Below are 57,671 nucleotides of genomic sequence, written 5' to 3'. Positions count from 1 at the left end.
AGAAGTCCGCGCAGGCCTGGTAACGCAGCAGCGATTCATCTTCTATCAGTTGCTGTTCAAACAGCATGCCTGACTCAAAGGCGTTCAGACTAAGCATACGCTGGCAGAAACCGTGAATGGTAAACACCGCCGCTTCATCCATCTGTCTTTCAGCCAATAACAGCCAATGCGCGGCCTGTTTTTTATCGGCAATTTCATCTAACAAGCGGGCATAGAGCGGATTGTCGGTAGTTTCACGCAGGCAGGCAATTCGCAGCTCATGAATGTTGCTACGAATACGACCGCGCAGCTCTTCAGTGGCGGCCTCGGTAAAGGTAACCACTAACAGCTCTTCGACGGTCAGAGGGCGAGGAAAGGCGGCGGAGCCGCCCAGCCCAAGCAGTAAACGTAAATAAAGGGCGGCGATGGTAAAGGTTTTACCGGTGCCCGCAGAGGCTTCAATCAGTCGCTCGCCCGTCAGGGGCAAGCGCAGTGGATCAAGGGACTCAGCGGCATCATTCATTCTTTTCACTCATCAGGGGTAAGGTTTGCTGCAACGCGCTGACGGTCGGCCACACTTTCCAGCCTTCCGGGTGCACATACTCTGCTTTCCCGTTCTGACTGCCGGAAACCTGTGACAGTATCGCCATGCCTTGCGGCTCAACCACCGCCTGATGGAAGAAATCGGCAAGCTTTTGCGGCGTCAGCAGTTTAATCTGAGCCACGATTTTATCACGTGAATCGAAGCGCATATTACCTCGATCGAAATCTTTGCTTAACTGCGAAGCTTCTGCCCCCAACGTTTGGGGCGCCTGCAGCATTTGCGCAATGATGGCCTGCTGAATTTGTACGAATTCATCAGCTTTCATTGCCCGCAGTTTCGCTTCCGCCGTCGGGAAAAACGCTTTATACCGTTCCCACAGGTAAGACGGTTGCTTATCGCTGCTTTGCAGCAGGAAGCCCATTCCCCACTGACGGCCAACGCTCATTGGGAAAGCAAATACGGCGTAGCCTAATTGCTCTTCAGTACGCAGTTGATTGTAGAACCACGGCTGAACAATTTGCCCTAACATCGCGCTGTAGGCCGAACTGGTGTACTCGTCATAACCGGTAGGCACAAATACCGCTGCCAGCGCGGAGTCCGTGCTGCTGCCCGCTTTTTCAAAAATGACGGACTGCTTTTTATCGACTACAACATCTTTGTTCCGGCACCATTCCGACCCGTTCGCACCAAGCTGTTTCTGAATATCACGTGCCATGGTTTTCGCCTGAGCTTCGCTCATGTTACCAATCACCAGAAATTCAGGACGCGCACCGGCTTTTAAGGTGTCACGGTAAGTCATCACTTCTTGCAAAGTAATGGATGGCAACAGTTTACGGCGTTCATCGCGTGAGAAGTACGGCACCTGAGAAAGCATCTGTACCGGCATAATTGCCTGATCATAGGCTTTGCCTTTCTCTGCAGAGTCCATCATCTGGGCGTACCAGGATTTCGCCTGCTCCAGCTGTTCGTCCGTAGCGGTGTAGCTGAAATAGCCTGTCAGCAGCGCCTGAAAAAGCTGCGGTAAACGTTGGGTATAGCCGTTTGCGTTAAGCATCAGACCATTGTTAGCATTCGTTGAGAAACCAATCCCCCCCACCGCAGCCTGATTGCTTAACTGGTCGAGCGCAATACCGGCCAGATAATCGTTCAGTGCGAATAACACCTGATTTTTGGCGCTATCCATCGCTTTCGGGTTGCGCAGAATCACGCTGACATCGGCCTTTGGCTCACTGGCAAAATACTGACTCGGCGCATATACCACGCGTAAATCAGGCTCATCAACGATCAAATCCGGATGGGCGTATTTTTTATCCGTCTTAATCAGCGTGAAATCATCAGGGATATAGGGGTTCAACTCCGGCAGAGAGAGCGCAATGCCCTGGGCTTTTTGCTGCCAGTCGGCGAAGGTTTTTTCGCTGATTTTATCCACCTGATAAGGGGCATCGACAAAATAAGCGGTTTTATTATGTGGCTCTTTCGGACTGATATACCAGATACGCGCATTTTGCGGTGTCATCATTGCCAGACGTTCCTGAACCGCCTTAGCATCATATTGATCGGCAATATTCACCGCATCCAGCGTATGTTCGACGGGAACGCGGATCATGGTATCAGCCAGCCATTCCACGTAGTCCATATCACGCGTGATAGAGGGATAACGGAAGTCGAGATCCAGTACGTGTGCCAGTTCGTCAAAATAGCGTTTATCAACGCCTTTTTCACGCAACAGATTGAGATAGCTAAAGATAGCAGCAACAACTTCATCGCGATTCGCCAACCCTTTGTCGGTTAACGTCGCCGAAATAGCCAGCACACCGCTGTTACCATTGACAACCGGATCGGAGTCAGCACGAATGCCTTCAACCAGCCCCTGCTTTTGCAGCCAGTCGGACAACGTCCCCGGACTGCGGTTGCCAATCAAATAGGTAACGAGTTCGTCGGTTTTGCTACGAAACTGTGCGCTGTTGTTATCGATACGAAACTCTACGCGCAGCACTTTACGCGGCATTGCAGGGACATAGTGGATGACGACGCCCTTTTGCGCGTCAGTCACGACCGGTACGGTAATTTCCGGTTTTTCGACATTTTTATTCGGTACTCGCCCGAAGGTATCAGCCGCGATCCGCGCCAGCTCTGGCAGGGGTTTATTACTGTAAATCACCGCTTTCATCAGGTTCGCGGAGTAGTACTTTTCATGGAATGTCTGCAAGGCTTGCAGTACCGGGTTACCCGGTTTGTCGCTTAATGTCTGCAGATTTCCGCCGGAGAAGCGCGAACCAGGGTGTGCCGGGTTTATTGTTTCTGCGCTCACCTGTGCCATACGCATACCGTCCCGGGTACGCGCCAGCGTCAGCTCAGAATTAATGGCATTTCGCTCGCGATCGGCATATTTTTTATCGAGCAGCGGCGAGGCAATAGCGTCAGCCAGACGATCGACGGCCCCCGCCAGCGCATCGTTTTCAACTTCGAGATAGAAAGCCGTGCGATAGGGCGCAGTGCTGGCGTTGTGGCTGCCGCCGTGCATTTTGAGGAATTCAGCTAAGCTGTCCGGCTGTGGGTATTTTTTAGATCCCATCAGGCACATATGTTCAAGGTAATGCGCCAACCCCTGGTGATCGTCGGGATCTTCCAGAGACCCCACCGGGACCACCAGTGCAGAGAGAGACTTAACGGCCTGAGGGTCGGATACCAGCAACACGACCATGCCGTTATCAAGGCGCACGGCCTGATACTGGCGAGTGTCTTTATCGCTTTTACGGATGGTTTCAGCTAAAGGCTGCCAACCAGTATCTGCCTGACTTACGGGTACCCAAAGGGCAACGAACAACAGTAATGCGCTGAACCAGGTGCTGCGGGGCATTCACAAACCTCATCATTAACGTATTCACCTGTTCACTACAAACCACGCATTAAGCGTGGTCTGAACAGGGCAAGACTCTGTGCTGAACGAGTCAGCATCTTATGTGTAAGAATCAGTCCGTGACAGAAAGCGCATCATAGTAGAAGTCATCAATCTGTGCAATTTTTATACAATCATCATGACTGATTAAAGCGAAATAACGGTAACAAATAGCGCTGAGACTGCGACACAATGGTCTCCAGAGTTTCAGGAGCCAGCTGACGCCACAGGCGTTGATACCAGATATCATCGCCTTCACCACGCACCATCATGTTGCCTTCATAAGCCTGCAAAAACTTATTTCGTGCTTTTTGCAGCGTATCATCGTCATCTAACATGGCATCATTTACGGCGTCATAACAGGTTTTTATCCACGCCCCACCACTTTCCGGTAGCACCAGCAAAGGCGATGACATGCCTTCCCGATACCCCTCAATAAGTTGTGACAGATACAGTAACGCCTGCTCTGCCTCCAGTGGAGGGAAACGCCATTCTCCGTCTTTACGCAGGAACAAACGACTCTCTCCCGCTCCGCCACTGGCACAATAGACAAGATGTTCCAGCCAAAGTTGCACCCCCTGGGACACACTTATCAAAGATGGGCGCCAGCGCAACAAACCATCTTCCTGGACCTGTGGTAACCAACCCGTGATTTGCACACCGTTGCAGCTCAGATCAATTTCCATGCTCTGGCAAGGCTGGCGAGAGGCAATAATGCGATCGGCAAGCGACTGCATCTCCTGACGTTGGGTATCCCAAAGAATCTCACCAAATGCCCCATAAGGAAGCGAGCCAGCCGCACGGAAGCGACGGAACAAACGCTCGGCGTCGTTCTCTTCCACCAGCGTGTTAAGCAACTGCTGGTTAAGCTGATAGCGGGTTAACCCCTCAAGGGTAAAAGGCTCCGTTTCCGGGATCTCACTCTCTTCAGAACGGAAATTCACTCGTAGCCGCATCTGGAAGAAGGCCCGAACCGGATGAGCCCAAAATCGTTGTAGCGTTTCCAGCGTCAGGGTTTCAGGCATCGTAAAGTGGAGTGGCTGAACAAAATCAGCGTGTGCCTTACCTGACATGTTCGCCGCTGGCAGCCATTCACGCGCATAACTTTGCTGTTCGCCTGGCTGAAAGTTTTGTACATCAAAAGGCATACGGGTGTGCAAACGGGTAATGTGGGCTTTTACTTTGGTTTCGCTTTCATCGCTGGTGAGCAATTCATCACCCGGTAAGTAGTGGCTTTGCCCAATATAGTCCATTAACTCCTGCACCAGTACCGACGGAAAGCGTTCACTGTTGTCCTGAATTGAACGCCCAATGTAGCTGATATAGAGCGTTTGCTGCGCCGAGATCAGTGCTTCCAGAAACAGATAGCGATCATCATCACGACGACTTCGGTCACCCCGCATCGGCTTTTGACTCATCAGGTCAAAACCCAACGGCGCAAGCTGGCGCGGATAAACACCGTCGTTCATGCCTAACAAACACACCACTTTGAAAGGAATGGAACGCATTGGCATCAGCGTACAAATATTCACCGGACCAGCAAGGAAGCGCTGACTGATACGTTCCTGGTCTAGCCGCAGGGCTAGCTCATCGCGTAACAGTGAAAGTGGAATAGCATCGCGATACTCGGCCCCTAAACCTTCGCCAATAATAGCCTGCCACTGTTGTTCAATGAGCGTCATCGCCGCTTCGGTTTCTGCATCCGGCAGGAAGAAATCATTGAGCATGTCACGACAGACGGGTAGCCATTCCTCCAGCGGACGCTCCTGGGCCAACCCCCGGCGCCAGAGATTTAGCTGCATCAATAGCGAAGCCAGATGCCCCACCAGCTCGGCAATCAAACCGCTGGATTCATCATACGGCAATACCGATTGCCACTCGCCCTGCGTGCTTTCCATCGCATAGCCCAGCAGCATACGCGTCAGACCAAATTGCCAGGTGTGCTGGCCTGTCGGTGGTAGTTCCAGTTCGCGAACGTTGTCGTCGTCAATTCCCCAACGAATACCTGACTCATTAACCCACAGGCGAAGATAGCGTAATCCCTCTTCGTTGATGTTGAAGCGCGCCGCCAGTACTGGGACGTCCAGTAATGCCAACACATCTTCTGAGACAAAACGGCTGTCCGGCAACGACAGCAGGCTGATAAAGGCCTGTAAAACGGGATGGGACTGACGTGCACGGCGGTCAGAAATGGCAAACGGTAAATATCTATCAGCTGGCGCGCTGCCAAAAACGGCCTGAATGAATGGGCTGTAGCTGTCGATATCCGCTACCATCACAATGATGTCACGCGGCGTCAGCGTAGGGTCCGCTTCCAGCATCGCCAGCAAACGGTCATGGAGGATTTCCACCTCACGCTGTGGGCTATGGCAGACATGGAAACTCACACTGGTGTCATTCGGCTCAAGCAACCGTTTATTGTCGCTACGCGAATACTCCTCCAGATTGACGCCTGCCACAGCCCGGCTTTCCAGCTCAAGGATGTCCGACTGAATGTTACGCAAAAGATTGTCGGGCGTGATATCGACAAACGCATCCAGTTCCTGGCTGTTTTCCAGCTCAGACAGCAGGTAAATATAGTCACGCCCCAGTTTTCCCCACGAGGCCAGCAGCGGATTGCTGACATCCTGCTCGCCATCACTGTTAAACAACCCCTCGGCATTTTGGCTATCACGAAACAACGGCAACTCTCTTTCTTCAAAGCTGTGCCGACGCTGGCGCGCCAGCAGCTTCGCCAGATACGCAGGATCTTTGATGTCACCCCAGTAGAAACGACACGGATTAGTGAATAACAGGTGAATTTCGATATGCTTACCCAACGCCTGCAACGCCTGAAGATAAACAGGCGGCAACGCCGAAATACCGCAAATAAAAACGCGCGAAGGTAGCCCTTCCGGGCAGCTTGTTGCACTTTCCAGGGTCTGAATAAACCGTTGATATAAATTAGCGCGATGCCAGCGTGGTTGTCCCAGTTCAGCGGTATATTCCACCAGCGCTTTCCACAGTGGTGCCTGCCAGGCCTGAGACTCTCCTAAACCTTCAACCAGCCTTCCCTCCTCCCACTGCGTTAACCAGTCCGGACGGTAGACTAAATATTGGTCGAAAAGGTCGGCTGCGCGTGAAGAAAGCTGAAACAACTTACGCTTGTCGGTATCGTCAGTCAGATAGTGACGCAGCAGCGTGAAGTCATCTTTTTCCAGTAATTGCGGCAGCAACGTCATCAGCTTCCAGCTCATACTCTGTTTGCTGAACGCGCTCTCTTTCGGGATCTCCGGCAATACGCGCACAAACATATCCCAGATAAAACTCGCAGGTAGCGGAAAATCAATGTTGGCGGCAATACCAAACTTCTGTGCCAGGGTCATTTGTAACCATTGCGCCATACCGGTACTTTGAACCAGGATCATCTCCGGTTCAAAAGGGTCGTCCAGTCGCTCCCGCTCGACGATATATTCCATTAACGCTTCCAGCACATCCAGGCGATTGGAGTGGTAGACCCTTAACATAGCGACTCCTGACTACTGACGATTTGAGCAGTGCAGACGTGTCATTTGACCCTGCCTGCCCATAGGGGACGTAATTTTAACATTGATGCTGACACATCCCGCCTGCGTTGTCTGCATTCGGTTTACCTGCCAGTTCAAAGGCAGCGAAAACACATGCAGTTGGCTTTGCTGCCACGCGTAACGCCAAAGCTGCTGGTACTGATTTCTGCCCAAGAAACTGTTCATCAATGCTCGTTGATACCCCGACAGTGTGGTCACAATCATGATCATCAACACCATTGCCAACATGACTTCCGGCAGGCTAAATCCACGTTGCCGGTTCAGGGGATCTGGCATAATGCCAGCGTCTTTAACGGGCAGAAATCGCTCCAGCCATGTGCAGAAAACTTGATATTGCCGTCTACAACCTCGCCCTGACGCCATAGAGATATCCCTTCGTATTGAGCAATAAGCAACACGTTATTATTAGCAAGCAGTCGCAGACAAACGTCTGCATTCTGCATTGCATAGGACCGACACTGAACATCGGGTTGCAAAAGCCAGCGTTGCATACGCCCCCATTCCATCGCAGATTGCGCCACGGCCTGGCGTTGCAAAGACTGGCTTTCCATTGCAACACGAGAGGCAAAACTGGCTTCCTGCCTGCTAACGCCCTGCAACAACAGACTACCGAGCACCAGAAGTAAAAGTACCAGTGCAAGGGACGATACACCTCGTTCCCGGTTCACAGATTAAATCCTGTCACGCTGTAAAGCGCTTCGATCACTCTTTGTGGTTCGACTTTACTGGAGCCACGCAGACGCAGAATGAGGACGGGCGCAAACCCGCTAACATTCTGGCGTTCCACCTGAAATGACTCAATCTGAATGGTTACAGGATCGGTCATGCTATCCCAGCCCTTTCCTGCGCACGACGTCGCACCGCGCAATGTCTCCAGCGCCTTGTTTTGTAGGCGAAATCCAATCTGCTCGGCTTCTTTCGCTGGATTCGTCTCCCAGATACCGTTACTGTTTGCATCCCACTGCACAATAACGCAATCGCGCTGACCCGATATTTCCAGCCCTTCACCGTGACAGCGTCCGTGACAGTAGCCCGCCCGCTGGAGATGCTTCGCTACGGTATAAACACGTTGCCAGACCTCATCTTCAAGCACTAACTGGTGTGTATTGTGCAAAATACCGCGCTGCAGGGCAGGTAAAAATCGCGCTGAACCCAGGAGTAAAACACTGCTTATCGCCATCGCAATCAGCACCTCCAGCAGTGAAAAACCGCGTTCGTTTAGCGACATAGATTTGCCTCATCGCGCTCGCAAAGTCTGATTCTCCCCCAACCTGATACCACCAGATTCAATTCACCAGCCGCATTTTTCAGGCGAATATGCCCAGCCCATGCCGTGTTCCGTAGGCCAAAAAAAGCCAGCGAAGGCGTTATCTCCACCATCTCAATATCGTCCCAGAGCGGCATAAACAGCCACGGCGAGGAAGGCTTACATGACTCATGAACATCGGCAGAGCTAACAAAACACCATGACGCTTCCTCTCTGATAACGCTGATAACGTGGTCGCGGTTATGCCAGTTGGCATCTTCACGAAGTTGCAGCAAATAATCCCGTACCTGACAGGCGGTTTGCCACAACCGTTGTTGCTGCTGCCAGCGTTGCCAGCCATAAAGTCCTGTGGCACTTAGGGCGACAATAATGAGCATCGCAACCAGAGTTTCAATTAGCGTATAGCCTTGTTGTTTTTTCATGTCGCCAGTATGGCGTGAGGGAATGAAATAACGAGCAGTGAATTCGGGTTATTCGGCGGGCTGCGAGGAATATTTTCCATGTTGCAGCGTATTACAACTTTTGCAGGAATCAGCATCGAAAAACTGACGCGAAGGCAAAAAAAAACCGACGCGCTATGGCGTCGGTCGTGGCAGCATGACATTCGATCAGATGGCGACCGGCGCTTTGATGCCTGGGTGCGGATCGTAGCCTTCAATTTCGAAATCGTCGAAACGATAGTCGAAGATAGACTCAGGTTTACGCTTGATAACCAGCTTCGGCAGCGCGCGGGGTTCACGGCTAAGCTGCAGGTGAGTTTGTTCCATATGGTTGCTGTACAGGTGCGTGTCGCCGCCAGTCCAGACAAAGTCACCAACTTCAAGATCGCACTGCTGCGCCATCATGTGGACCAGCAAAGCGTAGCTGGCAATGTTAAACGGCAGGCCGAGGAACACATCGCACGAACGCTGGTACAGTTGGCAGGAGAGCTTGCCGTCAGCCACGTAAAACTGGAAGAATGCGTGGCACGGCGCCAGCGCCATCTTATCCAACTCACCCACGTTCCACGCGGAAACGATGATACGGCGAGAGTCCGGGTCGTTTTTCAGCTGGTTTAAAACCGTCGTAATCTGGTCAATATGGCGGCCATCCGGCGTTGGCCACGCGCGCCACTGTTTGCCATAAACCGGGCCTAAATTGCCATTTTCATCGGCCCATTCATCCCAGATTGAGACATTATTTTCATGCAGATAAGCAACGTTGGTGTCGCCCTGCAAAAACCACAGTAGTTCATGAATAATGGAGCGCAAGTGGCAGCGTTTAGTTGTAACCAGCGGGAACCCTTCCTGCAGGTTAAAACGCATCTGATGGCCAAAAATGGAAAGCGTTCCGGTTCCGGTACGATCGTTTTTCTGTGTGCCTTCATCCAGCACTTTTTGCATCAGTTCTAAATACTGTTTCATGGTTCCTCAGGAAACGTGTTGCTGTGGGCTGCGACGATACGCCCAAACCATCATGATAATACCGGCGACAATCATCGGGATAGACAGGATCTGCCCCATGCTGATGTATTGTACCCATGCGCCGGTAAACTGCTGATCCGGTTGGCGGAAAAATTCAACGATGATACGAAACGCACCATAGCCAATCAGGAACAACCCGGAGACCGACCCCATCGGGCGCGGTTTACGAATAAACAGATTAAGTATGATAAACAGCACAACCCCTTCCAGCGCCATCTCATAGAGCTGGGAAGCGTGGCGTGGCAGTGAGCCGTAAGTATCGAAAATAGACTGCCATTGCGGATTAGTTTGCAGCAGTAAGATATCTTCTGTACGCGAACCAGGAAACAGCATGGCATAGGAGAAATTCGGGTCGACACGTCCCCACAACTCGCCATTAATAAAGTTGCCCAGACGACCGGCACCCAGGCCAAACGGAATCAACGGTGCTATGAAATCAGAAACCTGGAAGAACGAGCGCTTGGTACGTTTGGCGAAGATAATCATCACCAGAATCACACCGATAAGACCGCCGTGGAAGGACATACCGCCATCCCAGACGCGGAACAGATACAGCGGATTATCAAGGAAGAGAGGGAAGTTGTAGAACAGTACGTAGCCGATACGCCCACCGAGGAAAACCCCGAGGAAGCCTGCATAGAGTAAGTTTTCTACTTCGTTTTTGGTCCAGCCACTCCCTGGGCGATTAGCACGGCGAGTCGCCAGCCACATCGCAAAAATAAACCCCACCAAATACATCATGCCGTACCAGTGAAGTGCGACGGGTCCAATTGAGAAAATGACCGGATCGAAATCCGGAAAATGCAGATAGCTACTGGTCATCTGTCACCACAAGTTCTTGTTATTTCGCTGAAGTCAGACAGCAATTGATAAGCGCGCCTGCATAATGCAGGCGCTCCGAAGTTGCGAATGATAGCACAAGGGGATCACAGCGGATGCCGATTACAGTTAAAAGATATGTATACGCCCTCGTCTTTCAAGCTGCATCTTTGTTGGTTGCGTTCACTCACCGGAGGCAGCCTCCGGCTGTTCAAATTCGTTCCTGACGAATTTGTCACGGACTTACCTGTTCAATACACTCAAAATACATTGGGTGTAGCTACTGTTTCCCGCCCTGGTTTCATAATCCCCCGCGAATTAAACCGCCCATGCCACGACGCTCCATAAATGCCGCCACCTGATGGCGTACTTCTGTCGCTAGCTGCGCTTCCAGGCTGCGCTGAGCCAGCGTTTGCGCTTCATCAAAATCGATATGTCGCAGCAGATATTTTACTCGCGCCACGGAACGACCGTTCATCGACAAATGACGGAAGCCCAAACCGATTAGAATAGTTACACACATCGGATCGCCCGCCATTTCACCACACAGGCGCAAATCGATACCACTTCGCTCAGCTTCCTGCGCAATCATCGCCAGGGCACGTAACATTCCCGGATGCAGGCTGTCATAAATGCTGGCGACACGTGTGTTGTTGCGATCGACCGCCAGAATATATTGAGTAAGATCGTTAGTCCCGACCGATATAAAATCGATCCTGTTCGCCAGATGCGGCAACATAAATACCATCGACGGGACCTCCAGCATAATGCCGATGCGTGGTTTCGGGATCGCATAGCCGATCATCTCTTCCACTTCGCGTCCGGCACGTTCAATCAAACGTCGTGCTTCGTCCACCTCATCAATACTGGTTACCATCGGCAGCAAAATACTTAGATTGCCGGTTGCTGCATTTGCCCGCAGCATCGCTCGTACCTGGATCAGAAAGATCTCCGGCTGATCGAGTGTAATGCGGATCCCACGCCACCCGAGGCACGGATTCTCTTCACTGATTGGCATGTAAGGCAGCTGCTTATCCGCCCCGACATCCAGCGTGCGCAGCGTCACAGGCTTGTCGTTAAACATTTGCAGCATCCCTTGATACTGCGCAACCTGCTCTTCTTCCGATGGAAAGCCACTTTGCAGCATGAACGGGATTTCGGTGCGATACAGACCAATACCGTCGATCCGACTACCCAGCTTCTGCTCATGTTCGGGACTAAGTCCGGCATTGAGCATCACCTTAACGCGCTCGCCGCTTTTCAATTGTGCAGGTTGATTAACATCATCTTCTGCCAGGCGACTCAGCTCATTCTCTTCACTGATGAGGCGCTGATATTCCTGTATCAATACAGGTTCCGGATCGACCAACACCTCGCCGCGATAACCATCCACCACCAGCGTGCGACGATGCAATACCGATGGCTGGATATCAGCCCCCATCACGGTGGGGATACCCAACGCACGAACCATTATCGCCGCATGGGAGTTGGCGGCACCGTCCCTGACCACAACCCCCACAAGCCGATCCTGTGGAAGTTCCGCCAGAGTGGTAGCTGAGAGTTCATCGGCTACCAGCACAAAACGCTCAGGCCAGGCATTCGGCCCCTGGATGGAGTCATCAAGATGGAACAGCAAGCGCTGACCGAGCGCACGTAAATCCCCGGATCGCTCTTTAAGATAGCTATCACTCAGGGCAGCAAACTGTTCGGCAAACTTCTCGATGATCGTTTTAACGGCCCACTCTGCCACTGAACCGTTATCCACTTCAGCAAACAGCTCACGGCGTAAACGGGTATCAGAAAGCAGGTGCGAGTAGAGATCAAAGATCGCCGCCGTTTCTTTCTGCGCCCCGGCAGCAAAACGCTTACTGTAGCGACGGAATTCGTTAGCAGCTTCTTCCAGCGCTCCGGTCAGTCGTTCTCGTTCCAGCGCAGGATCCAACGTTGACGCCTGATACACCTGCTCCATCAACGGCAGCGTGGCATCCTGCCAGCCTTCAGCAATTGCCACACCGGGCGCTGCGGGCAGCGCACGAATGCGCGTTTGGCGGTATTGACCGAACAGCGCGGTAAGCTGCGACTGAGAAAGAATGGCTGCCATTTGCGTGGCAAGCGTGACCAGGAAGGACTCTTCACTTTCATCGTACTGGCGCAACTCGCGCTGCTGTACGACCAGCACACCTAATAGCTGGCGGCGCTGGATGATCGGGACGCCTAAGAACGCACGAAAACGCTCTTCTTTCACCGAAGGAATATATTTGAAGCTCGGATGTTTTTGCGCATCGGCAAGGTTGATAGGTTCCGCCAGCCTGCCAACCAGGCCAACGATCCCTTCATCAAACGCGAGTGCAACAGTGCGACCGCGTGGTTTTTTGAGTCCCCGGGTCGCCATGAGGTAATAACAACGTCGGTCGTGGTCGGCCAGATAGACCGAGCAGACCTCTGTATCCATCGCAAGACAGATGTCAGTAACCAGAATATTCAGCGCCTCATTAAGGCGTGGAGCACTGGCTACCTTTTCGACTATTTCGCGCAGGCGGGTGAGCATAATTTGCGTAGCTTAACCTCTTTTACGTCTGTACGCAGGCGGGCTTTGCGGCTTAGGAGTACTTTCCTGAAGCGCCATCACAACACTTGCGAATTCTTTCATCACCCTGCGATAAACATCGCGTTTAAATGACACCACCTGTCGAACCGGATACCAGTAACTCACCCAGCGCCAGCCATCAAACTCAGGTGTACTACTGGTTTGCATATTGATTTCAGCATCGCTACTGATCAATTGCAGAAGAAACCATTTTTGTTTCTGGCCGATACAAACCGGCTTCGTGTCCCAACGCACCAAACGTTTCGGTAACTTGTAACGCAACCAGTTACGAGTAGAAGCGAGGATCCGTACATCTTTACGGCTGAGCCCCACTTCTTCAAAGAGTTCCCGGTACATCGCCTGCTCTGCTGTCTCTCCTGCGTTTATCCCACCTTGTGGAAATTGCCAGGAGTGCTGACCAAATCGCCGGGCCCACATGACCTGCCCCTGGCGGTTACAAATTACTATCCCTACATTCGGGCGGTAGCCATCGTCATCAATCACCGGACTACCTCAACATAAACCTTATATACAAACGATTGTTTCACACTCCTGGGAGGCGGTAAACCACTCTGTTAAGGACACGATACTCTAATAACAATTGAATAACTCACAGCAAAGGCCCGAGTTATAAACAGAGGGAGCACTGCCAGGACGATTTTATTCACCTTTTCTGTGGATATAGTTGTGAAGAAGTACGGAATTACTATGGGAAAACCCGGAACAGTCTGAATAAGACCTCCGTCACACATAAAAAATAGTCTTATATATTCATTAAGTTAAACTCGGGATCAGGAGATAATCACACAGAAACGTGACGATCATCACGCATACGATCTTCGAGCTGATGAAAGATCAACCAGCGTTGGTTTTATCCACAGATTATGCCAATAAGTTAGGCACAATTTGTGTAAAAATTCGATTTTCGTCGCACGTCAAGGCTGTAAATTGAAACAGTAGTAGGGTTTTTTCACAGTTATCCCATCTTTCTGTGGATAACATGGTGTAAGATCCTGTTCATTGTCAGTGACCAGAATTGGAAAACCTGAATTGCTGTTGCGCAACTCCGCGAATTGAAATCTAAAAACCAATATAAATCATATAATTGAATATAGCATGTGGAAAAAGATAAACTCTGTCCACACGGTATAAAATCATTGCTCATTTTTTCGCCTAAGGTATAACCCAATGCCAGAACTCCATCCGTTACTTTTACCTCCTGAATCTGAGACTCAGTTGCTTACCCAGGCACGACAACTCTCAGGCTACGCTTTGGGAGAGTTGGCGACGATGGCGGGTCTTGTTACGCCAAAGGATTTAAAGCGGGACAAAGGCTGGATTGGCGTGCTGCTGGAGATATGGCTTGGTGCCAGTGCGGGCAGTAAGCCAGAACAGGATTTTGCCGCGCTCGGCGTGGAGCTGAAAACAATCCCTGTGGACAGTCTTGGCAGACCGCTGGAAACCACCTTTGTTTGCGTAGCGCCACTGACCGGCAATACAGGCGTAACGTGGGAAACCAGCCATGTCCGGCACAAACTCAAACGCGTACTGTGGATCCCCGTTGAAGGTGAACGCAATATACCGCTGGCTGAACGGCGCGTCGGCTCTCCGCTACTGTGGAGCCCAAATGAAGAAGAGGACCGACAATTGCGTCTGGACTGGGAAGAGTTAATGGACATGATTGTGTTGGGTCACGTCGAACGCATTACCGCTCGCCATGGGGAAGTCCTACAACTACGTCCAAAAGCCGCCAATGCCAGAGCGCTTACCGAGGCTATTGGTGCCAATGGCGAACCAATCCTGACCTTGCCACGCGGGTTTTACCTTAAAAAGAACTTCACTCGTGCCTTACTGGAGCGACATTTTTTATTCCAGCCCTAATAGGCACTGCCCGGCCTTTCACCCGCCGCGTTACGGGCCTATAATTAGCGCTTCTTTTTTTTGGCAGGACTTTGTTCGATGTTATTTGCATGGATAACCGATCCTAACGCCTGGCTTGCGCTCGGTACGCTGACGCTGCTGGAGATCGTTCTCGGGATCGACAATATTATTTTCCTCTCTCTGGTAGTTGCCAAACTTCCGACCGCGCAACGCAGTCACGCCCGACGTATTGGGCTGGCGGCAGCGATGCTCATGCGTCTAGCTTTGCTGGCCTCTATCGCCTGGGTAACTCGTTTGACAAACCCGTTATTCGAGGTGTTTGGCGAGGCGATATCCGCACGAGATCTCATACTCCTGCTCGGCGGATTATTCCTGATCTGGAAAGCCAGCAAAGAGATCCACGAGTCGATTGAAGGTGAAGAGGAGGGGCTGAAAACTCGCGTATCCTCTTTCCTGGGTGCGATTGTGCAGATCATGTTGTTAGACATTATTTTCAGTCTGGACTCCGTCATCACCGCGGTAGGCTTGTCCGATCATCTGTTTATCATGATGGCGGCGGTGGTCATCGCCGTGGGTGTGATGATGTTTGCAGCACGCCCAATAGGCGAGTTTGTGGATCGTCACCCTTCGGTAAAAATGCTGGCACTCTCTTTCCTGATTCTGGTTGGTTTCACGCTGATTCTGGAAAGTTTCGATGTCCATGTACCGAAAGGATACATTTATTTCGCCATGTTCTTCTCTATCGCGGTAGAGACCCTGAACCTGTTGCGCAATAAAAAAAATCCGCTCTGATAAAATCTGTCGCTCCCCGCAAGGGGAGCGAATAACCTCATCATCTTCCCCTTCTCACAGATTAAGATTTTCCCTCTTTCGTCCTGCATAACTTCGCGTTATTACTAAACTATTGTCAGACGCAGGCCATGTGAGGATAAACAGATGAAAAAATGGGCAGTTTTAATTTCCGCCGTAGGATTGGCTTTTGCAGTTTCCGGATGCAGCAGTGATTATGTGATGGCGACAAAAGACGGTCGTATGATCCTGACCGACGGTAAACCGGAAATTGATGACGATACCGGTCTGGTGAGCTATCACGATCAGCAAGGCAACGCGATGCAAATTAACCGTGACGATGTGTCTCAAATTATTGAACGTTGATGGTTGAGGTCAGCAATGCTGCTGGCCTTAACAATTTTTGCTTCCCTTTTTCCCTTCCCTCAGCCATTTTTATAATCCTTATGTCGTGATTATAAAAAGGAAACGGCTATGCAATATCACCGTATACCCCACAGCTCGCTGGAAGTCAGTACACTGGGGCTGGGCACAATGACGTTTGGTGAACAAAATAGCGAAGCCGACGCACATGCACAGCTCGACTATGCCGTTGCACAAGGCATAAATTTAATCGACGTTGCCGAGATGTATCCGGTACCGCCTCGCCCTGAAACTCAGGGGCTCACAGAAACTTACGTCGGCAACTGGCTCGCCAAACATGGTAGCCGTGAAAAACTGATCGTGGCCTCGAAGGTCAGCGGTCCGTCACGTAACAATGACAGCGGTATTCGCCCCGATCAGGCGCTGGATCGTAAAAACATTCGCCAGGCGCTGAATGACAGCCTTAAACGCCTGCAAACCGATTATCTGGATCTGTATCAGGTACACTGGCCTCAGCGCCCTACCAATTGTTTTGGCAAACTTGGCTACAACTGGACGGATTCCACACCGGTAATTACTCTGCTGGAAACACTGGAAGCTCTGACTGAATTTCAGCGTGCGGGGAAAATTCGCTATATCGGCGTTTCCAACGAAACCGCATTCGGCGTGATGCGCTATCTGCACCTTGCTGACAAACACGACCTGCCACGCATCGTCACCATCCAGAACCCATACAGCCTGCTGAACCGCAGCTTCGAGGTTGGGCTCGCGGAAGTCAGCCAATATGAAGGGGTTGAACTGCTGGCCTACTCTTGCCTGGGTTTTGGTACCTTAAGCGGTAAATATCTGAACGGCGCTAAACCTGCCGGAGCACGTAATACACTGTTTAGCCGTTTCACGCGCTACAGCGGTGAACAGACGCAAAAGGCTGTCGCCGCTTATGTAGATATCGCGAAACGTCATAATCTGGATCCAGCCCAGATGGCGCTGGCGTTTGTTCGTCGCCAGCCGTTTGTCGCCAGCACTCTGCTGGGAGCCACGACGATGGAACAGTTAAAAACCAATGTCGAAAGCCTGCATCTGGAATTAAGCGAAGAGGTACTGGCGGAGATTGAAGCGGTGCATCAGGTTTATACCTACCCGGCACCGTGATTATGCGCATTGTGTGCCGGGTAAAGCCAAACCGCTACCCGACACACAAATTAATGACGGCGTTGCCAGACCCACAGCGCCGTAATCGCCAGCGCAAATAAGCCGCCAAACCCGATGCCAATCGCGACCGCCGGAAGCCCCACCAGAACCGCTAACGAGTAGATGCCGAGCATTAGCAGCATAGCGCTGTTTTCGCCCAGGTTTTGCACCGCAATAGCATTACCCGCACCAACGCTTTTTTTGCCCCGCTCCTGCAGCAACGCATTCAGAGGCACAACAAAAAAGCCGCCCAGTACACCGATAAGCATCAGCAACGCATAGGATGGAAGCAGCGCATGTTGCAGAGACAAAAACAGCACCCCCACGCCAATCAGGATCCCCGCCGGCATGCAGCGAGACACCGTTTCCAGCGTTACCAGCTTAGCTGCCGCTCCGGCACCAACCACAATCCCGATAGCCACCATAGCATTGAGATAGGTTGGCGTGGCGTTATCAGTGATGCCCAGAGCCACCGGTACCCATAACACCAGCAGAAAACGCAACGTCACACCTGCGCCCCAAAAAAGGCTAGTACCTACTAACGAAAAACGTGTTTCACCGTCACGCCATAACGAAGACGCTGCGCAGAAAAAACTACGCGTCATTTTCCCCAGATGCCACGATTGCCCGGGACGAGCAGCGGCCAGTTTTGGAATATACAGGTTAGCCAGGACGGCTCCGGCGTATGCCAGCGCGCAAACAGAGAGTGCGGCAATGACATGCCAGTCTGCCAGAACGCCGCCAGCGACAGATCCCAGCAAAATAGCTGCGATGGTTGAAGCTTCCATCAGTCCGTTGGCTTTCACCAGTTTGTCGCCAGTGGTCAGCTCGCCGAGAATGCCATATTTGGCCGGTGAATAAGCCGCAGCGCCAATACCCACCAGCGTATACCCCAGAAAAGGGTTAAAACCGAAGCAAATACTCGCCGCACCCAATAGCTTGAGGCCGTTGGCGAACATCATCACTCTGCCCTTGGCAAAGCTATCCGCCACCTGTCCGACAAAAGGCGCAAAAAGAATGTAAGCGCCCACAAACACCATTTGCAGGATCGGTTGGCTCCAGTCCGGGTAGAATTGCGCCTTCAGCAACGCCAGCGTGGCGAACAGCAACGCATTATCGCCAAACGCCGACAGAAACTGCGCGGCGATAACGGACAACATCCCTTTAGACCAGATTGAAGTGTTAGTGTGTACTGACTCAGGCATGTTGTTCTTCCGGTTCATCAACCCAGCTTTTTAGCGTGACAAAATCAGGCTTACCGCTGCCAAGTAGAGGGAGTTGTTTCAGGTGGCGGATATCACGTGGCACGGCAAGTTCCGGAACGCCATGGGCGCGCGCATACTGCAGCAATTTATCTCGCGTCAGCTCTCCATCCGTGGTGAACAGCACCAGCGCCTCGCCTTTACTGGCATCACTCTTGATAGCCGTAGCATGCATTTTGTCGGCGGATACCGCCAACGCCAGTTGCTCAACCATTTCAAGTGAGACCATCTCGCCGGCAATTTTGGCAAAACGTTTAGCACGCCCCTGAATTTGCACGAAGCCGTTCTCATCAAAGCGCACGATATCACCGGTGTCATACCAGCCGCGTTCAAGCTCGCCTTGCGCATTCTCTGCCGTCGGCACTTCCAGTACACCGGGTTTTTCGACGCGCAAATAGCCGTTCATAATATTAGGGCCTTTCAGCTGTAAACGCCCACCCTCCTCAATCCCGGGAACCGCCAGCAGTCGGGCATCCATCCCCGGTAGAATACGCCCTACCGTGCCCGATTTTGCCGCCATCGGCACGTTAATCGAGACGACTGGCGCACATTCCGTCACCCCATAGCCTTCGAGGACACGCAGACCAAACTTCTCCTGCCACAACTGCCTGGTACTGTCTTGCAGCTTTTCTGCTCCCGCCACAACATAGCGCAGGCGGTGGAAATCATAAGGATGTGCGAAGCGTGCGTAGTTACCGAGGAACGTTGAGGTACCAAACAACACAGTGCAGTTCCGGTCGTATACCAGTTCTGGCACGATGCGATAATGCAGAGGACTGGGATAAAGAAACACTTCAGCACCAGTCAGTAACGGTGTGAACAGCCCCACAGTCAGACCAAAAGAGTGAAACAACGGTAGCGCTGACATAAAGCGATCGTCAGCGGTAAAATCGGCAATAGTTTTAATTTGCTCGACGTTAGCCAGGATACTTTTGTGGCTGTGCACTACGCCTTTCGGGTGACCCTCAGAGCCAGAGGTAAAGAGGATCACTGCAGCCTCTTCAGGTTGCTGCTTGACCTGCGCCAGATGCGGCATCAGCAAATGAGAAAAAATCCACAGCTTGTCACCCAGGGTAACATCGGCTTTTAAATCTTCCAGATAAACCCAGCGTACCTGAGTAATCTGCTCCGGCAGATGCCAGAGTTTGCCTTTATCGAGAAACTGTCGGGAGGTAAAAATGGTTTTGATTTCAGAAGCGGTAATTGCGCTGGTTAACCCTTTTACGCCCGCCGTGTAGTTCATCATTGCCGGGATGCGTCGGCGAGCCATAGCGCCAAAGATAACGGCTGCGCTGATACCCGCGTTTGGCAGCATCAGGCCGATTTTCTCGCCTTCCGCGCTGTACTTTTCCAGAATGCGGGCAACAAACAGCGTTTTAGTCAGCAGTTTGCGATAGCTATCCGGAGTAAAGTTAACGTCTTCAATGCAGTTTTTACCTGCGCCAAAGCGGTATTTCGCCGCCAGAAGGGATTCATACAACGTTTCGCGAGGGCGCACCGCCATGCGCGCTTCCATCATAATCTGATGCAACATTTCACCGGCAATCTTGCGACGGTCGCGCGCGCGCGGCGCTTCAGGCATTGGCAGTGCCGTTGGCGGCAAAATGTGTAGCCGGATACGTGGGAAGAATCGCTGCTTAACCAGACCCTTCAGCCGGCTGAAGTGACTAAGTTCTGCCCCTTCAATGCGCACAGGTACCACCGTCGCCCCTGATTTTGCCGCGACAAAACCGGCACCGTCATAGATTTTCATCAATGATCCGGTCGTTGAAATACGGCCTTCCGGGAAGATAACCACCGGGCGTCCCTGCTCAACCAGGCGAACCAGATGTTTAATCGACATCGGTTTAGTTGGGTCCAACGGAACGAAATCAATCAATGGGGTTAACCAGCGCATATACCATTGCTGGCTGATAGAAGTATAAACGGCAAAGACAGGGCGAATGGGCAGGAACAGCGCCAGAAGAATACCATCTATAAATGAGACATGATTGGGAGTGATTAGGATGCGTTCTCCCTGTAGCGTACTAACATCGCCCATGACGCGAACACGAAAAAGTACGCGAAACAGAATACGAAATAACCCAAATAGCATCTCAACTCCCTGTACCATCAATTATCTAAAGATGAATGGTGGCAGATTATACGAGTTGGGGATTGCGTGCGACAGGTAAATAGAAGACGAAAAAAAACCTGCGCATCCGCGCAGGTTGGTGCAAGAGACAGGTACGAAGTGCGTACCGAATAATCTCACCAATCAATACCTCTGGGATCTTGATTGTGGTCGTCACCCGACTGATTCGCCAGTACGAAAACGCAAAGGAATGAACGTAAATGCAACCAGTTGTGTAAATTATCGGTTACTGTTACAGATACGCCTGAGATAAAAAAAAACCTGCGCATCTGCGCAGGTTGGTGTAAATCTTGTGATCAACCCGAAAGTTGATTTCACCTATCAATACCTCTGGGATCTCAACTTTAGCAATGTGGCCAGTTCCCTCACCAGCGAACAATCGCAACAGCCCATCGCAAAGTGTAAGCAAAGGTTTTCATTTTCCCCTTTCTGTCTTACTTCGCTCGTGCGCGCTCACATTTGCGACGTTCTGGCGGGCAATCTGCTTGAACAGCCAGCCATTTTCCGTAACACTGGCGGAATGTAAGCGTTTACCCACAACAGGTACTATCATGGCGACCATAAAGGACGTAGCCCGACTAGCTGGTGTATCAGTCGCCACCGTTTCTCGAGTGATCAATGATTCCCCTAAAGCCAGTGAAGCCTCGCGCCTGGCTGTAATGAGTGCCATGGAATCACTCAGCTACCACCCCAACGCCAATGCGCGTGCGCTGGCACAACAATCCACTGAAACCATCGGACTGGTGGTAGGTGATGTGTCAGACCCTTTCTTTGGGGCAATGGTAAAAGCTGTCGAGCAGGTGGCCTATAACACCGGAAACTTTTTACTGATTGGCAACGGCTATCATAACGAACATAAGGAGCGTCAGGCGATTGAGCAGCTTATTCGTCACCGTTGCGCCGCTCTCGTTGTACACGCGAAAATCATTCCGGATGCTGAACTTGCGTCGTTAATGCAGCAGATCCCCGGCATGGTGCTCATCAACCGAATCCTGCCCGGCTTCGAGCAACGCTGCGTTGCCCTGGATGACCGTTACGGGGCATGGCTTGCCACCCGGCACCTTATCCAGCAAGGCCATACACGCATCGGTTATCTGTGCTCCAATCACACCATTTCGGATGCAGAAGATCGTCTGAAAGGCTATTACGATGCATTGGCAGAAAGCAATATACCGGTGAACGAACGGCTGGTGACCTTTGGTGAACCGGATGAAAGCGGCGGGGAACAGGCCATGACCGAGCTGCTTGGTCGTGGAAAAAGCTTCACTGCGGTAGCCTGTTATAACGACTCAATGGCAGCCGGTGCCATGGGCGTATTAAATGATAATGGTATTGATGTACCGGGCGAAATATCACTGATTGGCTTTGATGATGTGCTGGTTTCACGCTACGTGCGCCCACGGCTGACAACGGTACGTTATCCTATCGTAACGATGGCAACGCAGGCCGCTGAACTGGCGCTGGCGCTGGCGGAAAAACGCCCGGTGCCCGAAATTACCAATGTATTTAACCCAACTCTGGTACGCCGACATTCCGTTTCAACGCTGACAGAGCCAGGGAATTCATCGTCAAACGATTAAACAGGATTGCGTCATAGTTCCAGCGCTAAGAGTTCGTTAATGGTCTGGCGACGGCGAATCAGCCGCGCCACTCCGTTATCAAACAGCACTTCCGGCAGTAGCGGGCGGCTATTATAGTTCGACGACATCGACGCACCGTACGCCCCGGTATCATGCAGTACCAGATAATCACCCGGTGCCACCGCAGGCAGCAGACGGGTCTCAACTTTACCGCCCTCCTGCTGGGTAAACACGTCGCCGGACTCGCACAGCGGACCCGCAACAACGGTTTCTCGTTGAGGCTCCAGCTCCAGCGAACGACCATCCCCCGCCAGCGCGGAGATATGATGATAACTGCCATACATCGCCGGGCGCATCAGATCGTTAAAACCTGCATCGATCAACACGAAGTGGCGGCTCCCCATCTCTTTTACGCTGCGCACCTGCGCTACCAGTACGCCCGCTTCCGCGACCAGGAAACGTCCCGGCTCAATCTCCAGCTTCACCGGATGCCCAAGATGTCTGGCGATCTGCTCACGCGCGGCGTTCCACAAACCGAAATAGTGATCGGTATTGATCGCCTCTTCTCCTTCGCGGTACGGGATCGACAAACCACCGCCTGCAGAGATCGCCTCGAGATCCTGGCCAAACTCCATCACCTGGCGCACCATCGCGCCACATACCTGCTCCAGGTGTCCGTAGTCCACGCCAGAGCCGATATGCATATGAATACCGACCAGATTCAGTTTATAACGCTGAATGACGTCCAGCGCTGCTGGCAGATCGCTGTACCAGATTCCGTGCTTGCTGTTTTCTCCACCAGTATTGGTTTTCTGACTGTGCCCGTGACCAAATCCAGGATTGACGCGCAGCCATACGCGGTGACCCGGCGATACCTGACCAAGCTGTTCCAGCATATCCACTGACCCGGCATTAACCGGAATTTGTAACTCATGCACCCGTGCCAGCGTCGCTTCATCAATCATATCGGCAGTAAAAACGATCTCATCTTTACCCGCGACATAGCCTGCAGCCAGCGCACGTTCAATCTCACCTAACGATACCGAGTCCACCTTCACGCCCTGCTCGCGCATCAGACGCAGAATATGAATGTTCGAACATGCCTTCTGGGCAAAGCGCACCACGTCGAACTGATTCAGTTTAGCGATCTGCGCACGGATAATCTGCGCATCGTAGACCCATACCGGGCAGCCAAATTCGGCAGGCAGACGCAGCAGGTTGTCGGCGGTCAGGTCAGTATCGGTGTTATTAAGCGAGCGTGGCATAGCGGACTCCGGTATTCATTTTTTTATGATTACGCCACAAGCTAAAGAGAATAAAAAATATCGTTTTATCGCGAGTCTATGCAAAAATGATATGTACTACCCGATTCGAGGAACGCCCATGCCTGCCGTTAACCTGCGACACATTGAAATCTTTCACGCCATCATGACAGCGGGCAACCTGACGGAAGCCGCACGGATGCTACACACTTCGCAACCCACAGTCAGTCGGGAACTGGCGCGATTTGAGAAAGTATTGGGGTTAACGCTGTTTGAACGTACTCGTGGTCGACTGCAGCCAACGGTACAGGGCCTACGGTTATTTGAGGAGGTACAACGCTCCTGGTATGGTCTGGATCGCATTGTTAATGCCGCAGAAAGCCTGCGAGAATTCCGCCAGGGCGAGCTGTCAATTGTTTGCCTGCCGGTGTTTTCACAATCGTTTTTACCTACCCTACTGCAACCGTTTCTGGCCCGCTATCCGGACGTGAGTCTGAACATCGTTCCGCAAGAGTCACCGCTGCTTGAGGAGTGGCTTTCAGCCCAGCGCCACGATCTGGGATTGACGGAGACCTTGCACACGCCCGCAGGCACTGAACGTACTGCACTGCTGACGCTTAACGAAGTGTGTGTCCTACCTTCAGGACACCCGCTAAGTGCGAAAGCCATACTAACGCCAGAAGACTTTCAGGGTGAAAATTACATCAGCCTGTCACGCACAGACAGTTACCGTCAGTTGCTGGATGCTCTGTTTAATGACCATCAGGTTAAACGTCGAATGGTCCTGGAAACGCACAGCGCCGCGTCCGTTTGCGCGATGGTTCGTGCCGGCGCAGGGATCTCGGTCGTAAACCCACTCACTGCATTGGATTATGCCGCCAGCGGCGTTGTCGTTCGACGTTTCAGTATCGACGTACCGTTTACCGTTAGCCTGATTCGCCCGTTACACCGACCGGCATCCGCACTGGTCGATGCATTTACGGCACATTTGCAAGCCCATCTTCCTGCTCTGATCGATCCGCTGGATGCTATTTTGGATCCGCTTACGACAGCATAAACTCCACCGCATCAGCCGCGTGAATCGCAGCCGTATCAAACACCGGCAGCGGACTCATCTGCGCCGGAACCAGTAGGCCAATCTCGGTACAGCCAAAAATGACGCCTTGCGCGCCCTGACGAGCCAGGCCATCAATCACATTAAGGTAATAATCTCGCGAAGTGTCACTGAATTCACCCAGGCACAGCTCTTCGAAGATTATCTGGTTAATCTTCTGCCGGTCATCCTGTTCGGGGATCAACGTGTTAATACCAAACTCTTGCTGTAGGCGTCCACGATAAAACTCCTGCTCCATGGTGTAGCGCGTACCGAGTAGCGCCACGTTAGACATTTTCTGCTGGCTGATGGCCCTGCCCGTTGCATCAGCAATATGCAGGAACGGCACCTCGCAGGCCGTTTCAATCGCCCCGGCGACCTTATGCATCGTGTTGGTACACAGAACGATCCCTTGAGCCCCCGCCTGCTGAAGCCCCATGGCGGCCTGCGCCAGAATCTCACCAGCCTGCTGCCAGTCGCCACTTGACTGGCAAGCTTCAATCTCGTGGAAATCTACGCTATGCAGCAGGATCTGCGCCGAATGCAGGCCTCCCAGACGTTTCTTCACACCTTCATTAATGAGTCGATAATAAGGAATAGTGGATTCCCAGCTCATACCGCCTAACAGACCGATAGTTTTCATCTTTTTTTCCTTGTTCGTTGTTGTCGCTCCAGTGAACCAAAGATGTGATCAACTTTCCACATCTGTGAGCCTGCGTTTCCTTTTAATTATTTATGATATAAATTTAATGAAACATTGTTTCAACATAATACAGGACCGCCGGATGTTTATTTTTCATAAAGAAACCACCCTCGAAGATCTGGGCAACGGCGTTACCCGCCGCATCCTGGCTCACGACGGCAAAATGATGGCTGTTGAAGTGAATTTCGAGCAAGGCGCAATTGGTCCGATGCACAACCACCCGCACGAACAGCTCACTTATGTGTTATCCGGCGAGTTTGAATTTACCATTGGCGAAGAAAAGCATGTTGTCCGCGCAGGCGACACGCTGTACAAGCGACCCAATATTATGCATGGCTGCGTTTGTTTAAAACCAGGCACATTACTGGATACTTTCACCCCCGTACGCGAAGATTTCCTGAAAGCATAATTCCACCGTTCTCAGGTCACCCTTTTAGCTTCTTATCTGAAATGTAAGGGATAAAAGATAAAAAACCCTGCTGTTTGGCAGGGTTTTTGTTTGTCGATACAGGAAGAAGACCCGTTAACGTGCCAGCCAGCCGCCATCTACTGCAACGGTATAGCCGTTGATGTAGTCAGATGCACTGGACGCCAGGAATACAATTGGCCCTTTCAGATCGTCTGGTAATCCCCAACGTCCCGCCGGGATGCGATCGAGAATTTCTGCACTACGTTGCTCATCAGCACGCAGCTGTTGCGTGTTGTTGGTTGCCATATAGCCCGGAGCAATCGCATTAACGTTGATGTTGTGTTTTGCCCACTCGTTCGCCATCAGACGCGTTACGCCCATCACACCACTTTTTGATGCGGTATAAGACGGAACGCGGATGCCGCCCTGGAAAGAAAGCATAGAGGCGATGTTAATAATTTTGCCGCCCTTGCCCTGCGCGATGAAGTGCTTAGCCGCAGCCTGAGACATAAAGAACACGCTCTTAATGTTCAGATTCATCACGTCGTCCCAGTCTTTTTCGCTGAAATCGATCGCGTCGTCACGACGAATAAGACCTGCGTTATTGACCAGAATGTCGATATGACCGAATTCTGCAACTGCACGCTCCAGCAGCGCCGGGATACCGTCGATTTGACGCAGGTCTGCAGTCAGACTTAAAAAGCGGCGGCCCAGTGCGGTAACACGTTCGATAGTTTCAGTCGGCTCAACAATATTGATACCCACGATATCGCAACCCGCTTCAGCCAGGCCCAGCGCCATACCCTGCCCCAGACCAGTGTCACAACCTGTCACAACGGCGACTTTACCTTCAAGAGAGAATGCATTCAAAATCATTATTAATCCTTACTTTTTATAATGCCTGTCACAGACAGGCAGGGTTGCCGCCCGCAACTAGCGCAGATCTTTTACTGCAACGTGGTCCATATCATCGAAGACCTGGTTTTCACCGACCATGCCCCAAATGAACGTATAAGCTTTTGTACCGACGCCAGAGTGAATAGACCAGCTTGGAGAAATTACAGCCTGCTCGTTATGCATCACAATGTGACGCGTTTCCTGAGGCTGCCCCATCATATGGAAAACGCAGGTGTCTTCTTCCATGTTGAAATAGAAATAAACTTCCATGCGGCGTTCATGGGTATGGCACGGCATGGTATTCCACAGATTACCAGGTGCCAGTTCCGTCAGACCCATGCTCAACTGGCAGGTTTCCAGTACGTCTGGTACGAAATATTTATTGATGGTACGACGGTTACTGGTGAGATCATCACCCAGAGTCACTGGAGCAACATCGGCTGGGGTCACTTTTTTGGTTGGATAGGTTGTATGTGCCGGTGCGCAGTTATAGTAGAACTTGGCTGGTTTTGTCGCATCGATGCTTGCAAACACAACTTCTTTCGCCCCTTTTCCCACATACAACGCATCGCGGTGACCGATTTCATAGCACTGGCCGTCAACGGTAATTGTGCCCGGACCACCGATGTTGATCACACCGAGTTCGCGACGTTCCAGGAAGTAGGTTACGCCCAACTGTTTGCCCACTTCGCCACCCACGGAAACGGTTTTTGCCACTGGCATAATGCCGCCAACAATAATGCGGTCGATGTGGCTGTAAACCATGGTGTATTCGTCAGCGACAAACACTTCTTCTACCAAAAACTCATTGCGCAGCGCCTGAGTGTCCAGGGTTTTAGCATGCGCACTATGGATGCTTTGTCTTACGTCCACATTTACCTCCAGTGATAAATTGACCGTGAATTCTTGAACGGATAACAAAACACCGTTCCGTTTTTAACTAATGGGTTAATGATATCCCTCCCGGAACACGTTTTCAATTACAACTAAAACGATGTTTCACTTTTTCTGCATCTTATTATCAAAAGTGTAGTTGCGATCACGTTAGGGTCTCAAAAATAGCGGAAAAAATGATAGCAAAGGCATATAAAAACCATATAAAACAATAAAATAGATTATTAATTAAATAGTGATTCAGCAGTGGTTGAGATAATGCACTGAAAATACAGAGTTAACCAGGACGGCTACCGAAGAAGGAGATATTGCAGGTTAGAAAGACGACGGTAGCGTACGCGCCAAGTCAAAGCCCATGCGGAAGGTAAAACTATACCCAAAATAATTCGGGTGGCCTGTAGGTGGCAACAGAGCGAAGCCCCGGGAGCTTACACAAGTAAGTGACTAGGGCCAGGAGCCGTTTTGAACACTGCGGAGCGGCGGTCCGTAAGGGCGAGACTCATGGTAAGCCAAGTAACGCACAGCTAACACCCAGGCAACTTGAAGTATGACGGGAATACAAGCATGAATTCTTGTGTGCTTGTATTAAAGATATCACTCACCGACGCTGTCACATTTGCATGGGACAGCGCAGCAGAAGAGCGTGTTTGAAAGGGGAGTATAAAGCGCTTCAGTCTCGTTCAATGGCGAGCGCGACGCCCTGGCCGCCACCGATACACAGCGTAGCCAGGCCTTTTCGCGCCTGACGTTTGACCATCTCATGTACCAACGACACCAGAATACGACAGCCGGATGCGCCAATAGGATGGCCAAGCGCGATGGCTCCACCATTGACATTGACCCGCCTCTCATCCCATTCCAGCACTTTTCCCACCGATAACGCCTGGGCAGCAAATGCTTCGTTAGCTTCGATAAGATCAACATCAGCCAGCTGCCAGCCGACTCGTTCAAGACAGCGACGGGTAGCATACACTGGCGCAATCCCCATTAGCGCAGGATCGACCCCGACGCTGGCAAAGGCTCGAATACGCGCCAGTATGGGCAAATTCAGCTCCTGCGCCTTGGCTTCGCTCATCATCATCACGGCTGCGGCGCCATCATTTATCGACGACGCATTGCCCGCCGTGACAGAGCCTGAACGATCAAATGTCGGATCCAGTCGAGCCAGCCCTTCAGCACTGGCATCCGTTCTCGGCTGTTCATCGGTATCAACAACGATCGATTGTCCGTTACGTTGGGTCACGACCGGCACAATCTCATCTTTAAAACGCCCGGCGTCGATCGCCATACGCGCTTTATGCTGAGAGCGAAGCGCGTAGTCATCCTGCAATTCGCGGCTAATTCCGTATTCCCGCGCCAGGTTTTCGGCGGTGACGCCCATATGGTAATCGTTGAAAGCGTCCCACAAACCGTCATGAACCAGGCTGTCCACCAGTTGGCTATTGCCCAGTTGCGCGCCAGTGCGGCTGTCGGTGAGAACATGCGGTGCGCGGCTCATATTCTCTTGTCCACCAGCAATCACAATATCGGCTTCACCACACTGGATAGCCTGCGTTGCCAGATGCAGCGCTTTGAGGCCCGAACCACAAACATCGTTAATAGTGATAGCAGAAACGGTATTGGGTAATCCCCCATTGATAGCAGACTGGCGCGCGGGATTCTGCCCGGCTCCTGCGGTGAGCACCTGCCCGAGGATCACTTCGTCAACAGCATGGACATCCACGCCTGTGCGTTCCAGTAACGCCCTGACCACCATGCTGCCTAGCTCAACGGCAGAGTGACGCGCCAGCGTCCCCTGGAAGCAGCCAATGGGTGTCCTTAACGCCCCCACTATCACAACCTCTTTCATCACCACCTCAGCGCAAAATAACATCGCAATAGTAGATGATTGTTAAAGATAGTTATCACAGTTGTTTAAAAATGGTGATTTTTATCACAAAGGAATTTCGTATCATTTATTGGTCATCTGAACGCCACTCTGCTGTAAATGGTCGCGTAACCAGCTTCCCGCCACGCCAGGAGGCGATTTCTTATTCCACAGCAGGTCGATAGAGATAGCCTTTGGCCAGCCGGGCATCTTCAACTGTACCAGCGGTTTTTGTGCCGCAAATTCTTCCACCAGCGCGCAAGGTAGCGCGCACCAGCCAAACCCCTGAACCGCCATACTCAGCAATAACAGATAGTTAGGAGCAGACCATACGGGACCACGCGCCACGTTAGTGCCGCTTTCCAGATAGGTATTCAACCGCAGTTCGCGCCAGGTGTGGAGCTGCTCCCATTGCAGGTTGTTTTGCGTAGCCAGCGGATGCGAGGCCGCCACATATAACCCCATCCAGGTTTGCATTGGCAGACGAGTGACGCCCATATCCGTTGGATAGTCCTCGCGCGCCTCAATAAGCCCAACCTGAGCACGTCCCTTTTGCAGCAGATCGATCACATCTTCATCTTCGCCAATCAGACATTCAAACTCGGTATGGGGAAACAGGCGGTCAAACTGCACCATCAATTCTTCCAGCACATCCGGATGCAGCGTGTCAGAAAGCACAAACGTCAAACGCGCTTCCGTTGCGCCTGAAAGTGAAATAGCAGCTTCATCCAGACGATCGCTCGCTGACAAAATCGCCTGAACGTAGCCAAGTACCCGTTTACCTTGTTCAGTGAGCGTCGGCTGGCGCGAGGAACGATCAAATAGCGCAAAACCGAGATCGGCTTCCAGATGCGCAATCGCCGTACTGATAGTGGACTGACTTTTACGCAGCCGCCGCGCTGCCGCAGAAAATGAACCGCAGGAAACGGTCTCAACAAATGCTGTTAATGCTTCGGGAGAGTAACGCATAACCTATCTACTTTATCGATGGATTCTATCTTTTAGATATCACATAAAACGATAAAATTTCCACCATTCCGTTATCCGGGCATCAAAGAAGGTTTTACGTTATGCAACACGATACAGTCCAACGCCGTTCGTTACTGGAACGTATTTTTCACGCCGTCTGTTTTGAGGGCATTGCCACCGCTATTCTCGCACCAACCACCGCATGGTTGATGCAACGTTCGGTGCTGGAAATGGGCGGATTGACCGTACTCCTGGCTACCACAGCGATGATCTGGAATATCATTTATAACGCCCTGTTTGATCGCTTGTGGCCGTCACACCTGGTGAAACGTACGGCGAAAGTACGGGCATTTCACGCCTTAGGTTTCGAAAGTGGTTTTATCGTTATCGGGGTAACCATCGTGTCGTATGTGCTGAGCGTCAGTCTGCTGCAGGCATTCACGCTAGAAATAGGTTTCTTCCTGTTCTTCCTGCCGTACACCATGTTTTATAACTGGGCATACGACACGGTGCGTGAACGCGTGATGAAGCGCCGTCAACAGCGCGTTACTGCCTGATAATTCAACGAATAGTCGGAATTATCCCGATTCCGGCTATTCATCCATTCACCAGCCCACTTGTTCACACCTCCCCCAGCACCTCTCATTTGTGGTAAATTGCGCTTCTTTTTGTTTATTTTATAGTTGATACGTTCAAATAATGTCGAAAATTTGGTCAAAAGAAGAGACTCTCTGGAGCTTCGCGTTATATGGGACTGCCGTCGGCGCAGGAACCCTATTTCTCCCCATACAACTGGGTTCTGCTGGGGCGGTCGTATTGTTTATCACCGCACTTGTTGCCTGGCCTTTAACTTACTGGCCACACAAGGCTCTGTGCCAGTTTATCCTGTCATCGAAAACGTCAGCTGGTGAAGGGATCACCGGTGCGGTAACGCACTACTACGGCAAAAAGATTGGTAGCTTAATCACCACTCTCTATTTTGTTGCCTTCTTTGTGGTCGTGCTGATCTACGCCGTGGCAATCACCAACTCCCTCACAGAACAGCTGGCAAAACATATCACCGTGGATCTACGCATCCGCATGCTCGTCAGCCTTGGCGTGGTGCTGGTACTGAATCTCATCTTTCTGATGGGGCGACAAGCCACTATTCGGGTGATGGGATTTCTGGTGTTCCCACTCATCGCTTACTTTTTGTTCCTTTCGCTCTATCTGACCGGAAGCTGGCAGCCTACGTTACTCACCGGCCAGATGTCTTTCGATCAACACACGCTTCATCAGGTATGGATATCAATCCCCGTGATGGTTTTTGCTTTTAGCCATACGCCAATCATCTCCACGTTTGCCATCGACAGACGCGAGAAATACGGCGAGCAGGCCATGGGTAAATGCAAAAAAATCATGAAAGTAGCCTACGTAATCATCTGTCTGAGCGTGCTGTTTTTCGTCTTCAGCTGCTTACTTTCTATTCCAGTAAATTATATTGAAGACGCAAGAAATGAAGGCGTGACGATTTTGTCAGCGCTCTCAATGATGCCGAACGCCCCTGCATGGCTGTCGATTTCAGGGATTATCGTAGCCATTGTGGCGATGTCAAAATCGTTTCTGGGTACGTACTTTGGCGTGATTGAAGGAGCAACCGAAGTCGTAAAAACGTCGTTGCATCAAGTGGGAGTGAAGAAAAGCCGGGCCTTTAACCGCGCCCTGTCGATTATGCTGGTCTCGACGATCACGTTTATCATTTGCTGCATTAACCCGAATGCCATCTCAATGATTTACGCAATTAGCGGGCCGCTCATCGCCATGATTCTTTTCATCATGCCGACGCTGTCGACCTATTTGATCCCGGCTCTGAAGCCGTACCGTTCAGTGGGCAATTTGATTACCCTGATTGTGGGTCTGCTGTGTGTTTCGGTGATGTTTTTCGGCTAAAAATGTTATGCAACGGCTCATTCATCAGTGGGTGAATGAGCCGCATATCGCCTTACTTGATGTAGGAATCCAGTACCTTCAGCACCACATCCAAATCTTCTTCGCGTTTTATTTCATCGCCCTGATGCACAATATGCTCAGTCAGGTGACCTTTAATCACTTCTCGCATTAACCCGTTTACCGCCCCGCGGATCGCCGCAATCTGTTGTAACACCGCCGCGCATTCATGCGGTTCATCAAGCATGGTTTTCAGCGCCGCCACCTGCCCCTGAATCTTACTGGCACGGGCCTTGAGCTTTTGTTTGTCGCGGATCGTATGTGACATCGTCCTGTCCCCGTTGCATAAATCACGGCTCACTATACCGCGCCGATCTACTGGGGGGTAGTATTCTGTACTGGGGGGGAGTAGAATCTGGCGAAACAAAACAACTAAGAATCATTCTCATGGGTGAGTTTTCTACGCTTCTTCAGCAAGGTAATGCCTGGTTCTTTATTCCCAGCGCGATTTTATTAGGCGTGTTACACGGTCTGGAACCGGGACATTCCAAGACGATGATGGCGGCATTTATTATCGCCATTAAAGGAACCATCAAACAGGCGGTGATGCTGGGGCTGGCGGCCACGCTGTCGCATACCGCTGTGGTGTGGTTGATTGCGCTCGGCGGGATGTATATCAGCAAAGCGTTTACCGCCCAGGCCGTCGAACCCTGGCTGCAGTTTGTCTCTGCCATCATCATTCTGGGCACAGCATTGTGGATGTTCTGGCGGACATGGCAAGGCGAACAGAACTGGCTGACCCAGACGCATCACGAGCACGACCATGATCACGAACATCACCACCATGAGCACCATGAGCACCATGAGCATCATGAGCACCATGAGCACCATGAGCACCATAACCATGATGACGATCACCACCATCATCACGACCACGATCATGACCATGCCGCGCTGGCAGGACTCACCGAAGGTTCGAAAGAGTATCAGGACGCTCACGAACGGGCACATGCCACCGACATCCAGCGTCGCTTTCAGGGTAAAGAGGTCACTAACGGGCAAATTTTACTTTTTGGCCTGACCGGGGGGCTGATCCCGTGCCCAGCCGCGATTACGGTCTTGCTGATCTGCATCCAGCTCAAAGCCTTCACGCTGGGAGCAACAATGGTGCTGTGCTTTAGCCTCGGGCTGGCGCTGACGCTGGTGACGGTAGGTGTCGGTGCGGCAATCAGCGTGCAGCAGGCGGCAAAACGCTGGAGCGGATTTAACACACTGGCACGTAAAGCCCCCTATTTTTCCAGCGCACTCATCGGCATGGTCGGATTGTATATGGGGATCCACGGCTATATGGGCATCATGGGTTAGGAACGAAAAAGAGAGGAAACGCGCAGCAACCTGTGCCACTGCGCGTGGAATGACGCTAGCTGGCGACATTTCCCCACACCAGTTGCCCTTTATGGAAGGTCGCTGTACGTGGAGAGATCCTTGCAACCGCTTCTGCTGAGCAGGAGGCATCAACCAGCACAAAACTGGCCTCATCCTGCGCTTTTGGCCAGACGCGCTCACCTTTATCATTCAACGGCAGCACATCGCCGGTGGCGAGGAACAGCGCCCGTGACAGATTCAGCTCATTAGGACGAATATAGAGCTGCGCGTATAGATTCGCCTTCTCCAGCATGTCCCCCAGCCCATACGGTGACCAGTGGTCGATCACGCTGTCGGTACCGGTAATCACCACCACACCTTTGTCACGCAGTTGTTTCAACGGCATGTGCATCGTGCCAATCGGCACCGTCGAGGCAATAGTAATTTGCTGAGCCACCATGCGGGTCGCCAGTTCATCCACCTGCTGCTCATTAAGCGTAGACAATGCAAAAGCGTGGCTGATGGTCAGTTTACCCTTCAGCTGTGGCGTTTTCTCCACGGTCTCCACCATGTAATTCACCGCCGCAACGCCAGCCGGACTGGTTTCATGCAGATGGATATCCACGCCTTTATCGTAATCCAGCGCAATCTGGAACATGGTATCGAGGGATTTCTCCATCGCCCCATCCACGCTGGTCGGATCCAGCCCGCCAACGTAGTGTGCTCCCGCCTGCATCGCTTCACGCATCAGCGGTTCAGACTTTGATAACAGCAGACCATGCTGGGGAAACGCCACGATCTCACAGGCAAAACCGGGCTGACGACGCGCCAGCACCGCCTGTAAGTTTTCCAGATTTTTCAGTCCGGAAACCGGCTCAATATTGCAGTGGCTGCGCGCAATCGATGTACCTTTTGACTGCAGCAGGTCAATAAGCTTTTCCGCGCGCTCCTGGGTGTACGGTTGTAGCTCAGGCAGCAGCTTTTGCTCCAGGCGGATCATATCCTGAATGGTAGTGCCCGCAGGACGATTAAGTGAGCGCCACGGGCCACCATAAAAAGTTTTATCCAGATGGATGTGCATATCTCGCATGGCAGGAAGCATCAGCTTTCCGCCTGCATCGTAGTGTGGCAACGTCGCATCCGGATGCTGCTTATTCTCACGCAGCGCAACAATCTTTCCGTCCTGAATTTCGACAGTTTGTAGCGCGGTACGGGTATGAACCACCACGGCGTTTTCGTAATCAAATCCCGCTTCCAGCAGAACGTTATCCAGATAATAGTGTTTATCGTTAATCGTCATTGTGCTTTTCGCGCCACTGGTTGTCCCGACAGGATTAGCAGCATACGCGACCGGGGCCACCGCGCCAAACAACGCGGCAGCGGTCACCATTTTTCCGCTCTGGCTTAAAAACTCACGGCGGCTGTTACTTTCCTTCATTCGCATCTCCTCTCAGGAATGGACAATATGGGTACCCGTTTCACCACACAGCGCGGCAGGAAGACATTCTGGCGTGGTGATAATCACCCGCTTACCGCCACGCGCCAGGAATGTCAGGCTGGCAACAATTTTGGGTAACATGCTGCCCGGCGGGAAATGCCCTTCCTGCATGTAACGGGTCATCGTCGCGATATCGACCGTGTCCAGCGCCTGCTGGTTAGGTTTGCCGAAGTGAATACACACTTTCTCTACACCGGTGGTGATCACCAGGATGTCAGCGCGGATCTCCTGCGCCAACAGCGCGGTAGAGAGATCTTTATCAATCACCGCGTCCACGCTGTGATAATCCCCCTGCTCGCTACGCACTACCGGGATCCCACCGCCCCCCGCGCCAATCACCACAAAGCCCTGCTGGGTCAGCGTTTTAATCGCCTCCGCTTCGACAATGCGCTTTGGCTCCGGAGACGCGACAACACGACGGTAACCGCGCCCGGAATCCTCCACAAAACGCCAGCCCGGATTGACCCGCTGTAGCTCATCACGCTGCGCTTCGCTAAAGAACGCCCCGATAGGCTTGGTCGGATTAGCAAAACCGGGATCGTTCTTGTCGACCTCCACCTGCGTCACCACGGTCACCGCTTTCTGCTCCCCGCGACGCGCCAGACGGTTATTTAACGCCTGCTGGATCAGGTAGCCGATGCCCCCCTGGGTATCGGCTACGCAGTTGGCCAGCGGGGTGAGTGGTAAACCTTCACGCTCATGCGCGATTTCCGCACGCCGCAGATCGAGTCCAACCTGTGGCCCGTTACCGTGCGTCAGCACAATGTTGTAGTCCGATGCCAACATCTCCAGCACCGTATCTGCGACCGCTTTCACCGCTTCAGCCTGGTGCTCAATCGACTGGCTGGCGTTATCTTTGATAATGCTGTTGCCGCCAATGGCAACGACCACAAGTTCTTTCATATTGTCATCTTCCGCTTGCAGGCGATTCAGGTAGTTTTCGTTGGTTCCTGCTCAGGCGCAGTTACCGCTTCACGGCTGTCGAGAACATGTTTGATGACAAACATGCCGCTCATCATCAGGTAGGCCAGAACAAACATCATCGAACTGCCTTCCGCAAAGCCAACCGCCGGGGAGTGGATCACACCAAACAGCGACAGCAGTGCGCCGAAGGCTGCGGCAACCGCACCGCGCAGTGGCTTGTTCATAATGGCGAAGATAGCGACACAGCCCCACAACATACTGGCCAACGGCGCGCCGCTTCCCAGATGAACCAGCCCGTCGTAATACACGCCTTTGCTGTGCAACAGATTGCTACCCAGTTTCGCCGCTGACGTTCCGGCCGCGCCCATCACGCTGTTGACGATGGTCAGCGCCCAGTTGGCAATCCATGGGAACAGACAGATGAAGATGACGGGGACCTCGACTTTGGGCGTTTCTCGTACCACCTGATTGGCGGTCACTACGCCGATAAACACCAGGATCGGCACTATCGCGGTCATCGGAATAATGGCGAGCATAAACGCCCCCAGACCAAACAACGGCACCAGGAACATGGTGATACCCGATGCGAGGGTATAACCAATACTGGCTCCCATCGCTTTCCAGCCCGCATGTCCAACGTAGACTGTGACCGGGAACGGGTTCCCCAACATACAGCCAAGCATGGATGCAAAACCGTTCGCCATCATGACCTTACGGGTGTTGTACTCATCTCCCGCCGCGTGCGCACTTTCAATATTCTCAAGGTCAAAAATATAGTTCGCCAGACCCAGAGGAACCGCAGAAGCCAGATACGGCAGCGCGTGCGGCAGGCCTTGCAGGAAGCTGTCGACATGGACTTCCGGCGGGTTAAAGCCAAAAGAGGACATTGAGGCTTTGATCGCTTCAGGGCTTTGCAAGCCGGAGATCCACGCCAATGCCGTACCGGCAATCAGCAGCAGCAAACCGGTAGGAATGCGGGCAAAAATCGGTTTCTTACCAAACCAGTTAATGAAGATCAGCAGCAGGACGATGAAAGAGACAGTTGGCGCTTCAAATGCCTGCAACATCGGGTTCATTGCCAACAGCAACAGACCCAGGCCAGATAAACAGGAAAGCAGCACTGTGCGCGGTATCATTTTGCGGATGGTCTCACCGAGGAATGAACCACCGACCAGGATCAACGCTTCAACAAAGCACCATACCAGCGCTATCTGAATAGCGAAGTTGGCGTCTTTCGTTTGCTGATACACCGGCATTAATACCAGGAAGGTCACAGTAAAGATCGACGGTGCGCTTGGCCCGGACGGCAGCGCCGTCACGTCGTTACGCCCGGTATGTTTCGCCATCTGCAAGCCAAACCAGGCATAACAGATGCTGGCCACCAGCACCGCCAGACCAAAGGCGGGTGCAATTCGGCCGTAGACAATTTCAGTAGGGATCCCGACAACAAAAATGAGTAGCCCCATCATTGTCAACAGGTTAGTCAGGTTGTTGGTCATCAGCCCGAAGTAAGCCGCCCAGTCACCACGTTTCCATTCTAGTTTTATGTTGTTCATGGAATATCCTTTACAGGTTAAGCATCGTTTGCGATCACGGAGATCGCCCAGCCCTGCAGGTAAGCAACGTTTTTCTCTTCGCTACCGTGGGGCTAACGGTGTTAGCCCCTGTGGTTGTTATTAGCAGTAGCGGTCACGCCAGTTGAGGAGCGCCTTTTCAAAGCAGGCAAACGGCGGGTGTACTATTCCGGCGCCGATCATGCCGATCCCCGCATCTTTGTGCGCAATGGCGGTGTTGATCACCGGCAGAATACCGGTGCTGCCCACACGCGTAATGTCGATCGCGGTTGGCACGCCCATAAAACCGAGCAGCGGAATGGTGACGTTTGGGTTTTCACCGAGGGTGATTTCACGCATCTGGCGGGAGAAGTCGACGGCTTCTTCAACCGTACCACCCACCAGCGCCACGATGGCTGGTGCGGTGGCCATCGCGAAGCCGCCAATACCGTAGGTTTCGGTAATGGCGCTGTCGCCGATATCACGCCCGGAGTCTTCCGGCTTATAGCCCGCGAACATCGGGCCAATCACCTGCTGTGCCGGACCGGTAAACCACTGGCCCGGTAAGCCGCTGATACGCAGGCCGAACTCAACACCATTACGCGCCATCGTCGTCACCACCGTGCTGTATTCAATGCCGTGCGCAGCATCCATGGCGGCTTTACACATCGCCATCCACGTTGGACCGGAGAAATAGTCGCTGCTGAGCACAAACTCGAACACTTCACGTTGTTGCTCAACCGGATAGCCGGTCTGGATAATCCACGGAGTCAGCGCCTGAATTAACAGTGCCGTACCGGCGTTGTTGCGGTTATGGCACTCATCGCCCATGTGCAGCGCCTGTGCCAGCATCAGGCGTAAATCGATTTCACCCGCCAGTTTCATCGCATCACGCAGCATCGGTCCCATCACATCACGCATCCAGTTAAGGCGATCGATAACGCTTTGATCGTTCGCTCCCATGCGCAGGATCTTTGCCATCTGCTCGCTCATATTGGTATATGCGCGGTTGCCGTAAGTTTTGTTCTCCACGATGTGCATGAACATCGACGCGGACGTTACGCCCGCCATCGATCCCACGCAGTCATGTTCGTGGCACGGCGAGAAGTTAATTTCGCCCGAAGCGGCAAGCTCGGCGGCTTCATCCAGATCTTTCGCCAACCCTTCAAATACCAGCGCGCCGGTGACTGCACCTTTCATCGCACCGCACATTTTTTCCCAGCGGATCGGCGGCCCGGCATGCAGAATCGTGTTACGGGTCATTCCAGGTACCACATTGATGGCCTGGTCATAGCCAATCAGCACCGGATGCGACTTAATAATACGTTCCAGCGCCTGCTGGTTAGCGGCGGCAATCTTGTCTGCCAGCGGTGAATCAGCAATCTGATCCAGTGCCGCAACCACCTGCATATTGCCCTGGCCTGGCGGTGTCCAGTCGAGTTGAGTAACGGGCACGTTCTGCTTTTTCAGGTCATCGCTGAACATCGCGATACCGACGTTAATCACATTCAGCGGCTGGTTAAACAGTGTCTGGCTCATCAGGCTTCCTCCCCTTTACAGATAAATTCACGCGCCAGCAATCCGGTGTTGGTGCTACTGCTCGCCCAGATAACGCCGGCATCAGTCAGCATCTGGCACTGTTTTTCCAGCGATGGCGTATCCAGGTCGGTCCCCAGAACATAGCCGAGAATTTCCAGAGGACGACCGTCAGCGGCAGCGATGGCTTTCGCTTCATTGATCGCGTCGATCATCACGCCAACCGGATCTTCATGCGATCCAAATCCAAGGACGAAATCCATCACGATCACGCCGACTTCAGGATCTCTCGCTTCCTGCAACAAACGACTGATGCGGTTGGTCGGATCGATCATTGGATGGGGCTTGCCGTTGGTGAAATCATCATCACCAAAATCAAGGAAGGTATGCGCCACACTACGGTTGAGATCCTGCAGGCGGAACGCCGGGTCCGGATGAATGTTGCTGTACACCTCGGCATGTTTTTCCATGGCGGCAAACATCGCTTCATCACACAGCGTGCCGCCACAGAACAGTCCGCGAATATACTTTTGCTGCGGCGTCAGACGGGCGCGAACTTCTTCAATCAGCGGCCAGTTGAGCGGATGCAGATCAAGACTCTCTTTTTTCACGCCACTCAGCAGCACTGCTTTCAATGCCGCTTCTTTAGTGCCGCGAGCGAACTGCAGACCCTCTTCGTCCGCAGGCGCAGCTTCACGTCCGAGGAAACAGACCACCACCGGTTTAAAGCAGGCGCGCGCACGTTCCAGCACCTTACGGGCTACCGCAGGTGCTGGCGGTTTAGAGATCAGCGCAATGATCTCAGTTTGTGGATCGGCCTCCAGCATATCTATCGCATCGAGCATCATCAGGCCGCCAATCTTCTCGCTCAGATCGCGTCCACCGGTGCCGATCAACTGGGAAATGCCACCGCCAAATTCGTGAATGCGCACACTGAGCTCCTGACTACCGGTGCCAGATGCCCCAATAATGCCGATATTGCCGCGACGCACCGCGTTCCCAAAACAGAGCGCCGCGCCGTTAATAATGGCGGTACCGCAATCAGGCCCCATCATCAACAACCCTTTTTCATGCGCCAGCTGTTTAAGAGCCAGTTCGTCATCAAGGGAAACATTGTCAGAAAACAACATTACGTTGAGGTTGTTTTGCAGCGCCTGACGCGCCTCGCGGGCCGCGAACAGACCATTTACCGATATCACCGCGAGGTTGCTGTCGGGGACATGTTTTTTAGCACTGGCGAGCGTGGCATAACGTGCTTCGTGCTGCCCACCTTGTTCCTTATGCGTGAACAGTTCCTCTATCGCCACCAACGTTTGCTCGTTCGCGGCCTCACTCGCACCTTTAATGACAATCATTAGATCGCCACTCTTTGCCTCTTCCAGCTCAGGCGTAAGCAGACCGAGATTCTTCAGCACGCCCTTGTTCATTTCCGTTGCCATCGCCACGAACGCCTGCTCCACACCATCAAGCTTATTAGCGCGCGTAGAGATAGACATCAGTGAGACAGAATCAAAATACGTGTTCTTTTTAACAACTATCCTGATCGACATAATTCCCTCCGGACCGTTGGCTCAGGGCGCAGGCATCCGCCATGCCGTACAGCATGTCGCAGCCAGAACTTGAGCCGATATTTTTAATGTCAGTAATAAATTTCGTAGCAACGTGTGGTTGCTCAGTAATAATATGGGTCACCAACCGCGTGACACTTTCCCGATAACGTTGATGAAACGCCTCTTCCAGCGTTATTTTGCTGAGTAAGGTTGTGTTATTTCCGGCAATCTGTAATGCCGTTAAAAAATCTTGTCGATACTTATTCAGCGGATGCCCACTAATAAATAAAATTGTACTCAGGCCTACTAAATAATCATCAGACGATGGCGTCAGCCCTATTCCAAGACCAATTAAATCGCTGACCGCAACACAGATATTTTCTCCCGTACTCAGCGCCGTTATTAAACTTTGGCGGCGCAGTTGTAATTCACGAGTAATTTCCTGGTAAAACGGATTATCCCCCTGGTACAGAAATAATGTGTCGTCGCGATTAAGCTGTTGGCGGATAACCTCTGCCCAGTGGCGCCAGGATATTGTGGTGAAGCGCTCTGCATCTGGCGACCCACGAGGCATTTGCCACATCAGGCAACCAGAGGTCTCTATCCATTTATCATAACCAACAGCGATCCCTGACTGCGTAAAACTCACCGGCTCACCGGGTTGAAACAGATCTTCGCAATGCGTCAGCGCCAGCCGACAGCTGTTAGGCGCGTTATCGCAGCACTCACTCAATAACGTAAACAATCGCTGCTGTTCCGGTATGAACAGGTTCACCGCGCGGGAAAAAACCTGTTCAACTCGCCCCGTTCCCCGATACGCAAGAAACGCGCCGTCTGCAGTTAGCGCCCGCACGCATCGCCGTGATGGCGTGGCGATAGTGGCGCTCCTCTGTCAGGCTCCGGCGGCAATCAGCAGCTCGGCGATTTCATGGAACCCTTTCTCCCGCGCCAGTTCCAGCGGGGTTTTACCGTATTTATCCGTCATGTGCGGGTTAGCGCCATTGTCGAGCAGCAGCTTGACGATTTCCTGCTGCTTCGCGCCGCCATCATTAAGTACGATGGCTTCCAGCAACGGCGTCCAGCCGACAAAGTTGGTATGGTTTACATTGATATCGGTACGCTGCAGTAATTCACGTACGATCTCAACGTGACCTTTTTCGCTGGCTGGCGTAATACCAACGCCGCCAAAACGGCTCAGTCGTTCGAGATCGGGATTGGCAGGTAATACCGTACGCAGCAGCGTTAAATCATTAGTCAGGCAGCTAATCAGGAAGGGGTTAAAACAAGTTTGATCTTGTTTATTAATATCGGCACCGGCGTCAATCAATAAAGAAACGCAGTCATAATGCTTATTCAGGCTGGCAATAATTATGGCGGTACGGCCCTGGCGGTTAGTAGCATTAATATCCACATTATTTGCCAGACAGGATTTTAATCCTTCGGCATTGCCCTGTTCTGCCGCCAGCAGAAATTCAGTAATGAGTTCTTTCTCTGACATAATCGCTCTCCTGCAGTTTTTTAGACTTTTTAAATATCCGATAACCTGAGAATAGCAACAGAGTACGGAGAATAACATCCGCTTAAATTTCATTCATCGTAAGTGAGTCGATTGTTGAAACAAATTTAATAATGAGAACAAAATGTGCTGTAGTGCAATCTTTCTCTTATGACTAACGGTCTTTCAGCCATTAATCAGTCATAGGGGAAATAAAGCGGTATGCTGCACGGATAGCGGCCTGCAACTAAAACACAGAAGTGTGATTGCCTTCAAATCAAATGTAACCCTAGTGTTAAATTCTGTTCAAAACTGATTGCTCTCCATAAGGATTACAAATACATTCAACAATCATCGTATCGCGGGTTGTGGACTCAGGGGAGAAGGAATGAATTCAATATTTACCGAGGAAAACCTGCTGGCGTTTACGATGGCTGCCCGCTACAGCAGCTTCAGCAAGGCCGCCGAGGAGCTGGGTTTAACCACCTCCGCCATCAGTTATACCATCAAGCGCATGGAAATGGGGCTGGATGTGGTGCTGTTTACCCGCAGTACCCGCAGCATTGAGCTGACCGAGTCCGGGCGCTATTTCTTTCGTAAAGCGACAGACCTGCTCAACGACTTTCACGCCATCAAGCGCAGCATTGATACGATCTCCCAGGGCATTGAGGCTCGGGTGCGCATTTGTATTAATCAACTGCTGTATACCCCGAAGCATACCGCGCGACTGTTACAGGTACTTAAGAAACAGTTTCCAACCTGCCAGATAACCGTGACCACGGAGGTCTATAACGGCGTCTGGGATTCCATCATCAATAACCAGGCCAATATCGCCATTGGCGCGCCAGACACGCTACTGGACGGTGGCGGGATCGATTACACCGAGATTGGCGCGATCCGCTGGTCGTTCGCCATCGCACCTGATCACCCGCTGGCCTTTATGCCTGAGCCGATTTCAGAGAGTCAGCTGCGTTTGTACCCGAACATCATGGTAGAAGATACCGCGCACACTATTAACAAGAAGGTCGGCTGGCTGCTGCACGGGCAGGAATCAATCCTGGTGCCCGATTTTAATACCAAGTGCCAGTGTCAGATCCTCGGCGAAGGCATCGGTTTTCTACCCGACTATATGGTGCGCGAAGCAATGGAAAAATCGCTGCTGGTGACGCGACAGATCCATAACCCACGCCAGGATTCGCGCATGCTACTGGCGACCCAGCACTCGGCAACCGGGCGGGTGACACAGTGGATTAAAAAGGAGTTTGGCCCACAAGGGGTACTGACGGGGATTTATCAGGATCTGCTGCATCGGGAGTAATATGCCCGATGAGGGGAACTATTGTGGACGCACCGGATGCGCGTTGCGTCATCCGGTGAAAAGTAAAACTCAGGCACGAATGTCGTCGTACTCGCGAGTTTTATCAAACTCATGTTTGGCAAACGGACAGAGCGGGATCACTTTACGGTTTTCTCGGCGCATTTTTTCCACCACTTTCTCCACCAGCAGCTTGCCGACTCCCTGACCTTTCAGGCTGGGGTCAACATCAGTATGTTCAATGATGCTCAGATGTTCGCCCGTCGGCACGAAGACAATCTCAGCAACCTGATTGCCCTCGGCATCGTTAACATAAAACTTGTTGTGCCCTTCAAGAATATCCATGGTCTTCTCACTCATTTCTGGCGATATTTAAGCGCGCCGCTCGGACAGGTATCGATAACCTTAATGACCGTCGCGACATCAACTTCATCCGGGATGATCCACGGTTTACGTTTCAGGTTAAAAAGCTTCGCGCTTCCCCGCACACAATTACCCGAATGCTGGCATATCGCCGTATTGAAATAGACATCAACCTTCTCGCCGGTATAGGCCCGGTAACCTGCTTCCAGTAACTCTTTATCCACGACATTACCTCAGTTATTTTTATTGTCCTGGGAGTAATCATAGACCCAGGCGAGTCTGAAGGCTGCTGCTGGCGGCTGAAATTGTCGCAGATTAGCTCCGGCACACGATTACGTTCACCTCATGTTCTTCACTTCTGTGGAACGATACAACCCGTGAACGTAATCCAGTTCAAGGGTTAAAGGTTCTCTGTCACCGATTCATTTCTTCGTGCAACCGTTCCCTGGCTGACGGTAGCATCTCAAGCATTGCAGGTGTTGGCGGCGGCAAGCGGTTATCGGCAATATGCCTGTCCACTTCCACATAGTCGATTTCACCATTCTCATGGTGATGAACCGTAAGCACCCTCGCCTTATTCAGCTCGGTAACCAGTTCTCGGGTAATTCGCAAACTTTCTGCCAGCTCATGATCTTCAAGCCCAGGCCTGCGACTGCGTCGTTCCACACGGAAGCGATACTGGTTGTACTTCGCCCAGCCAATGAGCACCAGACCGTTTATCAATGCGATCAGGATGTAAAAAGTGACCGTATCCAGAGTTGTGAAAAACGGCCTCACGCCCATAAAGGGTGAATGAGCCAGTGCCGTAATCAGCCCTTTATAGATCAGGTACAGAAATCCAACCCAGGCAAAAAACGTTAGCAGAACGTCTATTACACGTGGCAGAAGTCGCTGTTCGGTAAAGATGAGTGGCTGGCTCATGATTCTATCCTCCCAATTCCACGGTCAGGGCTTACCCAACGCGCTCTGCCGCGTTTGCGTTTAAGCATCACTTTGGGGAAAGCGACCAGCGTGGTGAACAGACTCAGCATCCAGTACACCACCGGGAACCAGATGATCCAGAACAACGAAGCGCCGATACCTTTTTCATAGCGCCGTTCAATCATCAGACTCACCGCAAACTGCAGCAAGCAAACCACGCCGAGTATTAGCCCGGTAAATGCTGGCGGGAACAGGTTTTGCACGTATAGCGAGTCTGGCATTGGGAAAAATAACCCGCAAAGGAACAGCACAATGCTGACCGCATAGGCAAATGACCAGGCGGTAGAAAAACAGAACTCAAGGAACAGCGGCCACATGCGGCGAAATTCCCAAGACCACAGGCGACGCATGTTAACAATAAATACTTCAGCACCACCTTGAGCCCAGCGCAGACGCTGTTTCCACAATCCTCTTAATGTTTCAGGCATCAGGATCCAGCACAGTGCTCGTGGTTCAAAGAATACTGACCAGTGGCGCAATTGCAGCTTCCAACTGATATCGATATCTTCAGTGATCATGTCCGGGCTCCAGTACCCCACCTCAGCCAGAGCACGACGACGAAATGCCGCAATGACGCCAGAAACGGTAAAGATCTGCCCATAGACTCGCTGAGTGCGCTTAATCAAGCCGATAATCGAGGAGAATTCACCGACCTGTACACGACCAATTAACGTGGAACGGGTACGAATGCGCGGGTTTCCGGTCACCGCCCCGACACGCGGGAACTGTATCAACGGGGCGACAATATAGGCGACGGCATCGCGATCCAGTAAAGCATCACCATCAATGCAGACAAGATAATCACTGCGGGCCGCCGCTGCGCCGGTCCTGAGCGCCAGGGCTTTCCCCTGGTTCTCGGCTAAATGAATCACCCGCAGGCTCGGGTATTCCGTTGCCAGTTGTTCAAGCACGTCGTGCGTGTCATCTGTCGAACCGTCGTTAATGGCAATAACTTCAATATTTGTATAACGCTGCGCCAGCGCTGCACCGATCGTTTCACGCGCATTGATCCCTTCGTTATAACAAGGGATCAAGATCGAAATCAGCGGATTTCCTTCAAGCGTCGGCGGCGGTGTTTCCTCTCCCCATTTCCAGTGGCGTTCACGGTAAAACCAGAAGTAAACCCCACCGCTTATCCACAAAGCCGACATGAACAAGGGCCAGAAGAAGACGAAGTTCAGCATCACTTCACCTGTAAAAACGACAGCCACGCCAAACGGCAGACTGAACATCAGGCAAAGAATCAGGAAAGCAATAATGCGATCGGTCATTTTTGCGGGTACCAGTATGATGAGAACGTCGAGCGAATCTCTGACATCTCGGGTTTGTCGCTGATGAAATCATCCGGGTAATAACCATAGTTACCCGCACCGCTTAACTTAAGCTGGCGCATCCACTCGGCTATTTGTTTACCGCTGATTTCGGCCTGTTCCCCGGACTTACGCCAGTCTCGTGCTTGCAGTTCAAACACGGTCTTATCCAGCGCTCCGGGCGTTTGTGCAACGGCATTCACCAGTCTGTCCAGCCAGGCGTTGGCATCATTGGCCGGAATATTCTCCATCAATGGCATTGCCATCGGTGCTGTCCAGTCATAGGTATTGAGGAAATCATTCAGGTTCTGCGCGAACCAGGCTTCACTTTCTGGTTCCAGCACCGGCATGGCGTAAATATTGCGTGCGGTTTGTACCTGTGGGCCGCGAATATTACGTACCGCGCGGGTCAGTTCCTTTGTAAAGTCGGTCAGCATCTTACTTTTCAGGCGAGTCCAACGTTCGAATGCCTGAGGATCGTTACGAATTTGCTCAATACTGCCCGGAAGGCCTGCGGCACGGTATGCGGCTAAAGCCTCCGGCGACGCATCTTCAAAATCCGTCAGGAAAGCATCATCATGGAACAGAATCCCTTTGAAACTGGCATGCTTCGCCAGATCTTCATAAATCTCGGTGATACGCTTACGCGCTTCGCTATCCCAGGGAGAAAGACGAACATACTGCTCACGATTAATCGCGCTACGTCCGGTTTTCGGATCCCATGCCGTCACGCGTGGAATAGCGTCGTCGAGACCAAAAGCCAGCACCGGCATCCAGGCATAAACGGTAACCCCTGCCCGCGTTTGTAATTGCCAGGAGATATAGTTAAAGAGATCGGCACGCATCGGCAGCCAGCGGTTAGGGAAATAAAGCTCGTGAATATTTCCGTCACCTTGTGGATCGGCATACGCCTGCAGGAAAACATGAGAAATACGCATGTCATAGACACGCTGGATCAGCTTGTCGATATTTCTACGTTGTTGGGCAGGATCTTTGTCATACACATAATCCAGATCGATATGCATAACGCGCATCGTCTGAGGTTCACGCACCTGGCCGACCTGGCTGGCAAAGCGCTTAAGGGATGGGTTATCAGATATCAGAACACGGGGGATATCATCCAGAAACGCGGCATTTGCCAGCCCTTCGTTGAGCGTAAACGCCATCTTGTAACCGTGCTCTTTGGCCAGACTTAATGTCGTGCCATTGGCTGCGCCATAAGGCCAGACCCATGCGCGTGGCGATTTCCCGGTTACAGATTTTATTTTGTTTGTGATTAAAGAGATATCAGTGTTAATACGGCGATTGTACTGTTCGTCCGTTTCGTAAGTGCCGGTCTTTTTATCGTACAGACGGTTTGCCACAGCAGGTTCTTTACTTCCCTGCGGGTTCGCTTCACCACCGAAATGCGATGCCCATGTATGCGCACCAATTTCAACCAGCGGCGATTTCCCCATTTCCTCGACCATTTTCCAGGTGGCAAATTTGTCTCGCGCCGTCATCAGCCCACCAAAATCAACTTTTTTATTGGCGGGAGAATCAACCCAGCTGCCCACCGGTGCCCACAGTGCTGGCCAGTTATAGGCTTTCAGCAGCGGCCACACGCGGGTATAAAAACTGCTATAACCATCATCAAAGGTGAGTAATACCGCTTTTTCCGGCAGCACGATTTTTCCGTCATGCGCATCCAGAATTTGCTGCACACTGATCGGGTTATAACCGTTGTCACGTAGCCATCCCATCTGATCGCTCAGCGCACTGGTACGCACAGAGAGGTATCGCTGATCTGCCGCGCCGTCCTCTACATCGTGATAGCCCAGCACCAGGAAGCTATTTTTCGGCCATGGATGATCAGCAGCAAGCGGAGATCGCTCCGCCGGAGGAACGTAGCGCGGGGTCGTATTGTGCGCGCTACTGCACGCAGTGATCATCAACCAGCCAGCGATTAATGCGCTAACCCATAGGCATCTTTTAAACATGTACAGTCCTTAAAACCTGACATTCAAATCGAAAGCGAGGGAGATATTCCGCTCACGTTTACCGTCGTAGGGGCGTTTATCCCACACCAACATCACCCCGCCATCCACGACGTTGTTCCATTTAAGCCGCTGTCCGTATCCCACCTGAACGATGGCGCCCACGTCTTCACCTTGCTGCCAGTAGCCACCTACGCCAGCCACGCCTTGCTGCGTCCACACAGTGTCATAGTGGCGGTAAAGAACCTGCTCTGCGGCAAGCCCTGGTACAACGGAAAAATCACTCTTAGGGTTGTAATACGGCACATTCTCTTTGGTGTTGGTACTTCCGCCGATGCCCGGTGTGAAGTCCAGCGTGAAGCGCGGCGTCGTCCACATGCGCTCTTTTCCGCTCAGCCCGTACTCGATACGATCGTTACCATCCGAGAAATGTGAAGCGGCAAACGACAACTGATACTCTCGTCGTTCATTTTGATACCAGCGGACAAACATATCCCCGCCGTTTGCGTACACACCGCTACGCAATGCGCGAAGCGGGGTATTACGTGAAAGACGCTCCGCCGAACCGCCAACGCGCCAGTTATCATTAAAATCATGCCAGGCTGAAAGACGCCCACCAATTTTCTGACCATCGCCATAGTTACGGCCCGAAACTTCCATTTCCGCCCAGTAGTCACGGGAGGTCCATTCCGCACCGGCAGCCAGGTCACGGTTGATACCCTTTCCTTCTTCAAATTCCCCGGTGGCAAAGTTAAACCCGGTAAACAGTCGCCAGTTGTCATTAATCGGCGGACTGTAAATGGCGGTATTGATGTTGAAGTCATTCTTACCACTGACCGGGCTATCGGAGGAAATCCCCTGCGTGCCGCTGATCCGCAGCTCTGACATTTTGTGAACATCACGTATGCGGGCCAGGCGCAGCGTTGCTTCATCATCCGGGCTACGGGCAATGACGTCATCGGTAAGTTCATCGGCCTGCCGCCATTCCTGAAGATCCAGCGCTACATAGGCCTGCTGGCGTTCCAGCTCCAGGTTGCTTGGCTCAATAACTTCGGCCAGTTTAAGCTCTTTCTCTGCAGCTCGAGGCAGACCACGGGCTTCAAGCACTGAAGAATAGGTTATACGCAGCCCCTGGTTACCAGATCCCGTGCGCGCCAGATGTTCCGCGAGTTTTTCTGCCTCAGGCAATTCATTGGCAGCAATGTGATATTGCGTGAGCAACGTCTGACCAAGCAGCCAGTTATCGTTAGGCTGTGGCGTAGGTGAACCATAAATCCGTCGCAGATACGGACTCTCTTTGATTAAATTGTCGACCTGCTTTTTGGCTGCAGCAAAGTTTTCATTATCAATATGCGCATAAAAAAGATCCTGCTGATCTTCAGGACTGAGAGGAGTGACTGGAAGCGGTCCATGCGGATAGTAGATGCTCATCAGCATCGCTTCGGTTTTTTCCGGCTGACGTTCGCTTAGCCACGCCGAAGCGACCCAACGTTTCGCATAGTTAGGCACCTCCCCGCTCGCTTCAAGTGACTCATATTCTTGAATCACTTCGGCAGTACGCTTGCGCACCAGCAAAGCGCCCATACGGTCAATCCTTGCCCGGCGAACATCATCCTGAGCGGACGGTTCATCTTTCCAGGCCGCGAGCAGTTGGGCATATCGGGCAAGCGCTTTATCTGCCACGATAAAACGTTCTTCTTCATTACGCGCGGAAGTATATGAGGAGCGAACGATTTCTGCTGCCGCATCAAGTTCAAGACGACGTTTAACAGGATCTGACGTCGGAACCACCTCCGTTAGCCCTAACGCAGGCCCGGATACACGGTTAGCTGACAGGGCAGATAACAACGTAGATTTTGCATTTTTGTTGCTCGGATCGATATCATTGGCCTGGCTGGCGACTAACAATGCATCCCAGTTTTTCCCCTGCGAATGGTATACATAGGCCACCAATGCATCGGAGTCAGCTCCCGGGTGCGCCTGCGCCCATTTATTCGCTTCGGTGAGCGCCTGCTGATTGTAGCGAGCATCTGCAAGCGTCATTATCCAGCCGGTACGTACATCCACGTTATCAGGATCTTCCTGCAAAACGTTTTCCCAGATGGCTAACGAATCATTCCATTTTTTCTGATTGCGAAAAGCCCGTGCAGCGGCGATTTGCCCACGCGCAGGCACAGCCATCTGCCCACGATATCGCAGCCAAATATCAATCGTTTCTTTATCGCTGTTATTGGCCCAACTGGAGACTTGCAACCAGTCAGCGACCTGATTTGGCGTTAGTGAGGATTTCTTTTCCTGTTCCTGAAGGTAGCGCATGAGCGGCGCACTATTACCTTCACGAGCTTCAATAATCAAACCGTCATAATCAGATGCTGCCGCAGAAGTTTGAACAGGAAAAAGAACGCAGGCCGTAAATAAACAGGTTACAGACTTAAAGCTTTTAATGAAGTTGGTATGTCGACGCATACTGAACATATCTGCCCTTATGTCTTACATCAGAGTAAAAATAAGCGTTTTCAATAAGTTAACTTAATTTCTTAACGATTGTCGACCATCTTATATGCACTACCGCTTATTTCGTAATAGGGTTGCAAACCATTTTAATTCTTTCGTCTTATTGACTACCTGCGCCTCATCCTCTAGTTACCGGAATGGGGCAAAAACTCATAAATTTTAACACTCAGCGTACACTGTGGCTACATGATAAGAAAACCCTTAGGCAAAAAAAGTATTTTAGACCAGAATATCCTAATACTCTTGGGATCGAATTCTGAACTCGCTTTAAGACCAGGCGGAAAGTTATGTAACTCAGTTTACTATTACTTTAAAATATAAAAACACAACGTAATTGTATGCCTGTTAACTATTAAAAGAGTTTATCCCTTTCAGGGGGCCCGGCGCCTTCATCTATACCATTATCCAGCAGTGTACCCATCATGACAGCGCTCATGACGTTACATGGAGTGGTAACCAGTATGAGTCAGCGAGGAAACATCCATAATAATGAAATAACGAAAAGTATTTTCTCGCCATTGAGACGAAAGTGAATAATAAATGCCTACAAAATGCAAAAACAGGCCCTTAGAATATCAGTATTAATATTATCAACAGCTGTTCCGGAAGCATCCTGGCTATCAATACCGATTAATAATTGAAAACCACAAAAATCAATAATGATTTATATTATTTAAACTTTAATGTTATTTAAAACAATTATAATAATGAGATATTTTTTAGCATGTAAAATTCATCTCATTGATAAATATGGATATTTTACAAACAAACTTATATATAAAAAAGAATGCACCAGTGCATATAATACTGATGTCTTTACCTGCCTAAAAATTATAGTAGCGTATTAAGCCCGAAATAAAATATTCTACAGGAAATTGAATATAATATTCTTCGCTGACCGTTCTTATAACCGCAGCTAAGCCAGTATCACTGAATAGCAAGGGTCGTCATGTACTTTTAAACGACACTAAAATCTGGCACCACCTTCTGGTGACGTAACAGTAAAGCTAAAGCGCAGTTCATGTAGGGTATAGAGGTAATGTCATGCCATTTGGTCTGTTAAAGAAGCGTCAACTCAGGTACCGAATGGTTCGCACCATACTTGTGAGCCTGCTTTGCATCCTGTTGGGACTCATCAGCACCTTCTGGCAGGCGGCAGCAAATCTCAAACGAACCACTAATATCCGGATGACAAATGCCCGGCAACTGGTGGAAGGAACGCTGGACAGTGCCAGGCATGCTGCTTACGCCGTAAAAGACAATCTTGGTCGGCCCTGCCTTGAGTCTGTCGCGATGAAGCTCAGGACGCAGGTAGCGTACTCGCAGAATGTGCGCAGCGTAAACCTGGTACAGGGGAATAAAATCTATTGTTCATCTCTGTACGGTAGCAATGAAGAAGATATTAACTTTGATAGTTATACCAACGGGATGCTCTACCTGATGAGCGACATGCTGGTCAGGAAAGGACAGCCACTGATTATCTACCGAATGGTTGTCGGTAATAACAGTATTGTGGTCCGACTCTATGGCGAGAGGATCCTTTCCGAACTGAGTGTTATGAGCATCAATTTACCCCTGGGCCTGGTTGTTGGACAACAGCAATGGCAGACTCCAGAGATTCCTTCGTTCTCCCCCGGTACGTCTGGTTATCTGGAACAAGCCTCGACCAAATATCCATTCCGGATAGTTACGGTGATTTCCGCTGCCGATTATGCCCATTACTTCTGGATCTTCTCACGATTCTCTCTTGTTTCCTGGGCCTTGCTGGCCGCTATTCTTGGTTTCAGCGCATTTCGCTGGACAGGGCGACAGATAACTGCAGAACATGAATTACATGAGGCTCTGGAATTGCAGGAATTTATTCCTTACTTCCAGCCAGTGGTATCCGCAGAGCATACTCACTGGGTCGGTTGCGAGGTTCTAATGCGCTGGTCACATCCAACGCTCGGTATCATCCCTCCAGACAATTTCATTCCTCTGGCAGAAAGCTGTAACCTTATTATGCCGATGACTCAGGCGTTGATGGTTCAGGTACGTCAACAGTTTTTACCATTAATACATTTACTGCCGAAGGATTTTCATTTCGCTTTCAATATCAGCGCCAGTCACTTAAGAAATTTCAATCTGGTGGAAGACTGCCGGGTATTCATCCAGGCATTCAGGGCTAATCCTGTTAAGCTGGTTCTGGAGTTAACTGAGCGGGAATTACTTGTTACAGATGGTGTGACAGAAAGGTTGGTGGCAGAACTGCACAAACTGGGTGTGCTTATCGCTATCGATGATTTCGGCACCGGCAATTCCAGCCTTAAATACCTGCAAAACTTCGAGGTCGATATTCTTAAAATCGACAAAAGCTTTGTCAGCAATATAGGTATTGATTCGCATTCTGTTCATATCATCGACAATATTATTGACCTCGCCCGCCGATTACACCTGCAAACGGTGGCGGAAGGAGTAGAAAATGAAATTCAGGCAGCTTATTTGAAAGCACACAACGTTACTTTTCTGCAAGGATATTTATACGGTAAGCCCATCCCCATGGAGGATTTCACCAGACAATTTTATTCCTGATGTTGAATAGTAACATCAAAACGTAGTCATCATACCGTGCAGAGACACTCGCCAGTATATAAACATCTCGATGATAGAGGTAAAAACATATGGAATGTTCAAAAAATAATTTATTTACCAAAGAAGTATCTAACCAACTGATTATATTTATTAATGAAAGACGGAAAGACAAGTTACAGATTGACGATCTGGCTGCTATTTCTGGCTTTTCAAAATTTTATCTGCAATCTTTTTTTAAAGCTCATACCGGGATACCACTTGGCCGTTTCATCAAGGATACCTACCTTAATCATGCAGCTCATGAACTCATCAACTCCCAGAGCACTATTCTGACTATTGCTTTAAATGCCGGATATGGTTCTCAGCAGTCATTTTGCCGGGCGTTTCGTAAAAAATACAAAATAACGCCCAATGAGTTAAGGAAATCAGGTGCGACACATAAGATTTTATAATATGAAGAGTAAATATATCACTGATTATTTACAGCGTATGACGCTGGTGTCTTTAATAATTTCAAGGCAATACATAAAAAAAGACCGCACGGGTGGCGGTCAAAATGACACTTCAAAAATATGATTTTATTTCTTAGACACATTCATGCTTGTTTCATAAATACCATCAATGTGATTTTTCTCCTCACTTGAGATACCTTATAAAACAATTTCAATATAAAACCAAAAAATTCACCATGCAATTTATTTATAAAAATTAAGTTCCATTTAATGGAATCATTCCATAAATCTAAACGATTAATACTAGCGAGACTAAGTGAATAAGGTATCCTACATTCATTAATGTATGTACAAGGCATTTTTAAACAACCAAAAGTCACTAAAACAGCCACTAAAACAACACAAAATAAAAACGACGCATCAGGTTCATTGCCTTAAGAAGCACAAGCACGCTGTCCTCAGCGTACTATTCCCTGGAGACGCCACGAAGGGGGAATACGTCAATAACCAGAGAGGCGAGCTTAGTTTTACCCAACCGACGAAGGGAGGTGGAATAGTATGTTCCTTAATTACTTTGCACTTGGAGTGCTAATCCTGGTATTCCTGGTAATTTTTTACGGTGTCATCATCATCCATGATATTCCTTACGAGATCGCCAAAAAGCGAAATCACCCGCATGCCGATGCCATACATGTCGCTGGATGGGTAAGCCTGTTCACTTTACATGTCCTGTGGCCATTCCTGTGGATATGGGCCACGTTGTATCGCCCCGATCGTGGATGGGGAATGCAGAACGCACAGCAACCACAGTATGAAAATTTGCAATTACGTATTGCTGAACTTGAACGGCAATTCAAAAAACAACAACACGCTGACTCAGATAACACTCAAGGTAATTAATTGTGGATTTATTAATTATTCTGACTTACGTAGCCCTGGCATGGCTGGTCTTTAAAATATTCAAAATACCGGTCAATAAATGGAGTATCCCAACAGCCGCTCTGGGCGGGATCTTTCTGGTTGGGGCACTGATTTTGTTAATGAACTATAACCACCCATATACCTTTAAGGCACAAAAAGCGGTGGTCTCCATTCCTGTTACGCCACAAGTGACAGGTATTGTTCGTACCATCACGAATAAGTCAAACCAGCTAATTAAAAAAGGTGAAGTCCTTTTTGAACTGGATCCAACGCGTTATCAGGCTCGTGTTGCGCGACTTGAGGCCGATCTTGTCACCGCGATCCATAGTGCCGACTCGCTGCAATCACAACTGGATGAAGCCATCGCCAATACGTTAACAGCAACTGCACAACGTGACCGGTTATACAAAGATTACCAACGATATTTACAGGGCAGTAAAGCAAAGGTGAATCCGTTCTCAGAAAGTGATATTGATCATGCCCGGCAAAACTACCTCGCTCAGGATGCAGCAGTAAAATCATCGGTTGCCGAACAAGCACAAATCAAAAGCCAGCTTGATAGCATCCTCAACGGCGAACAATCACAAGTTGCCAGCCTGCGCGCTCAACTGGCAGAAGCAAAATACGATTTGGAGCAAACCGTTGTCCGTGCGCCCAGCGACGGCTACGCCACTCAGGTATTGATCCGTCCCGGTACTTTTGCGGCAGCGCTGCCGCTGCGCCCGGTTATGGTATTTATTCCCAAACAAAAGCGACAGATTGTGGCGCAATTCCGTCAGAATTCATTGTTGCGCCTGAAAGCTGGTGATGAAGCAGAAATCGTTTTTAATTCGTTGCCCGGCCAGGTCTTTACAGGAAAACTGGCTGGAGTCCTTCCCGTGATCCCTGGCGGTTCTTATCAGGCCCAGGGGACGCTTCAATCCTTGACTGCTACCCCAGGGAGCGAGGGGGTTCTCGCTCTTATCGATCTGAATCCAGATGAGAATATTGATGCATTACCAGATGGCATATATGCGCAAGTTGCGGTCTATTCGGATCATTTTTCTCATGTGGCCATTATGCGTAAAGTTTTACTACGCATGACCAGTTGGATGCACTACCTCTATCTGGACCATTAAGCCGTTCATTGTGCCTTGTTGATATCGGGTAATTATATCAGGACGTAGATCATCTACACTGAAAGCAAGGCACTATCCTCACAGAACAGCCATGATGAAACAATTAAAAATCAGAGATTTAAAAATACTCCTGGACCTTGTTGAAACGAAAAGTTTCAGTCTGTCTGCTAAAAATGTCGGCCTGACCCAGGCCAGCATCAGTAAAAGTATTGCGGCAGTAGAAGAAACGTTAGGAATCAAAATAATTGATCGAGAGAGTCGTCCGGTCAGGCTGACTGCATTCGGGGAAACTCTTCTGCCTAACATTAGAAAGTACATTATTGAAAATGATGAACTCTTTGAACTAGTCGACCATTATAAGAAAGCGCCATCTGGTGAAGTTAATATTTTTTCTCCTTCCGGTATGCAGGCTTATCTTGCAGAGAATATTCTGCCGCCATTGTTTCAACGATTCCCCGATTTGAACGTGACAATAACAACATCCAATCACTATAACGCGGACTACTTTAAGGGCGTGAGCTTTAATAACTCCTGTGACATGCTCATATCCTATTCCCCACCACATAATCAGAATCTGATTGCCCGAAAAGTAAAGCGGATACGGATGGATGTTTTTGCTACCCCAGCGTTTTTTGAACATCACCCTTTCACGACGCCAGAAGAGTTATCTCGCCATCCTTTCATTTTATTAAGTTCGATGGCCAATAACAGCTATGAAAATGCGCTGGAGTTCACCCATGAAAAAACGGCTGAAGTGAAATCAGTCAACGTCACGGGGAAACTAAAATTTGACAATATCTATACAGCCATCAACTGCTGCAGAAATGGAATGGGATATATGGTGACATCCCATCTACTTCTCAAAGACACAAGCGGAATAATGTCTGTACTTCCTCCAGAATGGGGAGTTTTTATTGATTGCTACGTTATTTACAGAAACCGGAAAAATCTTCCGCTACGAGTACAACTATCGTTGGATTATATAATTGAACTAATGACAAAAGAAAAATGAGATGCCTGTAGATTTACTCTGAGTGATAATTAAGACAATGCTCATTTAAAAATCGTAACTTTTCGAGGATCATTGCTCATAGCCACAGAAAATTTCAAAAATGTTTCTCCGATCATTTTATCCAGTTCTACCGCATATTTCGTCGGGCTCAGGCAACGACCTTCTCTCTCAAACAATGGAACGGGAAAGTAAGAACAAAAGCGTTTGAGCATGATGCTAACTGTTGGCGCAGAACAGTTTAATACCACACTAGCATTAAAAATTGTCTTATAACTCATCACCGCAGAAAAGTAGAGTGCTGAATTTAAATCAATGTTCTTTATACATTCAAAATCATGTTTTTCAAGCATACTTATACTCTCAACGCTATCAATATTCACTTGATCAGTGTCTCATATAACAATACAAAAAATAAGTATTTTAAATTATTAATCAAATAATCACTAACACTATAAGTGTTAGTGATTAGAGCCATATAGTTCTGGAAAAGGTTAAGTGACCAGGTGACTTATTTCAGATAAATCAGTGATTTTAAACAATAACTCCAACTCATCAGATTAATTAAACTATTTGATAGACTACAATAGTTTTCATATTGCTATCTTTATTTAGAAAAAGGCCGAATCCAAGAACAGTTCACAAAGATTACCAAAACCACAAAAAAGATAAACAATTAAAAGATACAAAACAGTGAATACTATTATTCCAAAATTAGCATGGCTCTGGGCTTGCTAGCATGCAGGCTCTTTTTCAACGAACCGAAGAACGACTCAGACACCACGTACTATTTTTGAGAATATGGTTTTCAGAACGGAATAGTCGCTTTTAGATATAGCTGGGAGCCGACTGGCCGATTGCGAACATTCGTTTCCT

Annotated in this window: 51 protein-coding genes (2 of these 51 running past the window's edge); 16 read left to right on the top strand and 35 right to left on the bottom strand. The window is 50.7% G+C overall.

Translation table 11 applies throughout. The features are described from left to right. The 11 genes from recB to rppH all read right to left on the bottom strand — a co-directional run. Positions 1-502: the 5' end (the start) of an exodeoxyribonuclease V subunit beta gene (gene recB / locus LG384_RS22015; RefSeq protein WP_225761528.1), read on the bottom strand. The gene continues 3,044 nt to the left of window position 1, outside the view; only the first 502 of its 3,546 coding nucleotides appear in the window; it begins with the start codon at positions 500-502; its stop codon lies beyond the left edge, outside the window. Beyond that, positions 495-3,383, bottom strand: a complete 2,889-nt coding sequence (gene ptrA, locus LG384_RS22010) for a pitrilysin (protein WP_225761527.1) — start codon at positions 3,381-3,383, stop codon at positions 495-497. The genes recB and ptrA overlap by 8 nt, the downstream gene beginning before the upstream one ends. 176 nt (positions 3,384-3,559) lie before the next feature. Next, on the bottom strand, positions 3,560-6,928 hold the full coding sequence (gene recC / locus LG384_RS22005) for an exodeoxyribonuclease V subunit gamma (RefSeq protein ID WP_225761526.1): 3,369 nt from the start codon (positions 6,926-6,928) through the stop codon (positions 3,560-3,562). 12 nt (positions 6,929-6,940) lie between these two features. After that, positions 6,941-7,264, bottom strand: a complete 324-nt coding sequence (locus LG384_RS22000; RefSeq protein WP_225761525.1) for a prepilin-type N-terminal cleavage/methylation domain-containing protein — start codon at positions 7,262-7,264, stop codon at positions 6,941-6,943. Beyond that, positions 7,249-7,656 (bottom strand): DUF2509 family protein, encoded by a 408-nt coding sequence (locus LG384_RS21995; RefSeq protein ID WP_045446992.1) that lies wholly within the window; start codon positions 7,654-7,656, stop codon positions 7,249-7,251. The genes LG384_RS22000 and LG384_RS21995 overlap by 16 nt, the downstream gene beginning before the upstream one ends. After that, entirely contained in the window at positions 7,653-8,216 is a 564-nt protein-coding gene (locus LG384_RS21990) for a prepilin peptidase-dependent protein (RefSeq protein WP_225761524.1), read from the bottom strand. The genes LG384_RS21995 and LG384_RS21990 overlap by 4 nt, the downstream gene beginning before the upstream one ends. Next, the gene (locus LG384_RS21985; RefSeq protein ID WP_225761523.1) at positions 8,207-8,677 is read right to left on the bottom strand and encodes a prepilin peptidase-dependent protein; all 471 of its coding nucleotides are present in this window, start codon (positions 8,675-8,677) and stop codon (positions 8,207-8,209) included. Before LG384_RS21985 ends, LG384_RS21990 begins: the two co-directional genes overlap by 10 nt. Before the next feature lie 186 nt (positions 8,678-8,863). Then, complete coding sequence (gene thyA, locus LG384_RS21980; protein ID WP_045447002.1) at positions 8,864-9,658, bottom strand: thymidylate synthase; 795 nt, start codon at positions 9,656-9,658, stop codon at positions 8,864-8,866. A 6-nt stretch (positions 9,659-9,664) separates the two neighbouring features. Then, a complete protein-coding gene (gene lgt, locus LG384_RS21975; RefSeq protein ID WP_045447005.1) occupies positions 9,665-10,540 on the bottom strand; it encodes a prolipoprotein diacylglyceryl transferase in 876 nt (291 codons plus the stop codon). A 298-nt stretch (positions 10,541-10,838) separates the two neighbouring features. Further along, positions 10,839-13,085, bottom strand: a complete 2,247-nt coding sequence (ptsP, locus tag LG384_RS21970) for a phosphoenolpyruvate--protein phosphotransferase (RefSeq protein ID WP_045447008.1) — start codon at positions 13,083-13,085, stop codon at positions 10,839-10,841. Between the two features lie 12 nt (positions 13,086-13,097). Further along, the gene (gene rppH / locus LG384_RS21965; protein WP_045447012.1) at positions 13,098-13,628 is read right to left on the bottom strand and encodes an RNA pyrophosphohydrolase; all 531 of its coding nucleotides are present in this window, start codon (positions 13,626-13,628) and stop codon (positions 13,098-13,100) included. 684 nt (positions 13,629-14,312) lie between these two features. Here rppH and mutH point away from each other — a divergent pair. From mutH to LG384_RS21945, 4 genes are all read left to right on the top strand, one after another. Continuing rightward, positions 14,313-15,005, top strand: coding sequence for a DNA mismatch repair endonuclease MutH (mutH, locus tag LG384_RS21960; protein ID WP_045447015.1), 693 nt, complete (start codon positions 14,313-14,315; stop codon positions 15,003-15,005). A 78-nt stretch (positions 15,006-15,083) separates the two neighbouring features. Next, the gene (locus LG384_RS21955; protein ID WP_045447018.1) at positions 15,084-15,797 is read left to right on the top strand and encodes a TerC family protein; all 714 of its coding nucleotides are present in this window, start codon (positions 15,084-15,086) and stop codon (positions 15,795-15,797) included. A 144-nt stretch (positions 15,798-15,941) separates the two neighbouring features. Then, positions 15,942-16,160, top strand: coding sequence for a lipoprotein YgdR (gene ygdR, locus LG384_RS21950; RefSeq protein WP_000758660.1), 219 nt, complete (start codon positions 15,942-15,944; stop codon positions 16,158-16,160). Positions 16,161-16,268: 108 nt separating this feature from the next. After that, positions 16,269-17,309 carry an NADP(H)-dependent aldo-keto reductase gene (locus LG384_RS21945; protein ID WP_045447022.1) on the top strand — a complete coding sequence of 347 codons (1,041 nt, stop codon included), beginning with the start codon at positions 16,269-16,271 and terminating at the stop codon, positions 17,307-17,309. Between the two features lie 50 nt (positions 17,310-17,359). Here LG384_RS21945 and lplT read toward each other — a convergent pair whose 3' ends face one another. Both lplT and aas read right to left on the bottom strand, forming a co-directional pair. Then, complete coding sequence (gene lplT / locus LG384_RS21940) at positions 17,360-18,553, bottom strand: lysophospholipid transporter LplT (protein WP_045447032.1); 1,194 nt, start codon at positions 18,551-18,553, stop codon at positions 17,360-17,362. Continuing rightward, positions 18,546-20,705, bottom strand: a complete 2,160-nt coding sequence (gene aas, locus LG384_RS21935) for a bifunctional acyl-ACP--phospholipid O-acyltransferase/long-chain-fatty-acid--ACP ligase (RefSeq protein WP_225761522.1) — start codon at positions 20,703-20,705, stop codon at positions 18,546-18,548. The genes lplT and aas overlap by 8 nt, the downstream gene beginning before the upstream one ends. A 590-nt stretch (positions 20,706-21,295) precedes the next feature. Here aas and galR point away from each other — a divergent pair. Continuing rightward, complete coding sequence (gene galR / locus LG384_RS21930) at positions 21,296-22,324, top strand: HTH-type transcriptional regulator GalR (RefSeq protein ID WP_045447037.1); 1,029 nt, start codon at positions 21,296-21,298, stop codon at positions 22,322-22,324. Between the two features lie 11 nt (positions 22,325-22,335). Here the strand turns inward: galR and lysA are convergent, their stop codons facing one another. Beyond that, the gene (gene lysA, locus LG384_RS21925) at positions 22,336-23,589 is read right to left on the bottom strand and encodes a diaminopimelate decarboxylase (protein WP_045447040.1); all 1,254 of its coding nucleotides are present in this window, start codon (positions 23,587-23,589) and stop codon (positions 22,336-22,338) included. A gap of 118 nt (positions 23,590-23,707) precedes the next feature. Here lysA and LG384_RS21920 point away from each other — a divergent pair, with 118 nt between their 5' ends. Further along, entirely contained in the window at positions 23,708-24,643 is a 936-nt protein-coding gene (locus LG384_RS21920) for a LysR family transcriptional regulator (protein ID WP_045447042.1), read from the top strand. On the opposite strand, the gene LG384_RS21915 is transcribed toward LG384_RS21920, so the two are convergent. Beyond that, positions 24,630-25,322 carry an aspartate/glutamate racemase gene (locus tag LG384_RS21915; protein ID WP_045447045.1) on the bottom strand — a complete coding sequence of 231 codons (693 nt, stop codon included), beginning with the start codon at positions 25,320-25,322 and terminating at the stop codon, positions 24,630-24,632. The genes LG384_RS21920 and LG384_RS21915 overlap by 14 nt on opposite strands. A gap of 142 nt (positions 25,323-25,464) precedes the next feature. Between LG384_RS21915 and LG384_RS21910 the strand changes: the two genes are divergently transcribed. Beyond that, positions 25,465-25,791: a cupin domain-containing protein gene (locus tag LG384_RS21910; RefSeq protein ID WP_045447048.1), complete on the top strand. Its 327-nt coding sequence runs from the start codon at positions 25,465-25,467 to the stop codon at positions 25,789-25,791. Positions 25,792-25,905: 114 nt separating this feature from the next. Here LG384_RS21910 and kduD read toward each other — a convergent pair whose 3' ends face one another. The 4 genes from kduD to LG384_RS21890 form a co-directional block, all read right to left on the bottom strand. Continuing rightward, entirely contained in the window at positions 25,906-26,667 is a 762-nt protein-coding gene (kduD, locus tag LG384_RS21905; protein ID WP_045447052.1) for a 2-dehydro-3-deoxy-D-gluconate 5-dehydrogenase KduD, read from the bottom strand. A gap of 57 nt (positions 26,668-26,724) precedes the next feature. Then, positions 26,725-27,561 carry a 5-dehydro-4-deoxy-D-glucuronate isomerase gene (gene kduI, locus LG384_RS21900; protein WP_225761521.1) on the bottom strand — a complete coding sequence of 279 codons (837 nt, stop codon included), beginning with the start codon at positions 27,559-27,561 and terminating at the stop codon, positions 26,725-26,727. Positions 27,562-28,252: 691 nt separating this feature from the next. After that, positions 28,253-29,431 (bottom strand): acetyl-CoA C-acetyltransferase, encoded by a 1,179-nt coding sequence (locus LG384_RS21895; protein ID WP_045447057.1) that lies wholly within the window; start codon positions 29,429-29,431, stop codon positions 28,253-28,255. A gap of 102 nt (positions 29,432-29,533) precedes the next feature. Further along, positions 29,534-30,418: a LysR family transcriptional regulator gene (locus LG384_RS21890; protein ID WP_045447059.1), complete on the bottom strand. Its 885-nt coding sequence runs from the start codon at positions 30,416-30,418 to the stop codon at positions 29,534-29,536. A gap of 101 nt (positions 30,419-30,519) precedes the next feature. On the opposite strand from LG384_RS21890, the gene LG384_RS21885 reads away from it, so the two are divergent. After that, the gene (locus LG384_RS21885) at positions 30,520-30,975 is read left to right on the top strand and encodes a multidrug/biocide efflux PACE transporter (protein WP_045447061.1); all 456 of its coding nucleotides are present in this window, start codon (positions 30,520-30,522) and stop codon (positions 30,973-30,975) included. Positions 30,976-31,117: 142 nt separating this feature from the next. After that, positions 31,118-32,347 (top strand): amino acid permease, encoded by a 1,230-nt coding sequence (locus LG384_RS21880; protein WP_045447063.1) that lies wholly within the window; start codon positions 31,118-31,120, stop codon positions 32,345-32,347. A gap of 52 nt (positions 32,348-32,399) precedes the next feature. Here the strand turns inward: LG384_RS21880 and rcnR are convergent, their stop codons facing one another. Beyond that, the gene (gene rcnR / locus LG384_RS21875; RefSeq protein ID WP_016154292.1) at positions 32,400-32,672 is read right to left on the bottom strand and encodes a Ni(II)/Co(II)-binding transcriptional repressor RcnR; all 273 of its coding nucleotides are present in this window, start codon (positions 32,670-32,672) and stop codon (positions 32,400-32,402) included. Between the two features lie 119 nt (positions 32,673-32,791). Here rcnR and LG384_RS21870 point away from each other — a divergent pair, with 119 nt between their 5' ends. Continuing rightward, positions 32,792-33,709, top strand: coding sequence for a nickel/cobalt efflux protein RcnA (locus LG384_RS21870; protein WP_225761520.1), 918 nt, complete (start codon positions 32,792-32,794; stop codon positions 33,707-33,709). Between the two features lie 55 nt (positions 33,710-33,764). On the opposite strand, the gene LG384_RS21865 is transcribed toward LG384_RS21870, so the two are convergent. From LG384_RS21865 to LG384_RS21835, 7 genes are all read right to left on the bottom strand, one after another. After that, positions 33,765-35,147 (bottom strand): amidohydrolase family protein, encoded by a 1,383-nt coding sequence (locus LG384_RS21865; protein WP_045447070.1) that lies wholly within the window; start codon positions 35,145-35,147, stop codon positions 33,765-33,767. A gap of 12 nt (positions 35,148-35,159) precedes the next feature. Further along, positions 35,160-36,110: a carbamate kinase family protein gene (locus LG384_RS21860; protein WP_225761519.1), complete on the bottom strand. Its 951-nt coding sequence runs from the start codon at positions 36,108-36,110 to the stop codon at positions 35,160-35,162. Positions 36,111-36,136: 26 nt separating this feature from the next. Further along, complete coding sequence (locus tag LG384_RS21855) at positions 36,137-37,687, bottom strand: hypothetical protein (protein ID WP_045447075.1); 1,551 nt, start codon at positions 37,685-37,687, stop codon at positions 36,137-36,139. 120 nt (positions 37,688-37,807) lie between these two features. Further along, positions 37,808-39,223 (bottom strand): DUF1116 domain-containing protein, encoded by a 1,416-nt coding sequence (locus tag LG384_RS21850; RefSeq protein ID WP_225761518.1) that lies wholly within the window; start codon positions 39,221-39,223, stop codon positions 37,808-37,810. Further along, complete coding sequence (gene fdrA, locus LG384_RS21845; RefSeq protein ID WP_200041862.1) at positions 39,223-40,770, bottom strand: acyl-CoA synthetase FdrA; 1,548 nt, start codon at positions 40,768-40,770, stop codon at positions 39,223-39,225. Before fdrA ends, LG384_RS21850 begins: the two co-directional genes overlap by 1 nt. Next, complete coding sequence (locus tag LG384_RS21840) at positions 40,748-41,623, bottom strand: DUF2877 domain-containing protein (RefSeq protein ID WP_048220621.1); 876 nt, start codon at positions 41,621-41,623, stop codon at positions 40,748-40,750. Before LG384_RS21840 ends, fdrA begins: the two co-directional genes overlap by 23 nt. Positions 41,624-41,662: 39 nt before the next feature. Further along, the gene (locus LG384_RS21835; protein ID WP_045447086.1) at positions 41,663-42,268 is read right to left on the bottom strand and encodes an ankyrin repeat domain-containing protein; all 606 of its coding nucleotides are present in this window, start codon (positions 42,266-42,268) and stop codon (positions 41,663-41,665) included. Between the two features lie 385 nt (positions 42,269-42,653). Between LG384_RS21835 and LG384_RS21830 the strand changes: the two genes are divergently transcribed. Continuing rightward, positions 42,654-43,583 carry a LysR substrate-binding domain-containing protein gene (locus LG384_RS21830; protein WP_045447089.1) on the top strand — a complete coding sequence of 310 codons (930 nt, stop codon included), beginning with the start codon at positions 42,654-42,656 and terminating at the stop codon, positions 43,581-43,583. A gap of 69 nt (positions 43,584-43,652) precedes the next feature. Here the strand turns inward: LG384_RS21830 and LG384_RS21825 are convergent, their stop codons facing one another. From LG384_RS21825 to pgaA, 6 genes are all read right to left on the bottom strand, one after another. Beyond that, complete coding sequence (locus LG384_RS21825; RefSeq protein ID WP_045447092.1) at positions 43,653-43,925, bottom strand: GNAT family N-acetyltransferase; 273 nt, start codon at positions 43,923-43,925, stop codon at positions 43,653-43,655. Between the two features lie 11 nt (positions 43,926-43,936). Then, on the bottom strand, positions 43,937-44,167 hold the full coding sequence (gene yjdI, locus LG384_RS21820; protein WP_048220619.1) for a 4Fe-4S mono-cluster protein YjdI: 231 nt from the start codon (positions 44,165-44,167) through the stop codon (positions 43,937-43,939). 190 nt (positions 44,168-44,357) lie between these two features. Then, complete coding sequence (pgaD, locus tag LG384_RS21815) at positions 44,358-44,864, bottom strand: poly-beta-1,6-N-acetyl-D-glucosamine biosynthesis protein PgaD (RefSeq protein ID WP_045447097.1); 507 nt, start codon at positions 44,862-44,864, stop codon at positions 44,358-44,360. Further along, positions 44,861-46,195: a poly-beta-1,6-N-acetyl-D-glucosamine synthase gene (pgaC, locus tag LG384_RS21810; protein ID WP_045447099.1), complete on the bottom strand. Its 1,335-nt coding sequence runs from the start codon at positions 46,193-46,195 to the stop codon at positions 44,861-44,863. Before pgaC ends, pgaD begins: the two co-directional genes overlap by 4 nt. Beyond that, the gene (pgaB, locus tag LG384_RS21805; protein WP_200009933.1) at positions 46,192-48,213 is read right to left on the bottom strand and encodes a poly-beta-1,6-N-acetyl-D-glucosamine N-deacetylase PgaB; all 2,022 of its coding nucleotides are present in this window, start codon (positions 48,211-48,213) and stop codon (positions 46,192-46,194) included. Before pgaB ends, pgaC begins: the two co-directional genes overlap by 4 nt. 9 nt (positions 48,214-48,222) lie before the next feature. After that, positions 48,223-50,685: a poly-beta-1,6 N-acetyl-D-glucosamine export porin PgaA gene (gene pgaA / locus LG384_RS21800; protein ID WP_045447104.1), complete on the bottom strand. Its 2,463-nt coding sequence runs from the start codon at positions 50,683-50,685 to the stop codon at positions 48,223-48,225. 1,125 nt (positions 50,686-51,810) lie between these two features. Between pgaA and LG384_RS21795 the strand changes: the two genes are divergently transcribed. The 5 genes from LG384_RS21795 to LG384_RS21775 all read left to right on the top strand — a co-directional run bounded on the left by LG384_RS21795 (position 51,811) and on the right by LG384_RS21775 (position 56,798). Then, positions 51,811-53,295, top strand: a complete 1,485-nt coding sequence (locus tag LG384_RS21795; protein ID WP_225761517.1) for a cyclic diguanylate phosphodiesterase — start codon at positions 51,811-51,813, stop codon at positions 53,293-53,295. An 89-nt stretch (positions 53,296-53,384) separates the two neighbouring features. Beyond that, positions 53,385-53,747 carry a helix-turn-helix transcriptional regulator gene (locus LG384_RS21790; protein WP_045447111.1) on the top strand — a complete coding sequence of 121 codons (363 nt, stop codon included), beginning with the start codon at positions 53,385-53,387 and terminating at the stop codon, positions 53,745-53,747. Positions 53,748-54,305: 558 nt separating this feature from the next. Beyond that, the gene (locus LG384_RS21785) at positions 54,306-54,647 is read left to right on the top strand and encodes a DUF3302 domain-containing protein (protein WP_045447114.1); all 342 of its coding nucleotides are present in this window, start codon (positions 54,306-54,308) and stop codon (positions 54,645-54,647) included. A 2-nt stretch (positions 54,648-54,649) separates the two neighbouring features. Beyond that, a complete protein-coding gene (locus tag LG384_RS21780; RefSeq protein WP_045447118.1) occupies positions 54,650-55,786 on the top strand; it encodes an HlyD family secretion protein in 1,137 nt (378 codons plus the stop codon). A gap of 91 nt (positions 55,787-55,877) precedes the next feature. Further along, positions 55,878-56,798: a LysR family transcriptional regulator gene (locus tag LG384_RS21775; protein ID WP_200009936.1), complete on the top strand. Its 921-nt coding sequence runs from the start codon at positions 55,878-55,880 to the stop codon at positions 56,796-56,798. A 41-nt stretch (positions 56,799-56,839) separates the two neighbouring features. Here LG384_RS21775 and LG384_RS21770 read toward each other — a convergent pair whose 3' ends face one another. Beyond that, positions 56,840-57,148, bottom strand: a complete 309-nt coding sequence (locus LG384_RS21770) for a LysR family transcriptional regulator (RefSeq protein ID WP_045447124.1) — start codon at positions 57,146-57,148, stop codon at positions 56,840-56,842. 455 nt (positions 57,149-57,603) lie between these two features. After that, positions 57,604-57,671 carry the end of a transporter gene (locus LG384_RS21765; protein ID WP_225761516.1) on the bottom strand. It continues 457 nt past the right edge of the window, so only the last 68 of its 525 coding nucleotides appear in the window; its start codon lies beyond the right edge, outside the window; it ends in the stop codon at positions 57,604-57,606.

It is taken from the genome of Citrobacter sp. Marseille-Q3906 (assembly GCF_916618775.1).
GTDB classification, from domain to species: Bacteria; Pseudomonadota; Gammaproteobacteria; order Enterobacterales; family Enterobacteriaceae; genus Citrobacter; species Citrobacter murliniae.
The sequence above is the reverse complement of the archived record's forward strand: the minus strand, read 5'-3'. Positions and strand labels throughout refer to the sequence as shown.

Coding starts and splice junctions, on each gene's coding strand:
- ptrA (WP_225761527.1), bottom strand. CDS start 3,383: ATGCCCCGCAGCACCTGGTTCAGCGCATTACTGTTGTTCGTTGCCCTT.
- recC (WP_225761526.1), bottom strand. CDS start 6,928: ATGTTAAGGGTCTACCACTCCAATCGCCTGGATGTGCTGGAAGCGTTA.
- LG384_RS22000 (WP_225761525.1), bottom strand. CDS start 7,264: ATGCCAGATCCCCTGAACCGGCAACGTGGATTTAGCCTGCCGGAAGTC.
- LG384_RS21990 (WP_225761524.1), bottom strand. CDS start 8,216: ATGTCGCTAAACGAACGCGGTTTTTCACTGCTGGAGGTGCTGATTGCG.
- LG384_RS21985 (WP_225761523.1), bottom strand. CDS start 8,677: ATGAAAAAACAACAAGGCTATACGCTAATTGAAACTCTGGTTGCGATG.
- thyA (WP_045447002.1), bottom strand. CDS start 9,658: ATGAAACAGTATTTAGAACTGATGCAAAAAGTGCTGGATGAAGGCACA.
- lgt (WP_045447005.1), bottom strand. CDS start 10,540: ATGACCAGTAGCTATCTGCATTTTCCGGATTTCGATCCGGTCATTTTC.
- ptsP (WP_045447008.1), bottom strand. CDS start 13,085: ATGCTCACCCGCCTGCGCGAAATAGTCGAAAAGGTAGCCAGTGCTCCA.
- mutH (WP_045447015.1), top strand. CDS start 14,313: ATGCCAGAACTCCATCCGTTACTTTTACCTCCTGAATCTGAGACTCAG.
- LG384_RS21955 (WP_045447018.1), top strand. CDS start 15,084: ATGTTATTTGCATGGATAACCGATCCTAACGCCTGGCTTGCGCTCGGT.
- ygdR (WP_000758660.1), top strand. CDS start 15,942: ATGAAAAAATGGGCAGTTTTAATTTCCGCCGTAGGATTGGCTTTTGCA.
- LG384_RS21945 (WP_045447022.1), top strand. CDS start 16,269: ATGCAATATCACCGTATACCCCACAGCTCGCTGGAAGTCAGTACACTG.
- lplT (WP_045447032.1), bottom strand. CDS start 18,553: ATGCCTGAGTCAGTACACACTAACACTTCAATCTGGTCTAAAGGGATG.
- aas (WP_225761522.1), bottom strand. CDS start 20,705: ATGCTATTTGGGTTATTTCGTATTCTGTTTCGCGTACTTTTTCGTGTT.
- galR (WP_045447037.1), top strand. CDS start 21,296: ATGGCGACCATAAAGGACGTAGCCCGACTAGCTGGTGTATCAGTCGCC.
- lysA (WP_045447040.1), bottom strand. CDS start 23,589: ATGCCACGCTCGCTTAATAACACCGATACTGACCTGACCGCCGACAAC.
- LG384_RS21920 (WP_045447042.1), top strand. CDS start 23,708: ATGCCTGCCGTTAACCTGCGACACATTGAAATCTTTCACGCCATCATG.
- LG384_RS21915 (WP_045447045.1), bottom strand. CDS start 25,322: ATGAAAACTATCGGTCTGTTAGGCGGTATGAGCTGGGAATCCACTATT.
- LG384_RS21910 (WP_045447048.1), top strand. CDS start 25,465: ATGTTTATTTTTCATAAAGAAACCACCCTCGAAGATCTGGGCAACGGC.
- kduD (WP_045447052.1), bottom strand. CDS start 26,667: ATGATTTTGAATGCATTCTCTCTTGAAGGTAAAGTCGCCGTTGTGACA.
- LG384_RS21895 (WP_045447057.1), bottom strand. CDS start 29,431: ATGAAAGAGGTTGTGATAGTGGGGGCGTTAAGGACACCCATTGGCTGC.
- LG384_RS21890 (WP_045447059.1), bottom strand. CDS start 30,418: ATGCGTTACTCTCCCGAAGCATTAACAGCATTTGTTGAGACCGTTTCC.
- LG384_RS21885 (WP_045447061.1), top strand. CDS start 30,520: ATGCAACACGATACAGTCCAACGCCGTTCGTTACTGGAACGTATTTTT.
- LG384_RS21880 (WP_045447063.1), top strand. CDS start 31,118: ATGTCGAAAATTTGGTCAAAAGAAGAGACTCTCTGGAGCTTCGCGTTA.
- rcnR (WP_016154292.1), bottom strand. CDS start 32,672: ATGTCACATACGATCCGCGACAAACAAAAGCTCAAGGCCCGTGCCAGT.
- LG384_RS21870 (WP_225761520.1), top strand. CDS start 32,792: ATGGGTGAGTTTTCTACGCTTCTTCAGCAAGGTAATGCCTGGTTCTTT.
- LG384_RS21865 (WP_045447070.1), bottom strand. CDS start 35,147: ATGAAGGAAAGTAACAGCCGCCGTGAGTTTTTAAGCCAGAGCGGAAAA.
- LG384_RS21860 (WP_225761519.1), bottom strand. CDS start 36,110: ATGAAAGAACTTGTGGTCGTTGCCATTGGCGGCAACAGCATTATCAAA.
- LG384_RS21855 (WP_045447075.1), bottom strand. CDS start 37,687: ATGAACAACATAAAACTAGAATGGAAACGTGGTGACTGGGCGGCTTAC.
- LG384_RS21850 (WP_225761518.1), bottom strand. CDS start 39,223: ATGAGCCAGACACTGTTTAACCAGCCGCTGAATGTGATTAACGTCGGT.
- fdrA (WP_200041862.1), bottom strand. CDS start 40,770: ATGTCGATCAGGATAGTTGTTAAAAAGAACACGTATTTTGATTCTGTC.
- LG384_RS21835 (WP_045447086.1), bottom strand. CDS start 42,268: ATGTCAGAGAAAGAACTCATTACTGAATTTCTGCTGGCGGCAGAACAG.
- LG384_RS21830 (WP_045447089.1), top strand. CDS start 42,654: ATGAATTCAATATTTACCGAGGAAAACCTGCTGGCGTTTACGATGGCT.
- LG384_RS21825 (WP_045447092.1), bottom strand. CDS start 43,925: ATGGATATTCTTGAAGGGCACAACAAGTTTTATGTTAACGATGCCGAG.
- pgaD (WP_045447097.1), bottom strand. CDS start 44,864: ATGAGCCAGCCACTCATCTTTACCGAACAGCGACTTCTGCCACGTGTA.
- pgaC (WP_045447099.1), bottom strand. CDS start 46,195: ATGACCGATCGCATTATTGCTTTCCTGATTCTTTGCCTGATGTTCAGT.
- pgaB (WP_200009933.1), bottom strand. CDS start 48,213: ATGTTTAAAAGATGCCTATGGGTTAGCGCATTAATCGCTGGCTGGTTG.
- pgaA (WP_045447104.1), bottom strand. CDS start 50,685: ATGTTCAGTATGCGTCGACATACCAACTTCATTAAAAGCTTTAAGTCT.
- LG384_RS21795 (WP_225761517.1), top strand. CDS start 51,811: ATGGTTCGCACCATACTTGTGAGCCTGCTTTGCATCCTGTTGGGACTC.
- LG384_RS21790 (WP_045447111.1), top strand. CDS start 53,385: ATGGAATGTTCAAAAAATAATTTATTTACCAAAGAAGTATCTAACCAA.
- LG384_RS21785 (WP_045447114.1), top strand. CDS start 54,306: ATGTTCCTTAATTACTTTGCACTTGGAGTGCTAATCCTGGTATTCCTG.
- LG384_RS21775 (WP_200009936.1), top strand. CDS start 55,878: ATGATGAAACAATTAAAAATCAGAGATTTAAAAATACTCCTGGACCTT.
- LG384_RS21770 (WP_045447124.1), bottom strand. CDS start 57,148: ATGCTTGAAAAACATGATTTTGAATGTATAAAGAACATTGATTTAAAT.